Below are 56333 nucleotides of genomic sequence, written 5' to 3' on the forward strand. Positions count from 1 at the left end.
ATGCGGACCTCCCCCTTGGCCTGCGCCTGCGCCGTGGCCGGCATGCCGGCCGCCATCACGCCGGCAGCGGCGGCAAACAGCAAGCCCAGAGTGGTACGGCGCGAGAGGCGTTGTGCGTGGCGGTGTGTCATGGCGGTTCCTTGGTCGGTGAATAATCAGGCGGCTTGATACTGAGGGGCGTAAGGCTGGTCTTGCAGCGAACGCACGGGTAACGAGATATCGACTGGCGCGGGCGGACGCCGGCCCTGCAGCACGAACAGGCCGGTGGACAGCTCCTCGATACCGGCCTGCACGCGCGCGGCGATCGGCGCGTCCAGGCTCAAGCCCCCCTCTTCGTGCCACGCCAGCTGCTGCGCATTCGCATAGATGCTGGTGAAGACCTGCTTGGCGCCCAGCGCATGCAGCACGGGGCGCAGCGCATAGTCGAGCGCCAGGGTGTGGGCGTGGCCGCCGCCCGTGGCCAGCGGCAGCACCAGCTTGCCGGCCAGGCCATCTTGCGGCAGCAGGTCGAGGAAGGCTTTCAGCAATCCTGTATACGACGCCTTGTAGATGGGCGTGGCGATCACGATGGCGTCGGCGTCGGCCACGGCGCGCACGGCGCGGGAGATCGCCGCGTCGTCATAGTCGGCCAGCAGCAGGGCGCGCGACGGCAGGTCGCGCACATGCAGCTTGGCGTAGCTGTGGCCTTGCAGCGCCAGCTGTTCGCCGATATGCAGCAGCAAACGGCTGGAACTCGATGGGAGTTGCGGGCTGCCGCCCAATAACAAGATGCTCATGTGATGCCCGTCCCTGTACGTGATGGTTTGATTTGGCTACTTGGATGCTTGCAGCCTATCGCCATCAGCGGCCCGATAAAACGAATGCTTTCGCGCTTCGATATGCGTTTTTTGTCTATCCGGGCCTGACGCCCCGCAAGCGAAGACGCTCCTCCCCGCATGGCTTTTTTCGCATATCCATGCGCGGTTTTCTTCGTATACGGCGCGCGCCCGGCGGTGCAATATCGGCCTCATCGTCTTTCTGGAATGTCACCCATGTCTAGCGTTTTTCTCCATGCCGCCCGTCCTCAGCCGCCTGTGCCGGAACCCCTGCAGGACGCCATCAGCATCGCCACGTTGCTGGCCGCGCGCCTGGCCGAAACGGCCAATGCCCGCGACCAGGCCGGCGGCCATGCGGCGCAGGAACGCGAATGGCTGCGCGATTCAGGCTTGCTGACCCTGTCGATTCCCGTGGAATTCGGCGGCCAGGGCGCGTCGTGGCCCCTCGTGTACCAGGTGATCCGCATCCTGGCGCGGGCCGACAGCGCGCTGGCGCATGTCTTCGGCTTCCACCATCTGCAGCTGGCGGGCCTGCAGCTGTACGGCAGCGCACAGCAGCAGCGCCGCCTGCTCACCCTGACCGTCGACGAGCGCCTGTTCTGGGGCAATGCCCTCAACCCGCTAGACAAGCGCGTCACAGCCAGCGACAGCGGCGACGGCTACGTCCTCGACGGCATCAAGAGCTTTTCTTCCGGTTCCGTCGGCTCCGACTGGCTGACCGTCTCCGCCTGGCACGCGCCCACGCAGACGGCGCTGATCGGCGCCCTGCCCACGCGCCAGGATGGCGTGACCGTGCAGGCGGACTGGGACGCCTTCGGCCAGCGCCAGACGGACAGCGGCAATGTGCATTTCCAGGCCGTCGCCCTGCCGCGCGAGCTGGTGCTGCAGGCGCCCGCGCAGGCCGCCACGCCGCAAGCCACCGTGCGCTCGCAGATCGCGCAGCTGATCATGGCGAATTTATACCTGGGCATCGCCGAAGGCGCGTTCGAGGCGGCGCGCCGCTACACGGGCGAGCAGGCGAAAGCCTGGTTTGCCTCGGGCGTGGCGCAAGCGACGGATGACCCTTTGCTCCAGCACCGCTACGGCCAGCTGTGGCTCTTGCTGCGCCCCGCGCAGGTGCTGGCCGATGCGGCGGCGCAGGAACTGGAAGCCGTATTCCGCAAGGGCGCGCTGGTGACGGCGCGCGAACGGGGCTTGCTGGCCGTGGCCGTGGCCGAGGCGAAGTGCCTTGCGCACAAGGCGGGACTGGAGATCAGCAGCCAGATGTTCGAACTGACGGGCGCGCGCTCCACCTCGGCCCAATACGGCTTCGACCGTTACTGGCGCAACGTGCGCGTGCATACCCTGCACGACCCCATCGACTACAAGCTGCGCGACCTGGGACGCTTTGCCTTGACCGGCACGGTGCCCGAGCCGACGGCATATTCGTAAAACCACGGCCTGGGCGAATCGATACATTTGCGCCGCAGGCAATTTAACGGACTTCCGGGGTCAGACCCGGCGGGTCTGACCCCAGTTCTTCACTAAGCAGGAGTTAACATGACCATCGCCCGCCGCAGCATCGTCCTCACCGCCCTGACCCTGGCCTTGACGGCCAGCTTCGCCCACGCCAAAGACCCGAAAGAGATCACCATCGGCACCAGCGCCGGGCCGTACGCGGACCAGATCAAGCTGGGCATCAAGCCTATCCTGGAAAAACAGGGCTACAAGGTCAAGCTGGTCGAGTTCAACGATTACATCCAGCCAAACTTCGCGCTGGCCGAGGGTTCCTTGGACGCCAACGTGTTCCAACACATCGTCTACCTGAAAAAATTCGCGCTCGAGCACAAGCTGGCCCTGACGGACCTGATCACGATCCCCACGGCGCCGATCGCCATCTACAGCAAGAAGCACAAGACCCTGGACGACGTGAAGGAAGGCACGACCGTGGGTTTGCCGAACGATCCGACCAACCAGGCGCGCGCGCTGGTACTGCTGGACCAGCTGGGATGGATCAAGCTGCGCGCCAGCTTCGACCCCGTGCGCGCGTCGGAAAAGGATATCGCCGTCAACACGAAGAAAATCAGGCTGCTGCCGCTGGAAGCGGCGCAGCTGCCACGCTCGCTGGGCGACACCGATTACTCCTTCATCAATGGCAATTACGCGCTGGCGTCGGGGCTGAAACTGACGGACGCGCTGGTGGCCGAGAAGATCTCGCCCAACTACATCAACCTGGTGGCCATCCGCACGGCCGACAAGGACAAGCAGTTCGCGAAAGACCTGGCGGCCGCCTACCGCTCGCGCGAATTCCTCGACATCACGAATAAACACTTTGCCGGCTACTCGAAACCCGACTACCAGCAAGCCTTGCAGACGGCGGCCAAATAAGCCATGGCCAAGACGATACGCTTCAACGCCTTCCAGATGAATACCGTCGGCCACCAGTCGCCGGGACTGTGGACGCATGCGCGCGACCGCAGCCACCGCTATACCGATCCTGCACACTGGACGGAACTGGCGCGGCTGCTGGAAGCGGGCCTGTTCGACGCGGTTTTTCTCGCCGACGTGCTGGGCGTGTATGACGTGTACCGGGGCAGCCTCGATGCGGCCCTGGAACACGGCGTGCAGGTGCCGCTGAACGACCCGCTGGCGCTCGTGCCCATCATGGCGCAAGCCACCACGCACCTGGGTTTCGGCGTCACCTGCGCCCTCACCTATGAACATCCGTACACGTTCGCGCGGCGCATTTCCACCCTCGACCACCTGACCGGCGGGCGCATCGGCTGGAATATCGTCACTGGCTACCTCGACAGCGCGGCGCGCAACCTGGGCTTGCAACAGCAACTGGGTCACGACGAGCGCTACGACCTGGCCGACGAATACCTGGAAGTGGTCTACAAGCTGTGGGAAAAGAGCTGGGACGACGACGCCGTCGTCAACGACAAGGCGCGCGGCATCTACGCCGATCCAGCCAAGGTGCATCCGATCAACCATGCCGGGCGCCACTACCAGGTGCCCGGCATCCATTTGTGCGAGCCGTCGCCGCAGCGCACGCCGCTGCTGTACCAGGCGGGCACCTCGCCGCGCGGCACGCGCTTCGCGGCGCGCCATGCGGAAGCCACGTTTGTCAGTGGCCCCAGCAAGACGGTCGTCAAGCGCTACGCCGACGACTTGCGCGCCGCCGTGCGGCAAAGCGGCCGCGATGGCGAGGCGCTGCTGATCTACGCCCAGGCGCTGATCATCACGGGCGCCACGGAAGCAGAAGCGCGCGCCAGGCACGCCGACTATCTGCGCCACGTCAACATCGAGGCGGCGCTGGTGCTGCTGTCGGGCTGGACGGGCGTCGATTTCAGCCGCTATCCGCTCGACGCCACCATCGACTACATCGATTCCCCGGCCGGCCGCTCGGCGCTGGCCTCGTTCAGCCAGGCCGACCCGGACCGCACGTGGACAGTGCGCGAGGCGGCCGAATACATCGGCCTGGGCGGGCGCGGCCCCGTGCTCGTGGGTGACGCGCGCCAGGTGGCCGACCAGCTGGAAAGCTGGCTGGACGAGACGGGCATCGACGGCTTCAATCTCGCCTTCGCCGTGGCGCACGACAGCATGGCCGACGTGGTGGAACACATCGTGCCGGAACTGCAGCGGCGCGGCCGCTACCGCACCCAGTACGAGCAAGGCAGCTTGCGCCACAAGGTCTTCGGCCAGGGCCCGCGCCTGCCCGCCAGTCACGCGGGCCGTCAGGTCAGCATCGCGCCTTCGGTCCCGTCCTGCGCCACGCTGGCCGCCGCCTGAGGGCACGCTATCCGCAGCTACCCTGACCGGCATCGCTGCCAGCGTTTGCATCGCGCCCCGTTCCGTGTCAGCATATGTCACACTGGCAACACGGATAAGGATCGCAATGCCCCTCACACCACCACGCGCGCTGCTCCTGGCAATGCTGCTGGCCAGCCCCGCCCCCCAGGCGCAAACACCTGCGCCAGCCACGCCGCAGACGCCGGACTGCGAAGTCTGCGCCGCCTGGAATGCCGACCAGACGCCGTTCCGCATCTTCGGCAATACTTATTATGTGGGCGTGAAAGGCCTCAGTTCCGTGCTCATCACGTCGCCGCAGGGCCATGTGCTGATCGACGGCGGCTTGCCGGAATCGGCGCCGAAGATCATCGCCAATATCGGCGCGCTGGGTTTTCGCATCGAGGACGTCAAGCTGATCCTCAATTCGCACGGCCATATCGACCACGCGGGCGGCCTGGCCGAGCTGCAGCGGCGCAGCAATGCGCTGGTGGCCGCCAGCCCGTCGGCCGCGCTGGACCTGGCGTCGGGCGAAGTGGGACCGGACGACCCGCAATACCACGCGCTGCCCAAGTACCCGCCCGTCAAGGACATGCGTCTGGCGCGCGACGGCGGCCAGTTCAATGTCGGCCCGATTCAACTGACGGCGCACGCCACGCCGGGCCACACGCCCGGGGGCCTGAGCTGGACGTGGCAATCGTGCGACGGCCCCCGCTGCCTGAACATGGTCTACGCGGACAGCCTCAACGCCGTCTCGCGCCCCGGCTTCAAGTTCAGCGCCAGCAGCGAGTATCCGAACGCGGTGGCGGACCTGCGCCACAGCTTCGAGACCCTGGAAAAGCTGCCTTGCGACGTGCTGATCTCCGCCCACCCGGAAGCGTCGCAACTGTGGGAACGGCTGGAAGCGAGCGCCACGGCCGGCAGCGAGGCCTTCGTCGACCCGCAGGCCTGCCGCGCCTACGTGGCGGCGGCGCGCACCCTGCTCGAGGCGCGGCTGGAGCAGGAGCGATAGGCTTGTCAACCGTGCACGCCGGCGCGGCGCGTATCTGCTAATCTGACGTCATTCATTTGAAGAAGGAAATGCCATGTTCAAGATTGCCAGACTGATTCCCCTCGCCGCCATCGTCGCCATCACGGCCGGCTGCGCGCAAACGCCCGTGCGCAGCGACGCCGCCGCCGCAGCCCCCGGCGCCACCTCGCCCGCCAAGCCGGCGCCGAAGCTGGCGGGCACGCAGTGGAAGCTGAAGGAATTGAAGGGCAAGCAAGTGGTGCGCAAGGCGCCTGAACAGCGCGAAGTGACCCTGCAGTTGGCCGAAGGCCGCGCCAGCGGCCACAGCGGCTGCAACCAGATGATGGGCGGCTACACCAGCGATGGCGTCAGCACCCTGGCCTTCTCGCAGCTGGCCGGCACCATGATGATGTGCCAGCCGCAGGACATGGACCTCGAGCGCGAACTCCTGACCACCCTGGGCGAAGTCAATGGCTACCGCTACGCGGACCAGGAATTGCTGCTGCTGAAGGATGGCGTGCCCGTGGCCCGCTATGAAGCGCTGACGGTGAAGTAAGGTTTTTGCAAAGCCAGGCGCCACGCCCGGCTTGAAGAGTGCCCGAAAAACGTTCAGGGCAAGGCGCAGCGCCGCAGGCAGTACGCTAGTACGGCCAGGCGCTGTAACGCCGCCATGGACGTTTTCTCGGCCACTCTTCAATCGTTGCGCATCTGCGCCTGCGATACATTGCTATTCGCTGGCACGCTCTGCGTCAGCCACACATTCCCCCCGATAGTCGATCCCGCGCCGATGGTGATGCGCCCCAGCACGGTCGCGCCCGCGTAAATCACCACGTCATCCTCGACGATGGGGTGGCGCGGCGTGCCCTTGATCAGCGCGCCGGAAGCATCGGCGGGAAAGCGCTTGGCGCCCAGGGTAACGGCCTGGTACAGGCGCACGCGCTGGCCGATGATGGCCGTCTCGCCGATCACCACGCCCGTGCCGTGGTCAATGAAGAAAGATGCGCCGATGTGCGCGCCCGGGTGGATGTCGATGCCCGTCAGGGTGTGCGCGATGTCGGCGATCAGGCGCGCCAGGAAAGGCGCGCCGAGCGCGTGCAGTTGGTGGGCCAGGCGGTGGTACAGAATGGCGATGGTACCCGGATAGCACAGCATGATCTCGGCCACCGAGGTGGCGGCCGGGTCGCCCGCATAGGCGGCCTGCACGTCCGACACCAGCAGGGCGCGGATGTCGGGCAGGCTGGCGGCAAACGCGCGCGTGATGTCGCGCGCCTGCTGCGCCAGCGCCGCGTCGTCACTGGCGCCGTTCTGTTCATCACCAGCTGGTATGGAAAATAGCAAGCCGCGCCGCACCTGCTCGCTGAGCCGGTTCAGGGTCGTGTTCAGCGTGTCGCCGACAAAATAGTCGATGCTTTCATCGGTCAGATTCGGACGCCCGTAATGCGTGGGGAACAGGGCCGCCGACAGGCCGTTGACGATGGTGGTGAGCGCTTCGCGCGACGGCAGTTCACGCACCCTGCCGTTATGGCGGATCTTGTGCTTGTCTTCGCGCGAGCTGCGCAGGGCCTGGATCACGGGTCCCAGATTCCACTGGGCCGTGTCGTCGGCGGGCGCCGCCGGATAAATACTGTGCATGGCGTATCACTTCCAAAAAGCGGCTAACAAGCCGGGTCGCCCCAGCTTAACGGTGACGGCAAGCGGTGCAAACGAAGAATTCCAAGGTTTCATATGCGAAAAACGCATATGGATGGCAAACCGCCGCGGCGCCGGACTCGATTCCCGCCGCTAGCGTAAAATGACGGACTAACAAAAACACTCTTCCACATGACTAAATTATTAACCTGGATTTTGGCGGGCCTGGCGATGGTCGGACCGCTTGCAATTGACACCTATCTGCCGTCTTTCCCCGCCATCACGCAAGATTTCAATGCCAGCCCCCTGCTGGTGCAGCAGACCCTGAGCTTTTTCCTGTTCACGTTCGCCTTCATGATGCTGTTTTACGGCACCCTGTCCGATTCGTTCGGCCGCCGTCCCGTGATCCTCGTTTCGCTGGTGCTGTATGTGATCGCCTCCGTGGGCGCCGCGCTGGCGCCGTCGCTGGGCTGGCTGCTGGCCTGGCGCGTGCTGCAGGGCCTCTCGGCGGGCGCCGGTTCCGTGATCGGCCGCGCCATCGTGCAAGACCGCTATTCCGGCGCCGCCGCGCAGAAAATCCTCTCGCACATCATGATGGTGTTCGCACTGGCGCCGGCCATCGCGCCCGTGCTGGGCGGCTGGCTGCAGGTCAGCCTGGGCTGGCGCTGGATTTTCTGGTTCCTCACTGCTTTCGGCGTGCTGATGTTCGTCGTCGTCTGGCGCGCGCTGCCCGAAAGCCTGCCGAAGGAGCAGCGCCACGCCTTCCACCTGGGCGGCATCGCCGTCAATTACTGGAAAGTGCTGTGCCACCGTCAGTTCCTGCTGCTGTCGACGGCCATCGGCGCCGCCTTTGGCGGCTTCGCCCTGTACATCGGTTCGGCCGCCTACTTCATCATCAACATCCTGCATTTGCCGGAAACGGCCTTCGCCTGGCTGTTCATTCCCCTGATCAGCGGCATGGTGTTCGGTTCGGCCCTGTCGGCGAAAATCGCCCATCGCTACAGCCAGCGCCAGATGATCTGGGCCGGCTTCATCTTGATGCTGGTCGCCGCGCTGGCCAACATCGGCTACAACTATGTGTTTGCCGCCGAAGTGCCATGGGCCGTGCTGCCGCTGTTCTTCTACTCGTTCGCCCTGTCGATCGCCATGCCGCCGATGACCCTGATGGCCCTGAACCACTTCCCCAACAACAGCGGCCTGGCGTCGTCGATGCAGTCGTTCATCCAGATGCTGCTGTTCGCGCTGGTGTCTGGCCTGGTGGCGCCGCTGCTGTTCGACAGCGCGCTGAACCTGGCGTATGGCGTGATGGTGGGGCTGCTGGTGAGTTTGGTTTGCTGGGTGTTTGCGCAAGGGAAAGCAGAAGCGTAGGTCGGATTAGCGCAAAGCGCGTAATCCGACAACATTGTTGGCGGGTGACGTCGGATTACGCGCAAGCGCTAATCCGACCTACGACCTAAGCCGACCTACGGCCTGTTCGCGCTGGTGTCGGGACTGGTGGCGCCGCTGCTGTTCGACAGCGCCCTGAACCTGGCGTATGGCGTGATGGCGGGGCTGCTGGTGAGTTTATTGTGCTGGGTGTTTGCGCAAGGGAAGGCAGAAGCGTAGGTCGGATTAGCGCGCAAGCGCGTAATCCGACTGCATCTGCCAACCATGTTGTCGGATTACGGCCCTTCGGTCCTAATCCGACCTATAACCAAGATAGAGGCACGATGACGGCCAAGGTTACGGCCACGGTGCCGGCGTCACATCCTGATATTGCGCCCCGCCCTGCTCCGGTTCCGCTTCATTGTTCTGCGATGGCTGGCCCAAGGAACCGGCCGGCGAACGCAAGCTCAGGATTTCCTTGCGCGTCTCGACGAAGTCGGCGGAACTGAGAGGGTGCTGCTGGTCGGGCCAATGGCTGACGGCCCATTCCTGCAAAGCTTCAAAGCGCCGCCACAGTTCGGCGATGAATTCGCGGCGCGCCTCTTCCTCCTGCTGCGGCGTCTTTGCGGCGCCTTCTCCGATAGGTACTTCTTGCATGGCTGCTCCCTGGCTGATCAATCGTCTTGCCAGACTACGCAGAGACCAGCCTATCGTCTGTTCGCGAACGAACACAGAGTTATTCGGGCATCTTGCGGAAACCCACGGCCAGGCGGTTCCAGGTATTGATGGAGCCGATGGCCAGGGTGACGTTGACCATCTCCGCCGGCGTCAATTGTGCCGCCAGCGCCGCATACACGTCATCGGGCGCCTGGCTTTGCGGCAGCAGGGTCAGCGCTTCCGTCCAGGCCAGCACGGCCCGCTCGCGCGGCGTGAAAAACGGCGTTTCGCGCCAGACGGACACGGCATACAGGCGGCGTTCCGTTTCACCCGCCTTGCGCGCGTCGCTCGTGTGCATGTCCACGCAAAAGGCGCAGCCATTGATTTGCGAGGCGCGCAGGCGGACCAGCTCAAGCAGCGAGTGTTCCACGCCCAGTTTGGCAATCGCCGCTTCCAGAGCGTACATGGCCTTGACGGCATCGGGCGAAGCTTGTGTAAAATCGAGTCGTTGCTGTGTCATGATGCATTCCTAGATGGAGTAAAGATGCATCATTGTAAAAGCGCAAGAAGTACGCGCGACAGGCCAATCCCCCCGAAAAGCAGCAGACCACCAGCAGAAACCCCATGGAATTACACATCCTGATCGACGGCACGCGCGACCTGGGCGGCCAGCTGTACCGCCAGCTCAGCGCAGCCATCCGCTCGGGCCGGCTGACGGATGGGCAGCAATTGCCACCCACGCGCCTGCTGGCCAGCCAGCTGGGCCTGTCGCGCAAGACGGTGTCCGACGTATATGAGAGGCTCGCTTATGAGAAGTTGCTGGTAGGAAAAGTCGGCGTGGGCAGCTTCGTGCAGACGCCGCACGCCTCGCCGCAGCGCCGCCATGCCAGCACGCCGCTGGCCAGCGCGCAGCGCATCGCCCGCTGGGAAGCGACGCCCACGCCGTTGCGCCGGGCCAGCCAGGAAACGCCGGCGCGCTATGCCTTCATCGGCGGGCGCGCCACGCCTGCGCACTTCCCGCAGGATGAATGGCGCGCCTGCATGCTGCACGCGCTGCGCCAGGGTGGCCAGGCGCGCGGCCGCTATGGCCCCGTGGAAGGCTTGCCCGCCTTGCGCGCGGCGATCGCCGGCCATGCCGCCTTCAGCCGCGGCATCCATTGCACCGAGGAACAGGTACTCGTCACCAGCGGCGCGCAGCAGGCCCTGCACCTGCTGGCGCTGACCCTGCTGGAAGCGGGCGACACGGTTGCCGTGGAAGAACCCGGCTACCCGGTGGCGCGCGCCGTGTTCGCCAGCCAGGGCGCGCGCGTGGTGGGTATCGAAGTGGACGAGGATGGTCTTGTCGTCACGCAAATTCCCGACGGCACGCGCTTGATCTATGTCACGCCCGCACATCAATTTCCGCTCGGCATGCCGATGAGCATGGCGCGCCGCCATGCCTTGCTGGAGCGTGCCCGGCAGTTGGGCGCCATCATTATCGAGGACGATTATGACAGCGCCTTCCGCTATGAAGGCCGGCCCGAGGATGCGCTGCAAAGCATGGACCGCTATGGCGTCGTCGCGCACGTGGGCAGCTTTTCCAAGATCATGCTGCCGGAACTGCGCCTGGGCTATGTGGTGCTGCCGCAAGCCCTCGTGCCCGCCATGCAGACGGTGAAATACCTGAGCGATTGCCATACGGCCAGCCTGGGCCAGCATGCGCTGGCCAAGTTCATCGGCGACGGCCATTTGCTGCGCCATATCCGCCGCTGCCACGACATCTATGCGGGACGGCGCGAACGGCTGCAGCACTGGTTCAACGGCCCGTTGTCGCCGTGGTTCCGCCTGGTTCCGGCCAGCGCCGGCTTCCACGTGGCGGCGCTGGCGCAGGCGCCGCTCGATATAGCCGAATTGCTGCGCCGCGCACGGCTGGCCGACGTCAGCCTGTATGCGCTGGCCGGTTTTTACCATGGCCCCGCGCGCCATGAAGGCCTGTTCCTCGGCTATGGCGCCATCGACAAGCTCGATATCGACACGGCGCTGGCCATCGTGCTGGCGATCCTGCAAGACATGGCGCCCCTGCCCCTCAGCGGGGTTGCCAGCGATAGTGCCCCGTGATCGGATAACTGAATAAGATATTTTCCTCGCGCGCGCCTTCGCCGATGTTGTGGATGATCAGCGGCACGCCGCTCGACGACTGCTTGTCGCTGACGATGCCGATGTGCGTGAGGTTGCGCGGCAGGCGCCAGGTGACGATGTCGCCCGCGCGGTAAGCGTTCGCTTGCGTCGCTGGAGGCAGGCTGGTGCCGTGGCGGGCAAAGTAGGTGCCCAGGTTCGGCACGCGCCGGTGGTCGATATTGCGGTCCGGTCCCTTCATCTGCCAGCGTCCCTGCTGCTGGTACACCTGCCATGCCTTGCGCATGTCTTCGTGCACCAGCACCTGCAAATCCTGCCCCAGCTGGCGGTAGGCCCGAACGACCACGTCCGTGCACACGCCCCGCTCCAGCGGCACGTCGCCGCCCGGATAGGCCAGGCGTTCGTAGCGCGGATCGTACTGCACCGTCACGCCCACCTGGCTGCGGGCGGCGGCAACCAGGGCTTGCGGGCTGGCAGGGGCTGCCGACGCCAGCATGGGCGCCAGGGCAAGCATCACGGTGAAAAGCGGTTTGATTGGCATCAACGTCAGTGGTCGGATGGAAAAAATGCCAACTTTACCGTAGTAGCAAGGAAAATGGCGGACGCTAGGCGGCCAGCTGCGCCAGATGGGCAGGGAAATCCACGGCCGGGCCGGCCGCATTGATGGTGTCGAAATAATCGTGCCAGCCCGTGGCGGCGATACCGGCCAGCAAGGCGTCCAGTGCCGCCTCGTCCGGGAAGCGCCAGACGGCATAGAATTGCTGGGCAGCCGCGTGCAGCTTGCCGCCGTCGACGGCGCCCATGGCCAGCGCTTCGGCGCCGCTGCCGGACAAGGCCGCCATGCCGGCGCCCACCGTGGCGAAATACGCCTGGCGCGCGGCGCCATCGAGGGCCAGCCAGGCCGGTTTCGGGCTGTACAGCTCTAACAGATAATGCATGGTTTCTCCTTCGGTGATGAATGATCAGGCCAGCGAGCGCTGGGCGCGCTTGCAAATGCGTGCCGTGGCGGCAGCGGGGCTTTCCAGCAGCCATTGCGCGCACAGGCTGCGCACCCAGTCCGGCTGGCTCTTCGCTGCATCGTTGAGCCAGTTGGCCACGGAATCCTGCACGTAGACGGCCGGGTCGGCGCGCAAGGGCTGCAACAGGGGCAAGGCCAGCTGCGGCTGCTCTTTTAATTGGGCGATATGCGCGCACCACACGCCGCGCGGGCGCAGCGCTTCGCAGGCAAAGCGGCGCACTCTTTCCGACGGGTCCGCCGTCCACGGCGCCAGCAGCGCGATGGCGTCAGGCAGATGCTCGGCCAGACGGGGCCGCAGCGCCAGCCAGGCCCATTCGCGCACGCCAAAATGGCCATCGTCGGCCAGCGGCCGCATGGCGGCCAGCTGTTGCGGCAAGGACCAGCCAGCCTGGGCGGCGATGGCAAAGCAGGCCCAGCCGCGCACCGTGTCGGATGGATGCGCTTGCAGCATAGCCAGGTCGGCGTCGGCTTCCAGCAGCAATTGCGCCGCCAAGGCCATGCGTTTGGTGATGCCGGCGGCGGCCTGCGCGTGCATCCGCTCCAGGCGGGCGGCGCCGAGATCGGGCACGGCGGCGGCCAGCAGTTGGGCGAAATCGACGGCCAGCCCCTCCGTCAGGGTGGCGCTGGCCACGCTGCCCCCATTCAGCAGGGCCAGGCGCGCGGGGGCGATGTCGGCGACGCCACGGCTCATGGCGCCCCTCGGTCCGTCTTGCGCCAGGCTTTTTCCAGCAGCGCGCTCAACAACCGCATCTCGTCCGGCGTGAAATCGGCAAACAGGCTGGCGATCCATTGCGCGTGCTCATCGACCAGGGTGGCGGCGGCCGCTGCTCCCTTGGCGCTCAGGCGCACCAGCAGCTTGCGCCGGTCGAGCTGGTCCGCGTGGCGCGCCAGGAAGCCATCGCGTTCGAGGCCGTCGAGCAAGCCCGTGATGGTGCCGCGCGTCACGCCGGCCCGCTCGGCCAGTGCATGCGGCGAGAGTCCGTCGGGCACGTCGCGCAGCAGCGCCAGCAGCACGAACTTGCCTTCCGACAAGCCATGCCGGCCCAGGCGCGTGGCGCAATCGCCATCGATGGCGGATGCCAGGCCCAGCACTTCAAAGCACAGGCGCAGGCGTTCGACGGCTGCCGGCATGTCCGCGCCGAGCGCGCGGCGCTGCACGTCACCGAGCAAGGCCGTGTATTTCTGTTCGAGTTTTATCATATGGCGCAATATAATATGGCGCCATACCACATGTCAAATGAAAAACCGTGAAGGCTTTCCCCTAGCCTTAAAGACGGGCTTTATCCCTGGCCCACGCGACGATGGCATGCGCATCGATGGCACCCGGCTGGCGCGCCACTTCCACGCCGCGCAAAAACAGGGCCAGGGTGGGAATGCTGCGGATATTGAAACGGCTGCCCAGGTCCGGCGACGCTTCCGTATTTACCTTGACGACGCGGAACGCCGGCTCCAGGGTCTTGGCGGCTTGCACATAGAATGGCGCCATGCTGCGGCACGGGCCGCACCACGGCGCCCAGAAGTCGACCAGCACGGGAATGTCGCTGCGTTCGATATGCTTGAGGAAACGGGCGCTGGCCAGGTCCACGGGCTGGCCCGTAAATAGCTCCTTCTGGCACTTGCCGCAAGTGGGCTGTTCAATCAGGCGCGCGGCCGGCAGGCGGTTGACGGCGTCGCAATGGGGGCACACGATGTGCAGGGAGTCTGGCGTGGTCGGGGTCATGGCATTCCTGGAAAGGGTAGCGTACAGTTGCCGGACATTTTACGGCGTATCGTGCGGCGGCGCTTATCTGCATAGTCCACTATAGTGTGCTGGAACGGCGCGCATATTCCCCCGCCGGCCAAGGAGAAACATGCCTGATGTCGCAAACAACAAGAACGCCGGGCTGGCTACTGTCCTGGCCGTGCAGCGTGCCGCCTGCCTGGGCCACCCGGTACCCACGCTTGCCGAACGCAAAAGCGACCTGCAAACCCTGCAGCGCTTCATCCGCGACCATACAGACGCGCTGTGCGAGGCGATCAGCGCCGATTATGGCAACCGTTCCCACCACGAAACCTTGCTGGCGGAGATCTTTCCCGCCATCGACGGCATCGATCATGTACTGAAAAAGTTGAAAAAGTGGATGCGGCCGCAGCGCCGCAGCGTGGACTGGCGCAGTTTTCCAGGCGCCCGCAACCGCGTGCTGCCTCAGCCGCTGGGCGTGGTGGGCGTCATCGTGCCGTGGAATTTCCCCGTCAACCTGAGCCTCGTGCCCTTGACCTACATCTTTGCCGCCGGCAACCGCGCCATGGTCAAGATGAGCGAAAACTCGCGCCACCTGGCCCGGCTGCTGATCGAGACCATGCCCGCCTATTTCCCGCCGGAAAAGCTGCAGTTTGTTGACGAGACGGGCGGCGTGGGCATTGCTTTTTCGCAACTGCCGTTCGACCACCTGCTGTTTACGGGTTCCGGCCAGACGGGCCGCGCCGTCATGGCGGCCGCCGCACAGAATCTGTGCCCCGTCACCCTGGAGCTGGGCGGCAAGGCGCCGGCCATCGTCTGCGCCGATTTCGACGTGCGCACGGCAGCCGAGCGCATCCTGTTCGTCAAATACCTGAACGCGGGGCAGATCTGCACCAGCGTCGACCATGCCTGGCTGCCCGAAGCCAGCATCGCCGCCTTCGTCGAGCACGCGCGCCAGATCATGCCCGCACGTTACCCGCGGCTGGACACGCCCGACTATACGTCCATCATCGACGAGGCTGCCTTTGACCGGCTGCTGCAGGCGCTGGACGAAGCACGCGCGCGGGGCGCGCAAGTGATTTCCCTGTTGCCAGGTCCGGCCTGGGACCGCGCCACGCGCAAGATCGCGCCGCACATCGTGCTCGACGCTCCCGCAGACAGCCTGCTGCTGACGCGGGAAATCTTCGGCCCCATCCTGCCGCTGCGCGGCTATACAAAGCTGGAGACCGTGATCGCCAGCATCAACGCAGGGCCACGTCCGCTTGCCATCTATCCGTTCAGCAATGACGCCAACACGGTGCAAACGCTCATCGACCGGGTGATGTCGGGCGGCGTCTCCGTCAACGATGCGCTGTTCCACGTGGGCCAGCACGACCTGCCCTTCGGCGGCGTGGGCGAGTCCGGCATGGGCCACTACCACGGCGTCGAAGGTTTTCACACTTTCAGCAAGCTGCGGCCCGTGTTCTACCAGGCGCGCTACAGCGCGTTGGCACTGCTGCGGCCGCCGTACGGCAAGCTGGCCAGCCGCGTATTGAACTTCCTGACCCGCTGATTACAGGAACAGCGAGGCGGCGATGGCCCACATGACGAGGGCGATAATGCCGTCGAGCACGCGCCAGGCCATGGGCTTGGCAAACACGGGCGCCAGGTAGCGGGCGCCAAAGCCCAGCAGGAAGAACCACAGGGCCGACGCCATGATGGCGCCGCCGGCAAAGTAGAAGCGTCCCGCGCCTTCATGCTGGCCGCCGATCGAGCCGAGCAAAATCACCGTGTCGAGGAAGGCATGCGGGTTCAGCAGGCTGAACGCCAGCGCCGCGCCGATCACGGCCCAATAGCCTTCGGGCGACTTGGCGGCCGACACCGTCATGGCCGTTGGACGCCAGGCCGACTTGGCAGCGCGCAAGCCGTAGGCGATCAGAAAGGTGGCGCCAGCGGCCTTGGCCCGCAGCAGGAAATCAGGATTGTCGGCAATAAAAGTGCCCATGCCGGCGACGCCGGCCGTGATCAGGATGGCATCGCACAGCAAACAGACGAGTATGCAGGTGAGCACGTAATGGCGCTTCAGCCCCTGCTTGAGCAAGAATGCGTTTTGCGTGCCGATGGCCACGATCAGGCTCGCTCCGAGCCCCATGCCTTTCAAGAAAATTGCGCTGTCCATATCGATTCCTTTCCATTGCTTTCCATCACGCGCACGGCCGCCCACGCTCTGCCGGCAACGGCAAAGTCATCAGAGGTAGGTGGAGGGTGGTGCGGAACCAGGGGGACCGCGCGGGAGAGTGGAGTTGTTACCCTATTTCAACAGTGTAAAGAAAAAGTAAATATAAGTATAATGAATGATTCTAACCATATATAAGAGAATCTTATGCGCGTCGTCGATTACCGTGGATTGGCCGCCCTCGACGCCGTGATTGGCCTGGGCAGCTTTGAAAAGGCCGCGCAGGCGCTGGCGATCAGCCAGCCGGCCGTGTCGCAGCGCATCCGCACCCTGGAAAACCTGGAAGGTACCCTGTTGATCATCCGCAGCCACCCGCCACTGCCCACGGAAGCGGGCCAGCGCCTGATCGCCCATTACCGGCAAGTCAAGCTGCTTGAGGCGGCGCTGGACGCCCAGCCCGGTCCCACCACGCAATTGCCGGCGCTGGCCATCGCCGTCAACGCCGACAGCGCCGCCACCTGGATCCCGGAAGCGCTGGGGCCGCTGCTCTCGCCGCCGTCCTGCCTGCTCGATATCCGCCTCGACGACCAGGACCATACCTTGAGCCAGCTGCGCGAAGGACGCGTGTTTGCCTGCGTCACCAGCGCCAACGACCTGGTGGCCGGCACCACGGCCACGCCGCTGGGCGGCATGCGCTATCTGTGCGTGGCGTCCCCCGCATTCGCGCAGCAGTGGTTTCCCCATGGCTTTACGGTGGAAGCCGTCAGCCAGGCGCCCGCCATCACGTTCGGCAGCAAGGATGCGCTGCACGAACGCTACCTGCAGCACCGCCTCGGCTACACGGGCCGCTATCCGCACCATGTGCTCGGTTCGGCGCGCGACTTCGTACGCTTCATCGAAGCGGGCTATGCTTATGGCATGGTGCCCCTGCTGCAGGCGGAAACGGCGCTGGCCGCCGGCAGGCTCGTCGACGTGGCGGCCGGGCAGGCGCTCGACGTGCCCCTGACCTGGCATGCCTGGGATATCCAGACCCCCCTCACGCGCACCCTGTCGGACGCCGTCATCGCCACGGCGCGCAAATGGCTGTTACAGGATTGATTGACGCATGCAACATTTATCTATACCAAACAGCAACTTCCCCGTGTGCACCCTGCCCAGCCTGGCCTACACTGCAAGCATCCACCATCACCATCGGGAGCCCGCATGACGATCCTGCGCACCACCCTGCTCGGTTTGCTGGCGGCCATCCCGCTCGCTGCCGGCCTGGCTGCCTGCTCGCCCTTGACCGCCATCAATGCCTTGTCATCCGGCAGCACCTCGCACGTGACGCGCGGCCTGGCCTACGGCCCCCTGCCACGGCAGAAACTCGATGTGTACGCGCCCAAGACCCGCACGGGCCCCGTGCCCGTGGTGGTGTTCTTTTACGGCGGCAACTGGACGACGGGCGAGCGCGCCGACTATGCCTTCGTCGGCCACGCGCTCGCGGCGCGCGGCTACCTGGCCGTGATCGCCGACTACCGGCTGTATCCGGACGTGCATTACCCCGAGATATTGCAGGATGCGGCCCGCGCCGTGGCCTGGGCCGCGATGGAATCGAGCCGCCATGGCGGCGACCCGACGCGTTTGTTTGTCATGGGCCATAGCGCCGGCGCCTACAATGCGGCCATGCTGGCGCTCGACGCCAGCCTGCTGGCGCGCCATGGCATGCGTCCGCACGACTTGCGGGGCTGGATAGGCCTGGCCGGCCCTTATGATTTCCTGCCGATCGAAAACACCATCACCCGGCCCGTGTTCTTTTACCCGGACACGCCCGCCGCTTCGCAGCCCATTCATCACGTGACGGCCGACGCCCCACCCGCCCTGTTGATCGCTCCAAAGCCCGGCAAGGACAAGCTGGTCGATCCACAACGCAACACGGGCGGCCTGGCCAGCGCCTTGCGCGCGCTGCACCGGTCCGTGACGGAAACCTATTTCGACCATGTGGGCCACGCCACCCTGGTCGCCACGCTGGCCGCCCCGTTGCGCAGGCTGGCGCCCACGCTGGACACCGTCAGCGCCTTCATCGATGCGAACAGTGGCGCCGGCAACGCGGTCTCGTCAGCGGTCTTGCCCGCAGTCTTGTCAGATACCGGCTCGCCGGCAGGGCCAGCCTTGCCGCCCCGCTCACCTGGCTCAGGCACGCCAGCCCCGGAGCTGCACGCATACGACAAAACGCCCGCCCCGTGAAGGGCGGGCGCTCTGCCCAAACCAATACGCACAATGCCGCGTGCCGGCTGGCCGCATAGCAAGGCTCGGCCCTCGCGATGCGGCTCAGCTGCAAGCAGCTTCGTACTTACTCTTTACGGCTGGCGCTGCTGCTCTTGCTTTGAGCGGAGCCCGCTTGCGATGCGCTGCCGCTGGCCGAGCTTTCGCTGCCGGACGACTGCTGGCTGCCCTGGTGGCTGGCGCTTTGCAGGCTTTGACCGTCACGGCTTTGCGCACCGCGCTGCTGGTCGCGGTTAGCGCCGTTTTGCTGATAGGCCTGGAACGGTTCGGCCATGCGCTGCATCGCTTCCTGCTGCTTGCGCACGTTTTTCTCCGTTTCTTCCGAAGCGGTGCGGGCCACTTCTTCAGCCAGGGCCTTGGCGGTACGGCTCGTTTCATTCACATGACGCTCTGCCACATTGGCCAGTTCGACCTGCGTATCGGCAGCCAGGCGCGACACCTGTTGCTGATACTTGCGCAGTTGCTCGGCGGCTGGCTGGCCCGAGGCGGCGGCCACCTGGAATACATCTTCGGCGCGCTCGACCGTCAACAGGTTCTGGCTGGTGACCGTGCTTTCTTCCAGCAAGCCTTGCGCCAGTTGCATGTTCAGGTCACTGAAATGCTGCATCGATTGAAACAGCGACTTCGACAGGCCATTGAAGAAAGCCAGCTGCGCTTCCAGGTGATTTTTGGCGGCGGGGGTAACACTACGGGAATATGGATACATGGAGTTCCTCATTAATAGCGGTTGGGTGGACATAAACAGATGGCGACACCACCGGCTGTCGAACGGTGAGACAGACAGCCGGGCTACGCCACGAAACGCGAAAAAACATATCCGATTGGTGGGAAGATGCTTTGCAACGCGAGTCCCAAGGCTACGTGAGCACCGCAGGTGAGGCATGATCTGGATCAAAGGTGCGCTAGGCTGCGCAAAAAGTTTGGGCTGGACGGCTTGCTCTTGGCAAACGTCAGTAACGGAAAGGGAAATCTGTGTCAGGCAAGCTCAGCCAGCGGCGCCCGTGCCCGGCACGACGGGCTTGTAGCCATGGCTGCGCAGCGACGCTTCCAGCCAGCGGTTGCCGTACCAGCCGCGCGCCAGCAGGTAACTGAGTTCCGCGCCGGCCATCAGCAGCATCATCGGGCCGATGCGCATTTCGGTGGCGAGATGGCTGCCAAACCACAGGCACACATCCATTGCCAACATGAGCAGCACCAGCCACCAGCGGCGCTTGGCGACCGCCCAGAACGAACCCAGGAACAGGGCCGGCCAGGAGAAACCCGCTTTGACGTAGGCATAGCGGCCGGCATCATCGGCAAACAGGGTGGCGCTGTGCTTCATGCTGCTCTCTTCAGGTAATGCCCGGCATCAAGGCTCGGGACGGTGGCAGACGGCTTCGACATTATGGCCATCGGGCCCCAGCACGAAAGCGCCATAGTAATTCGGGTGATAGATGGCGCGGATGCCGGGCGCGCCATTGTCCTTGCCGCCCGCTTCCAGCGCGGCCTTGTAGAACGCGTCCACCTGGGCGCGGTTGTCGGCCGCGAAGGCGAGATGCATGCCGGCATGCGCCGCGCCGCCCACGCCGAACCAGAAATCGGGCTTGCCATCCTTGCCCATGCCAACCCAGCCCTGCTCTTCCATCACCACCGAGACGCCCAGAGGCGCCAGGGCGGCGGAAAAGAAAGCCTTGCTGGCCTGTGCATCGCTGACAGTCAAACCGATGTGATCAAGAATCATGATGGCGCTCCTTGCAGGTAGTGGGAAAGGAAGCGCAGTATGCGCCAGCATTGCCTTTTAAGCAAGCAAAGCTACAGATCCTGCGCGTAGCGGGCAAGCATCTGCTCCTGTGTTTCCAGCGGGCCAATACTTCCCGTCTGGTCCCCGATCATCCGGCCCATCGTCGGCAAGACGGAGCGTTCGACCTGGGCCGTGCTATCCCACAGGCGCGCACGCATCAAGGCCTTGGCGCAGTGCAAATAAGCTTCGGCCACGCGCAGGCGCATGAGCAGGCGCGGCGGGTTGCGCTCGCCGGCAAAATACGCCAGCAGCGCCGCATCATCGCTGAGGCTGGCCTCGCCATTCACGCGCAAGGTTTCATCGACGCCGGGAATCATGAACAGCAGTCCCGCCCTGCCCATCTCGGCAATATTGCTGAAACTGTCCAGGCGGTTATTGCCCTTGGCACCGGGCAGCAGCAGGGTATGGGCATCGAGCACATGCACGAAACCGGGCGCGCCGCCGCGTGGCGAGGCGTCGAGCTGGCCGCCAGCCCCGCCCGTGGCCAGCACGACGAACGGCGACAGCCCGATGAAGGCGATGCAATGCGGATCGAGGTGGTCGAGCTGCTTGCTCAGCGCCCGCCCCTGCGCGGGCGGATAATGCGCGCGCAGTTGCTCCAACGAATCGATGTCCATGCGCCCCCCGCTTAGCGCAGATTGCCCGTATGGCCCAGCGAATAGCGGCCCGGCTGCGGCCAGACGGTCAGACCGTGCGGTTCCTGGCCGACTTTCACTTTGGACACGTTGCCGCTGTTCGTATCGATGCGGTACACCACGTCGTCGAAACGGCCGGACAGCCACAGATACTTGCCGTCGGCGCTCACATTGCCCATGTCGGGGCTGCCGCCGCCGGGAATCGGCCAGTTCGACACGACTTTTTCCGTGGCGAAATCGATCACGCTGACGCTACCCTTGCCCTTCGGCTTGCCGTGGATGCGGTGCGTGCCGCGGTTGGCCACGTACAGCTTTTTACCGTCACGGCTCGGGTACAGGCCGTGCGCGCCCACGCCCGTCTGGATGAAGCCGATTTCCTTCAGGGTGGCGCCATCGACGATGTGCACGCCGTCGGCGTCCATGTCGGCGATAAAGAATTTCTTGCCGTCCGGCGAAATGCGTATGTCTTGCGGCATGCCCTTCTTGACGCTGCAGATTTCATTCGCCGGGCCGCCCACGGGGCCGGACTCGGCAAAGCGCTTGGCCGGCATCTGCAATTTCAGGTAACCGTCGACCTTGCGGCCCACCAGGTCGATCTTGGCGATGGTGCCGTCGAATTCGCAGGTGAACATGGCGTAGCGGCCATCGTTCGAGAAATCCGCATGGTTGATGCCGCCGCACTGGGGCGTATCGATCGAATACTGCACCGCCATGGTTTTCGGATCGCGGAAATCGAGACGGTGGCGCGCTTCGGCCACGACGATGGCCGACTTGCCGTCCGGCGTGAAATACATATTGTAGGGATCATCGACGGGCACTTCCTTGCCCGGCTTGCCCGTCAAGGGGTCGACCGGCGTCAGGCTGCCCTTGTCCGTGCGCTCGGCATTGTTCGCCACCCACAGGGTGCGCAAGTCCCACGACGGCACCACGTGCTGCGGGCCGCTGCCGACCTTGAACTTGTCGACCACTTTCAGGCTGTCCTGGTCGATCACATAGACATCGTTCGAGCGCAGGTTCGGCACATAGACGCGGCGCAAGTGATCCTTGACGACGGGGCTCATATTGCTGCTGGCGATGCTGCCGTACACGTTTTTCGGGTCCACCAGCGGCGGCATGCCCGGCAGCGGCGAATAGGCGGCCGCCGGCGCCGCGGCGACAGCGGCCGGGGCCGGCGTGCTGGCGCCGATGACCTGGCTGGCCACGCCCAGGCCGGCCAGTGCGGCAGCCAGGGCGGACAAGGTGACGATGGTGCGTCGTTGAGATTTTTTCATGTGTTTTCGCGTCATTTCATTGCAAAAGCCGGAAGTTCAGCACTTCCAGCGGAAGATTTATTTATTTCGTTGCAGCAATTGCTTGATGGCGGCCACCGAGGTGTCTACCTGCAGCTTGATACCGATCTGGCCCAGCTCCTTTGTTGCCCGCGTCGCGTCGCCGCGCACGCCGTCCGCCACGCCGGGCTTCGGTCCGTGCGCCATGGCCTCGCTGCGCACGAGCGACGGGTCCGTCGCCAGCATCAAGGCCGCGTCCGCCAAGCCCGCATGCAGGCCGATCTCGGCGCTGCTGTGGCCGCGCTTCTGCAATTCGGCAATATAGGCCGATTGCGTGATGTCATAGTAATCGAGCAAGGCGTAGGCGCGCGCTTCCTTGCCCGCAGGTGTCTTGCCCCAGGCGCGGTTGAGTTTATTCGCCACGTTCTGCTCGTTCTTCTGGTAGCCACCGTGATCGCCAAGGAAAATGATGTCGCGGAAGCCATGCTGACGCAGGCTGGCGGCGGCCCCTTCCAGCACGGCTTCGAAGGCGGCCGGCGGTATCGAAATCGTGCCGGCAAAGCGCATGTGCCCGGCCGGTGGCGAAATCGCGCCTTCCGGCACGTAGGAGACGACGGGGGCGACGATGGCGTTACCCAGCTGCTGTGCGATCTGGCGCGCCAGCAAGCCGGCGCGCACATTGTGCTTGCCCAGTGCGATATACGGCCCGCTCTGCTCAACGCCGCCGATCGGCACGAGCACGGTGGTGGCGCCGTGCTCGATACGGCTGCGCAACTCCGTGCTGGTCAGTTCTTCCAGCATGACGCTGCCGCTGGCAGGCGCGGCCGCCATGACGGGCGCCGTGCCCAGCAGAGACGACAACGTCAGGACGAACAGGGAAACGAGGGGCTTGCGTGAAATACGGAGCGTGGATGGCGCACACGGCGCCGTTCGCTGGGGGAACTGCAGAGTCATAAGCCAACATCTTTCCGAGGTCAAAGGCGCCGTGCCCGGCCTTGCCAGGCAAGCTGGCTGCCACGCAGGAATTGTATTCCATCATGACGGGAAGGGCACGTTAATTTGACGCGGCAGTTTGCGAGGAATTGACCTGGGGCAGCGAATGGCGCAGCGTCGTCCGCATGAACAGCGAACGCCGTGTCTGATCAGGAGGACCATGCCGACGCGCTAAGTAACCCCCAATAAATTATTGTGATTTCTGACTGCCATAACCGGCGCTCTGCGGCGTTGCTCACTGCTAGCAGTGCCCGCACTGCGTCGCAGCGAGCGCCTTGCACAGCATCCGGTTCTGTTCGTCATAAATTCACACTAATTTCCCGAGGATTACTTAGAAATTGCCGACAAGCCGTTTGCTTCTTACGTTTGCTTATTACGTTTCACGACATCGCCGCTACCCGTCAAGAACAGCCGCGGGTAGTTCGCTCGAATTTACTCAAGCCTATTGCGCCTGCGCCATGCAATAAAACGGCCCAGTGCGGCGCCCGTCATGACCGAGATCAAAAGCCAGCCTTTGACCTCTGCCTCATCCTGAGAAATAACCATCCAACTGCCCATGCCAACGACGAAACCTGCCAAGCCGCCGTAGCCGATGTACATGCGCCGATCCAGATTGTCCACGGTTTGTTGCAACGCTTCAGGACGGGCAATTGCTTCCTGTATAAGGATGGTTCCACATTCGAGGCAACGTGCACTCATGGCTGAATTTTGGGCATTACACACTGGGCAGGTCATCGGCGGCCGAAAAGAAAAGTGGTTAATTGATATAACGTGGCCGAGGATAAAATTTCCAAGAGGCAACTTATATAATATAACATGCCTGTTAGCTGTTTTTCAAAAAATGGTCCGCCAACCGTAATGCGATACCGATATCTGAAACTTTGGCATGGCACCATATTTATTTCCACATCAGCTTGAATAACCCAAGCTTGCACCCTGGCGCTTACGCGAATGTGACAATGTGTGATGTTTCCATGTGGAAAATTTGCTATCGTTGATGGCATTCCTTCCTTATCTTCAGATTGAATCTGATTAAAACCATCCTCTCAATGAAAAGAATATCAACTGCTTTCCTTATTTATCTGACCTTCTGCTCCGCTCTGGCCTTTGTTGACTTCGATTGGGATGCGGAAAACGAACAAGCCGCAAAGTCATCAATCTATAAGCAGACGCTCTACATGAACAACGTCCAACGACAGGCATATATAGACGACCTCGAAACCATCCATTCTGCGGGCATGATGGGGGGAGTAAACGGCAGACGCCTGCATGGAAATGAGGCCAGCGATATTCACGATTTGGCGAACCAGATTCGTCAAAAAACAGGGAGGAACATCGTTGAATTTCCCTCCAAACCGTTTGGCGAGGCCATTTCCAGCTTTTTCAAAATCCCATTTATATTATTGATTAATAAATAGAAAAAACGTTTACTTGGGAATATGGCGTCGATGCGTCAAAGCAGGTGTGGAAGCCTTCCAGCACCTGACAATGACATACGGCATGCCCGAGTTCATCCCAGCATGCGGCGCGCCGGTTGCGCTGCGCGGCGCGGGGCCGTTTCGGGAGCCGGCAAGCCGCCCGCCACCTTCAATGATTTTTCCTTGGCATCGCCGCGCAGGCGGAATACGGCCACCACATCGACCAGTTCGACGGCGCGGTCCTGCAGCGAGGATGCGGCGGCCGCCGCCTCTTCCACCAGGGCCGCGTTTTGCTGGGTGACCTGGTCCATTTGCGAAATGGCCTGGTTCACTTGCTCGATGCCGGCGCTTTGCTCGTGGCTGGCGTTGGCGATGTCGCCCATGATGTCCGTCACGCGGCGGATGCTGGCGACGATTTCTTCCATCGTCGCGCCCGCCTGGTCGACCAGCGCGCTGCCCGTGTTGACCTTATCGACGGAATCCTCGATCAAGCCCTTGATTTCCTTGGCAGCCGCGGCCGAACGCTGCGCCAGGTTGCGCACTTCCGTTGCCACCACGGCGAAGCCGCGGCCCTGCTCGCCCGCGCGGGCCGCTTCGACGGCCGCATTCAGCGCCAAAATGTTGGTTTGGAAGGCAATGCCGTCGATCACGCCGATAATGTCGGCGATCTTCTTCGCCGATTCATTGATCGAGCCCATCGTACCTACTACTTGCGCCACCACGGCGCCGCCCTTGCGCGCCACGTCCGAGGCGGACACGGCCAACGAGTTCGCCTGACGCGCATTGTCCGTATTCTGGCGCACGGCCGAGGTCAGCTCTTCCAGGCTGGAGGCCGTTTCTTCCAGCGACGACGCCTGCTGCTCCGTGCGCACGGACAAGTCCGCATTGCCGGCGGAAATCTGCGCGGCCGCCACGCTGACCGTATCGGCCGAGGCGCGCACGGTGGCGATCACGCCGACGATACGCTCCAGAAACTTGTTGAAGGCGGTGGCCGTGCGGCCCACTTCATCCATGCGCTCGACGGGCATGGCCGCGGACAGGTCCAGCGAGGCGCTGACCCGCTCCAGCGTATGTTCGATATTGCCCAGGCCGCCACTGATGGTGCGGTAGATATGCCAGGCCAGCGCGCCCGTCAGCAGCACGGCTACGCCCAGCACGGCCAGCATGGTGTTGAACGCCGTGTCGTAGGCGGCCAGGCTTTCCGCTTTGACATCGTCGACCAGCTTGTTGTTGTAGGCGATATGGTCATCCATGCTCTTTTTCGCGGCGGCGGCCGTGATGGCCAGCGGCGTGCCGGCCAGCAAGGTGGCGCGCACGCCATCCATGTCGCCCGCGTAGGCGGCGGCAAAGAATGGCACGAGCGCGCGGCGGTACGCTTCCATGGCGGCCTGGTCGGCGTCGAGCATCTTGCTGTCCGTCGCATCGTACAGGCGCTCGGCGCGGTAGGTGGCGATGACCTTGTCGAAATTCGTGTTGGCGTCGGCCACGGCCTTGTCCAGCGCCGTCTTGTCGGCCAGATTCGAGAACACGGACAGGCGATAGCCGGCCAGGCGCGAATCGGCCAGGAAACCCTTGGCCGCATTCAAGCCCTGGATGCTGGGAATGATGCGGTTTTGCACGGTGTCGAAACGTTCCTGGGCGCGCTGCAGCTGGATGGCGCCGCCGGCGCCCAGCAATAGCAGGGCCAGCAAGGCGATGGTGAGGGTCAGAATGAGTTGCTTGGTGATATTCATGGTGTTTCACAGTAAAAAGGTGGCCTGGCAAGGCCAGGCGGGATGAGTAGCTGCCGATCAGGTGGCCAGGACCGGCTGCAGGCGGCGCGGGCTTAGGCCGCCAGCGGGGCTGCGTCAGGCGTGCGGCGCAGCAAGTCGCCGTGCTGGCGGCAAAACGCCAGGCCCGCCTTGTGGCCCACGTCGAACAGCAGCTGCATGTTCGAGCTGGACCAGTCCAGGGTGTCGGGCCAGTGCTGTTCCGGGATGCCGCCCATCAAGTCGAGCTTCAGCAGACGCCGCTTGGGCTGGCCCGTGCGCGCATCCGTGTTGTGCTCGAGCTCAAACAGGCGCAGCTCGCTCTTGGAAATTTTCACCAGCGGCGTGATGATGGAGCGCACCCAGGCGTCGTACAGGTTGCGCGGCTTGCGCAACAGGCGCTCGTCGCCGAGGATGTCGAGGATGACCAGGGTGTCGGCGTCATGGTGCTCGCCCTTGCCTTCGATAAACGGGTCGAAATTGAGCGTGTCGAGGGCCGCGCCTTCGATGTAGTCGTCGCCGTCGATGGTCGTCGGCGCATACAGGAAGGGAAACGACAGCGCGGCGCGCACGTGGATGGGTTCGATCTCGTGCTTGCCCCAGATTTGCATGCGGTGCTCGCTGAGGTTGTAGGCATTGATGTAGAAATCGGGGCGCATGCGCGCCACGCCCGCGAAGTCGACGGCTTTTTCCAGGAAGGGCAAATGCGCGCACAGGCCCAGGCTTTTCGCGGACAGGTCCGATGGCGACAGCGACGACACCATCAGCTTGCCCCAGTCCGACCAGGCCGTGGGCACGCCCGCAAACGTTTGCTGGAACGCCTGAAAAAAAGGATTGTTGGCCGGCGGCTGGAAAGCGTCGCGGAAGGTGCTCGCGTGCATGCCCGGCTTCTGGAATACCTTGTAGTTGATCGGGATCATCTTGTAGATGCTGTCGGCCACGCCCGTGTCGGCCCAGCTTTGCAAGGCCTGGCGCGGCGTGGCCTCGTGCGGCGTCGTGTAAAGCAAACCCATCAGCACTCCCGCGCCGGACGCGGAAATGACGTCGAACTCGATGCCCTCATCGAGGAAAGCGGCCAGCGCGCCGGCGATCAGGGTGGAATTTGGTGCACCGCCACCCAGCAGCAAACCCGTTTTGCGGGCCGGTTTCGCGGTCGCGGCTGGCGCCGGATCCGGCGGCGTCGTCATCACTGTCTTCATGCACACTCCCTGAACGGAACGGGGCAGTCACCCCTTAATTGTTGGTTACTACACGCTTATGGCGCCTAATCCTGCACATGTCCCGGCAACCGCCGAAGCGATGCAATGTTGCAGAAACAGATATGAAATTAACATAAATAAATTCCTTATGGCAATTTCAATAACGTATGACTGATATTCAGGAAGGGCATAAGCTGATGCTGTGCGGCATTGCTTGATGCGGCGCAGCAAATATAAATTTAGCGGATTAGGATTAATCGCTTTGGGGTAGGAATATTCCCCAACCCGCCGCCAGCGCGGGGGCCAGGGGTATCAGGCGATAGATGCAGGGTCGGGAGGGGACGCGGAAAAATGCAGGTGGGTACACAGATGGTCAACAAAGACACGGATTTTGGGCGACAGGTGGCGGCTCGACGGCCACAGCACCCAGAACTTGCTCGAGTACAGCAAGCTGTCGGCCAGCACGGCTTGCAGTTCACCGCGTGCGATGGCGTCGCGCACGATAAAGTCGGGTAAATAGGCGAGGCCCACGCCCTGCGTGGCGGCACCGATCAAGGCTTCGATATTGTTGCAGGTCAATGCGGTCGGCAAGCGCAGCTCGCCGCCGCTGTCGCCCTCGGCGCGCTGCAGCGCCCATTCCTGCAACTTGCCCGTGGTGGGGAATTTATAGCGCACGCAGGCGTGCCCTTCCAGCGCACGCGGCGTGGCCGGCACGCCATGGCGGGCGAAGTACGCGGGAGAACCGACGATGGCAAAGGCAAACGGCCCCAGTTCGCGCGCCATCAGCCGCGAATCGGTGAGCGTTCCGCTGCGCACGGCCACGTCGACGCCTTCGGCCACCACGTCGACCAGGCGGTCGTTGAAATCGAGGTCCAGTTCGATCTCCGGGTACTTGCGCGTAAAGTCCGCCAGCAGGGGCAGGATGATGCGGTAGCCGATCACGGGCAGGCTGACGCGCAGCTTGCCGCGCGGCGCCTCGGCCAGGTGCGACAGTTCCGCCTCGGCATCGCCCAGGTCGGCCAGGATGCGCTGGCAGCGCTCGTAAAACAGCGCGCCCTCGTTGCTCAGGCTGATGCGCCGCGTGCTGCGGTTGAGCAGGCGCACGCCCAGCTTTTCTTCCAGCCGCGCCACGCTCTTGCCCACGGCCGAAGCCGACACGCCGAGCAGCCGCCCGGCCGCCACATAACTGGAAGTTTCCGCCGCGCGCACGAAGGCGGCTATGCCGTTCAAATTATCCATGCGACCTCAATTAGGGAATATTTGTCCGTTATGAGTGGATTTTCAGCCACTTTTTCATGGATTGCATCCATATTATCATCGGATTCCCTCTTTCTGGAATCATTCCCATGGATACGAATCACCGCATGCAGCCTGCCTCCGCGTCCCGGCGCGCCTTCGTGCTGGCCGCCGTCTGCCTCGCTGCGCTGTGCATGCCGCTCAGTTTTACGGGACCGGCCATCGCCATTCCCGCCATCGCCGCCGAGCTGCGCGGCACGCCGCTGGCGCTGGCCTGGATCACGAATGCCTTCATGCTCAGCTTTGGCGGCTGCCTGATGGTGGCCGGCGCGCTGGCCGACCGTTATGGCCGCAAGCGCGTGTTCTTGCTGGGCATGGCTGTGTTTTCCGCCGCCGCGCTGGCCTTGGCGGCCGCGCCCGCCATCCTGTGGCTCGACGTGCTGCGCGCCGTCCAGGGCCTGGGCTGCGCCATGGCCCTGTCGAGTGGACTGGCGGCCCTGGCTCAGGAATTCGACGGCCCGGCCCGCGCGCGCGCCTTCAGCCTGATCGGCACGGCCTTCGGCGCGGGCCTGGCCTTCGGCCCCTTCCTGGCCGGCACCTTGATCACGCATACGGGCTGGCGCGCCATCTTCATCGTCACGGCCGTGACCGGCCTGGCCGCCCTGCTGGCCGCCGCGCGCGCCATGCGCAACACGCGCGACCCGCAGGCGCAAGGCGTCGATTGGCCCGGCGCCCTGACGTTTACGGGCGCGCTCTCCCTGTTTACCTATGGCTTGCTGCAGGCGCCGCACAAAGGCTGGGGCAGCCCCGCCAGCCTGGGGCTGTTCGGTGGCGCGGCCTTGCTGCTGGCTGCGTTCATCCGCGTGGAGCGGCGCGCCGCGCGGCCCATGCTGGACTTGACCCTGTTCCGCCTGCCCGCCTTTGCCGGCGTGCAATTGCTGGCGGCCGCGCCCGCGTTTTCCTTCGTCGTGCTGCTCGTATTGCTGCCGGCCCGCTTCATCGGCATCGAAGGCTACAGCGCGCTGGAGGCGGGACGCATGATGATCGCCCTGTCCGCGCCCATGCTGGTGCTGCCGGTCCTGGCCGGCCTGGCGGCGCAGCGCCTTGCCGCCGCGCACATTTGCGCCAGCGGCCTGCTGCTGGCGGCGGGCGGCTTGCTGTGGCTGTCGACGTGTGCGCCGGGCCAGTCGCCCACTACCTTGATCGGGCCGCTGCTGCTGATCGGTTGCGGCATCAGCCTGCCCTGGGGCTTGATGGATGGTCTGGCCATCAGCGTCGTGCCCGTCGAACGGGCCGGCATGGCGGCCGGCATCTTTAACACGACGAGGGTGGCGGGCGAAGGCCTGGCGCTGGCCATCGTCAGCGCGCTGCTGGGCACGTTTACTGTCGCGGCGCTGGGCCACGCCGACCTTGCCGGCATCGGCGCGGAACAGGCGGCGCACGCGGGCTCCTTCCTGGCGCTGGGCGAGCTGCGCCATGCGGCCACCCTGCTGCCGCAGGCTGGCGCCGCCGAACTGGCGCAAGCGTACGGCACGGCCTTTTGCCACTTGCTGTATGTGCTGGCCAGCATTACGACGACCTCGGCCCTGCTGATTCTGGTCTTCCTGCGGCATCCTGCCCTTGCCGCAACGGACTCGACCACCCTACCCGCCTGCGACACTCCCTCCTGATCTCCTCCTGCCATACACGGCGGCGCCCACGCGCCGTCGCCCGCCTTTGATGTTTCTCCGCAACACCCACAAAGTTTCCGAACAACGCCAAGAACAAAACGAGTTTACTTATCAAAGCGCTTTGAACTATACTCAAAGCGCTTTGAGACATAGTTAAAGCGCTTTGGTTGTGCAAAGTGATGCGCGCCGATCCCACATCTATAAAAACACTGGAGACACAATGAACAAATTTTTCTTGAAAGCGTTGCCAGCGGCAGTGCTCATGGCCTTGAGCGCGTCGGCCCAGGCAGCCCTGCCGATCGACTTCGGCGGTTACATCCGCTCGGGCATCGGTACCAGCAGCGAAGGCGGCAAGGAAGCGTGTTTCGGCCTGGCCGGCGCCTCGTCCAAATATCGTCTGGGCAATGAGTGCGAAACCTACGGCGAGCTGAAATTCGGCGGCGAGGCCTTCAAGGCAGCGAACGGCACCACTTTCCGCATCAATACCCTGGTGGCGTTTTCCGTGAACCAGAACCAGGACTGGGAACAATCGGACCCGTCGTGGCGCGAAATGAACGTGGTGGCGGACAAGATCGGCACGGGCGCCTTCGCCGAAGCGCGCGCCTGGGTCGGCAAGCGCTACTACGACCGCCAGGACGTGCACATCACCGATTACTACTTCTGGAATAACAGCGGCCCTGGCGCCGGCCTGGAAAACATCGACCTGGGCGCGGCCAAGCTGGCCTACGCCATCGTGCGCACGGCCGACGACGGCGACAGCAAGCGCATGGGCCTGTCCCACGACTTGCGCTTCTCCGGCATCAAGGTCAACCCGGACGGCGAACTGACCTTGGGCCTGCAATTCAACCAGAAACGCAACGCGCAAGGCGCGGCGCCCATCGCCAGCGGCCACTTGCTGACCATCATGCATACGCAAGGCAATCTGCTGGGCGGCTTCAACAAGGTGGCACTGCAGTACGGCAAAGGCAGCGCGGCCAACACGGGCGGCTTCAGCCTGGGCGCCAGCAAGGATGACAAGGTCGTGCGCCTGACGGAACAGATCATGATCCAGCCCAAAGGTTCCTGGTCGGGCATGGGTACCTTCGTCTACGAAGACAAGGAAACGGCAGGCGTGAGCAGCAAGTGGACGTCGATCGGCGCGCGCCCCGTCTACCACTTCACGGACAACTACAGCCTGGCCGTGGAACTGGGCCACGACATCGTCAAGCCGGAAGGCGGCGAAAGCCGCAACCTGACCAAGCTGACCTTCGCGCCGCAACTGTCGGCCGGCAACAGCTTCTGGTCGCGCCCCGTGCTGCGCGCCTTCTACACCTACGCCAAATGGAACAAGGCAGCCCAGTCGGCCGCCGCGGCGGAATCGGCGCTGTCGTCGACGGGCGTGTTCGGTGGCAAGACCAATGGCAGCTCGATGGGCTTCCAGGTGGAAAGCTGGTGGTAATCGCCGGCATCTAGAACGTCGGCAAGCGTCCCCGGACGCTTGCCGGTGGCAGCAACACCGCCCGCATTTCGGGGCAGGCAGTAACCGGACCCACCATTTCGCCGCTGCACGCGATGGCCGGCAGCTTCAATGTAGTGATTCAGCAGTATCCTCTTTTAGCGCGGGCGCCCCTGGGTTTGCCCGCGTATTTTTTTGGGCGCCGCCGCCGCAGGTCATACCCCTGATCATTCCGGCATTTATCAGATAAACTACCCTTCATCGCACCGCATCGCTCCCGACCCACCCCATACGCAGCATTCATGAACCTCAAAAATCTCGCCAGAACGCTAGGAATATCCGAAACCACCGTCAGCCGCGCCTTGAATGGCTATCCAGAAGTGAGCGAACGCACGCGCGAGCGGGTGCTGGCCGCCGCGCAGGCGGCCGGCTACCGCCCCAATCCCATGGCGCGCAGCCTGGCCGTGGGGCGTACGAACATCGTCGGCATCATCTACCCGCTGATGCCGAACGACCTGGCCGACCCCATGTTCATCGACATCGTGGGCGGCATGTCCGAAGCGCTGGAAGCGCAGCAGATGGACATGATGATCGCGCCCGCCTCGGCCACCAACGAATTCCACACGTATGAACGCATGGTCAAGGGCCGCCGCATCGATGGCTTGATCGTCGGGCGCACGAAACCGTTCGACGAGCGCATCGCCTACCTGGCGCAGCAGGGCATGCCGTTCGTCGCGCATGGCCGCACGCAGCTGAACCAGCCACATGCGTGGTTCGACTACGACAACGAAGCGGGCATGCGCCTGGCCGTCGAGCGCCTGGCGCAGCTGGGCCACCAGCGCATCGGCCTGATCAGCGCCACGCCAGACCTGAACTTCGTGCGCCAGCGCGTCGAGAGTTTCCAGCACGCCATGCAGGCGGGCGGCCTGGCCGTCGATCCCGACAATCTGGTCGACAATGCGCACGACCGCCGCGCCGGCTACCAGGCCATGCAGCGCCTGCTGGCCCGCTCGCCCCGCCCCACCGCCGTCATCGTCGATAACCACATGTCGGGCGTGGGCGCCGTGCGCGCCCTGCTCGACGCGGGCATCGCCATCGGCCGCGAAATGTCGCTGATCGTCTGGGGCGTGATGGAAGATTCCCTGGCCGGCCATAACGTCACCACCGTCGTCCAGCCCGACCCGCGCGGCGCCGGCGCGAAGATGATCCACATGCTGCTGGCCCTGATGGACGGCACGCCCGTCACCGACCTGCAGGAACTGTGGCCATGCGAACTGCTGCCAGGGGAATCGGCGGGACCAGTAGTCCGCGCCTGATTTCCCCTCGCACCGCGCAATCCGCGAAATACCGGGGTCAGTCACTGCGTGATCGGAATGCGCCCCACCGGGACGCATTCCCCCGGCGGGTCTGACCCCGGCTCTCCCGTCTTGTTGTCCTGAATCACCCTCATAAAAAAATCGTATGTCTGGCGCGTGTATCGCTTTACTTTTCAAAGCGCTTTGAACTATACTCATTTCATACCCAAAGCGCTTTGAATTTTAAAATAAGACGTTCGCCTACCAACCAGCAGCGCCGCCCTGATAGCCACGGCTACAGGCACTTTTAAGAAATCATTCATGCCGACCATTCAGAACAATCTCGCCCACCTGCCCGCCGACTGGTGGCGCAGCGCCGTCATCTACCAGGTCTATCCACGCAGCTTCCTCGACAGCAATGGCGACGGCATCGGCGACTTGCCCGGCATTACCTCCAAGCTCGATTACATCGCCGCCCTGGGCGCCGACATCGTCTGGATCTCGCCCTTCTTCACATCGCCGATGAAGGACTTCGGCTACGACGTGGCCGACTTCTGCGACGTCGATCCCATGTTCGGCACCCTGGCCGATTTCGACCGCCTGGTGGCGCGCGCCCATGAACTGGGCCTGAAAGTGATGATCGACCAAGTGCTGTCGCATTCGTCCGACGTCCACCCGTGGTTCGTGGAAAGCCGCTCCAGCCGCGACAATCCCAAGGCCGACTGGTATGTGTGGGCCGACCAGAAACCGGACGGCACGCCGCCGAACAACTGGCTCTCCGTGTTCGGCGGTTCCGCCTGGCAATGGGAGCCGCGCCGCGGCCAGTACTACCTGCACGATTTTCTCGTCAGCCAGCCCGACCTGAACTTCCACAACCCGGCCGTGCAGCAGGCGCAGCTGGACAACCTGCGTTTCTGGCTCAAGCGCGGTGTCGACGGTTTCCGCTTCGATTCCTGCAATTTCCCCTACCACGACCAGTTGCTGCGCGACAATCCACCCGCCGCGCAGCGCGATGCGAGCAGCGTGTCGGCCATCAACCCGTACGGCATGCAGGCGCACATGTACGACAAGACGCAGCCGGAAAACATCGCCTATCTGCAGCGCGTGCGCGCCATCCTTGATGAATACCAGGCCATTTCCATCGGCGAAGTGGGCGACGACAATGCGCTGGCCACGATGGCCGCCTACACGGGTGCCGACAAGCTGCACATGGCTTACAGTTTCAACCTGCTGACGGCCGAGTTTTCCGCCGCGCACATCCGCAAGCAGGTGGAAGAATTCGAGGCGCAAGTGGCCGACGGCTGGGCATCTTGGTCAGTGGGCAACCACGACAGCGTGCGCGTCATGACGCGCTGGGGCGGCCAGAACCCGTCGCCGTCGCTGGCCAAGGTGGTGCTGGCCGTGCAGGCGGCCTTGAAAGGCACGCCCTGCCTGTACCAGGGCGACGAGCTGGCCCTGACGGAAGCGGACATTCCTTTCGAAGCGCTGCAAGACCCGTACGGCATCCCGTTCTGGCCCCAGTTCAAGGGCCGCGACGGCTGCCGCACGCCGATGCCATGGGTGGCCGATGCGCCGCATGGCGGCTTCAGTTCGGCAAAACCCTGGCTGCCCGTGCCGCCCGAACACCTGGCGCGCGCGGTGGATGTGGAAAAAAACGATTCTGCTTCACCATTGCGCTTTGCGCAAAATATCCTCGCCTGGCGCCGCACCCTGCCGCAGTTGCTGCGCGGCGATATCGTCTTCTTCGATGCGCCGGAACCCGTGCTGGCCCTGCGCCGCGACTTGCCGGGACAGCCGTCCGTGCTGGCCGCCTTCAACCTGGGCACGGAGGCGGTCACCTTCGCCTGGCCTGACGCGGCGCCAGCAGCCGGCCTGGCCGGTCACGGCTTGCCAGGCAGTAAAGATGGCCAGCAGATCAGCCTGCCCCCGCATGGCGGCTGGTTCGGCACGCACGCTTAAACAGTACCCTTTGGCGGCCATGCCGCCAATTACAATAACGAGCCCCGCGCATCAGCGGGGCCAAATTGAGAGAACGAGGACGACATGGCTGGACTGAAATTAACAGGCCTGAAGAAGGCATATGGCGACGTGCAAACCCTGCACGGCATCGACCTGGAGATCGCCGATGGCGAATTCATGGTCTTCGTGGGCCCGTCGGGTTGCGGCAAATCGACCTTGCTGCGCAGCATCTGCGGCCTGGAAGAAATCAGCGGCGGCGACTTATTCATCGGCAAGACGCGCATGAACGACGTGCCGCCCGCCAAGCGCGGCATCGCCATGGTCTTCCAGAGCTACGCCCTGTATCCGCACATGAGCGTGGCACAGAACATGGCCTTCGGCCTGAAACTGGCCGGCATGAGCAAGGTACAAATTGCCGACGCCGTGCAGCGCGCCGCGCAAATCCTGCGCATCGAACCTTTGCTCGAACGCAAGCCGAAAGACTTGTCGGGCGGCCAGCGCCAGCGCGTGGCCATCGGCCGCGCCATCGTGCGCAAGCCCGACGTCTTCCTGTTCGACGAACCGCTGTCGAACCTGGACGCCTCCTTGCGCGTGCAGATGCGCATCGAACTGGCGAATCTGCACCGCGAATTGCGCTCGACCATGATTTACGTCACGCATGACCAGGTCGAGGCGATGACCCTGGCCGACCGCATCGTCGTGCTCAACGCGGGACGCATCGAACAGGTGGGCGCACCGCTCGAGCTGTACCACCATCCCGCCAACCTGTTCGTGGCCGGCTTCCTCGGTTCGCCCCGCATGAACTTCCTCAAAGGCAAGATCCACAGCTATATCGACGGCGTGGCCACCATCGCCACCAACGCGGGCGGCATGCTGCAGGCGGCGTTGACGCAGCCGCTGGCCAGCGGTATGCCCGTCACCGTCGGCGCGCGCCCCGAGCACGTGCAGGCATGCGCGCCCGGTGCCGCTGCCGCCATCACGGCCACCGTGCAGGCGGTGGAAAAACTGGGCGACATCAGCTATCTGTATGTGCACGTCCCGGGCGGCGACGAGCCGCTGGTGGTGCGCGCCGATGCGGATACGGACTGGGCGATTGGCCAGTCCGTATCGCTGCAGGTGGCGCCCGCCCGCGTCCACGTGTTCGACGAGCACGGCCAGACCCGCACCTGATCTATCCGCTTTAGGGGCCAGGCGCTACAGGCGCCGCCTGGCCTGGTTGCATCGTTTCAGCCTTGATACTCAACATAAACTTAGCATAAAAAAAGATACTGGAGATTGACATGTCCTTCACGCACCCGAAACGCAGCTTCATCAAAACCACCCTGATCGCCGCCGCCCTGGCCGGCATCGGCAACCTGGCCGCCGTCAGCATGGCGAACGCGGCCGAAGCAGGCACCCTGTTGATCTGGATCAATGGCGACAAAGGCTACAAGGGCCTGGCCAAGGTCGGCGAAGAATTCACCAAGAAGACGGGCGTCAAGGTCGTCGTCGAGCACCCGGAAGATGCGCCGAACAAATTCCAGCAGGCGGCCGCCGCCGGCAAGGGCCCGGACATCTGGATCTGGCCGCATGACCGCATCGGCGGCTGGATCGACGCAGGCTTGCTGCAACCAGTGACGCCAAGCAAGGAAGCGCGCGCCGCCATCCTGCCGCTGGCCTGGAATGCCTTCACCGTGGGCGGCAAGACCTGGGGCTACCCGATCTCGATCGAAGCCGTCGCCCTCGTCTACAACAAGGACCTGGTGCCGACCCCGCCTAAGACCTTCGAGGAAATCGCCGCGCTGGACAAGAAACTCTCCGCACAAGGCAAGAAAGCCATCCTGTGGGATTACACGAATACCTATTTCACGTGGCCTTTGCTGGGCGCGGGCGGCGGCTTCCCGTTTGAAGTCAAGTCCGACGGCCGCTACGATGCAGCGAAAACGGGCGTGAACAATGCCGGTTCGCAAGCCGGCGTGAATGCGCTGATGACTCTGATCAACAGCGGCGCCATGCCGAAGGGCGCGGGCTACGCGGAGATGGAAGCGGGCTTCAACCAGGGCAAGATCGCCATGATGATCAACGGCCCATGGTCGTGGGACAATGCGCGCAAATCGAAGATCAATTACGGCGTGGCAACGATTCCTACCGTGGCAGGCAAGACGGCCACCCCATTCGTGGGCGTGCTGGGTGCGATGATTTCGAAAGCCAGTCCGAACAAGGACTTGGCGACGGAATTTCTGGAAAACCAGATGCTGCAGCTCAATGGCCTGAAAACCATCAACGCCGACGTCCCGCTGGGCACGCCAGCTAATAAAGTGCTGTTCGCGGAATTGAAAGCCAATCCGAACATCCAGGCGACGATGGAAAGCGCCCAAGCGGGCCGCCCGATGCCGAACAATCCGGAAATGGGCCGCTTCTGGTCGTCGATGCAATCGGCGCTGGAAAACATCACCCAGGGCCGCCAGACGACCAAGGATGGCCTGGATGCGGCGGCGAAGCGGATTACGACCGCCAATTAATTAGCTTTAGGTAGGTCGGATTAGGCCCGAAGGGCCGTAATCCGACAAACATTGTTGGCGGCTGATGTCGGATTACGCGGCGCAGCCGCTAATCCGACCTACGCCACCACGCTTGACATCCAGCATCCATCTTCACAGGTATCCCATCGTGCGCAAGTTTATCGGCCCTACGGTATTGACCATCAGCATGGCGCTGGGTCTGTATCTGCTCTTCATGTTGTACATTTCCGGCCAGACCATGCTGGCCGCCGTTTTCCTCGGCTTGCTGACCCTGACGACGTTTGTCTTCACGTCGCCGCGCGCCTATGCCTACCGTTATCTGTTTCCCGGCATCACGGCGGTAATCGTCTTCGTGCTGCTGCCGATGGTGTACACGGTGTCGATCGGCTTTACCAATTTCAGTTCGCGCAACCTGCTCACCTATGACAGGGCCACGCAATACCTGCTCGACGAGACGCAGCGCGTGGAAAGCGCCGGCTATGCCATGACCGTGCATGCCGACAACAAGGAATACCGCTTGCGCCTGGAAAGCCCGGACACGGGCGAAGTGCTGCTGACGCCGCCGCTGGCCCTGAAGCGCGCCGTCCCGCTGAAGGTGGACGTGGCGCCGGCTGACCCCGTGCAGGCGCCCGTGCTGGCCCCTGCCCTGCCCATCAAGGACATCATCGCCCTGCAAAAGGACTTGAAGCTGCTCACCCTGGTCCTGCCGAACAGGATCGAGCTGCGCATGGTGGGCTTGCGCGAATTCGGCCCCGTCGCGCATGTCTACAAACAATTGCCGGACAAGACCCTCAAAAAAGTCGCCACGGGCGAACTCGTGACGCCGAACTTCAAGACGGGCTTTTATGAAATGCCGGACGGCACGAAACTGGAACCGGGCTTCAAGGTCAATGTGGGCTTTGCCAACTTCGTGAAAATCTTCTCCGATGAAGCGTTCCGCGGCCCCTTCCTGCGTATTTTCGTCTGGACCATCGTCTTCGCCCTGATCAGCGTGGCCACCACGACGGGCCTGGGCATGGTGCTGGCCGTTCTGCTGAACTGGGATGCGCTGCGCTTCCGCGGCCTGTACCGCACCCTGCTGTTCCTGCCATACGCTGTGCCCGGTTTCATTTCCATCCTCGTCTTCAAGGGGTTGTTCAATAACAACTTCGGCGAAATCAACCTCGTGCTCGACGCCCTGTTCGGCATCAAGCCCGCCTGGTTCTCGGACACCACGCTGGCCAAGGCCATGATCCTGATCGTCAACACCTGGCTCGGCTACCCCTACATGATGGTGGTGTGCATGGGTCTCATCAAGGCGATCCCGTCGGACCTGTACGAAGCGTCGGCCCTGGCCGGCGCGGGACCGCTGACGAATTTCTTCAAGATCACCCTGCCCCTGATCATCAAGCCGCTGACGCCTTTGATGGTGGCCAGCCTGGGTTTCAACTTCAATAATTTCGTGCTGATCAGCTTGCTGACGGGCGGGCGTCCCGATTTCCTCGACACAACGTTACCGGCCGGCACGACGGACTTGCTCGTGTCCTACACCTACCGCATCGCGTTCGAGGATTCCGGCCAGAACTTTGGCCTGGCCGCCGCCATCTCGACCCTGATCTTCTTCCTCGTGGCCGCGATTTCGCTGGTCAACATGCGCCTGACGCGCATGAACAAAGCATAAAGGACAGTAATGGCTATCGTTGTCGACCGTTCCAACCGCTGGCGCATCCTGGCGGCCCACGTCGCCGTGATCGCGCTGATCGCGCTGGTGATGTTCCCCTTCCTGATGATCCTGTCGATTTCTTTGCGACCAGGCAACTTCGCCTCGGGCAGCTTGATCCCGCCCGAGATCAGCTTCGAGCACTGGCGATTGGCGCTGGGCATGTCTTACCAGGCGCCCAACGGCGCCCTGGTCGAACCGGACTTCCCCGTGCTGCTGTGGCTGTGGAATTCCATCAAGGTGGCCAGCATGAGCGCCACCGTCACCGTGCTGCTGTCGACCACGTGCGCGTATGCGTTCGCGCGCATGCAGTTCCGCTTCAAGTCGCAGACGCTGTCCGCGCTGATGCTGCTGCAGATGTTCCCCGCCGTGCTGGCCCTGGTGGCCATCTACGCCATCTTCGACGTGCTGGGCAGCTACGTGCCTTGGCTGGGCATCGACCACCACGGCAGCCTGGTGCTGGCCTACACGGGCGGCATCGCCCTGCATATCTGGACCATCAAGGGCTATTATCAAACCATCCCCGTCGAGATCGAGGAAGCGGCCAAGGTCGACGGCGCCACGCAGTGGCAGGCCTTCGTCTACGTGCTGCTGCCGATGACGGTGCCCATCCTGATGGTGGTGTTCCTGCTGTCCTTCATCGGCGCCATCATCGAATACCCGATCGCTTCCGTGCTGCTGCATGAGCAGAACAACCTGACCCTGGCCGTCGGCTCGAAACTGTTCCTGTACGAGCAAAAATACCTGTGGGGCGACTTCGCCGCGGCGGCCATTTTGTCCGGCTTGCCGATCACGGCCGTGTTCCTGCTGGCGCAAAAATGGATGATCTCCGGCCTGACGGCCGGCGGCGTGAAGGGCTGACCATGCGACGCTCCCTGACTACGCTGGCCGCCCTGTTACTCTGCGCTTCGGCGCAGGCAGGGAGTTTTGCAGACAATCCCATCGTCTACTTCGCCGTGACGGACCGTTTCGCCAACGGCAATCCCGGCAACGACCACAGTTACGGCCGCGCCGCCGACCCGCAAGGCGGCGACGTGGGCAGCTTTCACGGCGGCGACATCGCCGGCATCACGCAGCAGCTCAAAGCCGGCTATTTCAAGGAACTGGGCGTCAACGCCCTGTGGATCACGGCACCGTACGAGCAGATCCACGGCTGGGTGGTGGGCGGCAAGCAGCAATTCCAGCACTATGCCTACCACGGCTACTGGGCACTCGATTACACCACGATGGACGCCAACATGGGCACGCGCGACGAGCTGCGCGAGATGATCGCCACGGCGCACGCGCAAGGCATCCGCGTGCTGTTCGACGTGGTGCTGAACCACCCCGGCTATGCGGACTTGCGCACCCTGGCCGAATACAAGGTGCCCGTGCTGTGGCCCGGCCATGACAAGGCCGCGCTGCGCGATTATCACAGCTTCATCGACTACAACAACTTCGAATTCAAGCAATGGTGGGGGCCGGACTGGGTACGCGCGGGCCTGCCCGGCTATTCCGATGGCGGCAAGGACGACTACACGATGCAGCTGGCCTACCTGCCCGACTTCCGCACGGAGAGCGGCAAGGCCGTGGGCTTGCCGCCGATTTTGCAGCGCAAGACGGACACGCGTGCCGTCGCCCTGCCCGGCACCACGGTGCGCGGTTATCTGGTGCACTGGCTGGCCGACTGGGTGCGCGAATTCGGCGTCGACGGTTTCAGGGCCGACACCGTCAAGCACGTGGAGCCGGCCAGCTGGCTGGCCCTGCGCGCGGCGGCCACGGAGGCATTACAAGACTGGAAAACGCGCCATCCCGAACAAAAGATCGACGACGCACCGTTCTGGATGACGGGCGAAGCGTGGGGCCATGGCCCCGAGCGCAGCAGCTGGTTTGATGCCGGCTTCGACTCGATGATCAATTTCGACTTTCAACACCGCGCGGGCGGCGACTGGAAAAGCATCGACGGCGTGTATCGCCAGTACGCGGGCTTACTGGCGAAAGAGCCACGCCACGACATCCTGTCGTACATCTCCTCGCACGACACCAGCCTGTTCCCGCGCGATCAATTGAAGCACGGCTTGTCCGCCCTGCTGCTGGCGCCGGGCGGCGTGCAGCTGTTCTATGGCGATGAAAGCGCGCGCCAGCCTGGCACGGCGCCCATCGGCGACGAACAGCAGGCCACGCGGTCAAGCATGAACTGGGGCTCGCTCGATGCCGCCACCCTCGCGCATGCGCGCAAGCTGGGCCAGTTCCGCCTGCGCCACCCTGCCCTGGCGCGCGGTGAACACCGGTTCATCAACGACAAGCCGTACGCATTCGCCCGCGTGATGGATGGTGACGCCGTCATCGCCGTGCCCGAGGCGCAAGGCGCGCTCTCACTGAAGGTGCACGGCGTGTTCGCCGATGGCACCCTGCTGCGCGACGCCTACACCAATCAAACCTGTATCGTCAAAGATGGCACCGTCGCGGTACACGCGGCCGGCACCGCCCTGTTAGAAAAGGCTGCACCATGAGTACCTATGACATCCTGGTGGTCGGCGGCGCCGGCATCGACACGATCGTGCGCGTCCCCGACCTGCAATTGCCCGTGGCCGATTCGCTGCACGTGCCCCCCATCCGCGACTACGTGGCGCACACGGGCAATGGCGTGGCGCTCGGTTGCCACGCGCTGGGCCTGCGCTGCAAGTTCATCGACTTCATCGGCGACGATGCGCAAGGCGCGGCCATTCTGCAGCGCTATAAAGAGACCAAACTCGATTTTTCACACCTAGTCGAACCCTCGGGCACACGGCGCAGCGTCAACCTGGTCGACCCGCAGGGGCGCAGACTGTCGCTGTACGACGGCCGCCACCCGGAAGACCTGCGCATGCCGGCCGCTTTCTATCTTCCCTACCTGGGACCGGCGCGCCACGCGCACTTTTCCATCATGGGCTGGGTGGCCGCACTGTTTGACGACGCGCAAGCGTGCGGCACGACGGTATCGACCGATCTGCACGACTGGGATGGCGTCAACCCGCACCACAAGGTCTTTGCCCTGCGCGCCGACCTGGTGTTTCTCAGCACGGCGGCGCTGGGCGAGCGTCGGGACGACGTCATGCGCGAAATTATTTGGCAAGGCCGCGCGCAGGCCGTGATCGCCATGGCCGGCGCGCACGGCGCCTACCTGCTGGAACGGGGCAGCGCGTCCGTGCGCCACACTCCGACGGCGGGATTGAAGCTGCCCGTGGTGGACACGAATGGCGCGGGCGACTCGTTCGTCGCCGCGTTTTTGCACGCCTGGCTGGCAGGATTGCCGCTCGACGAAGCCATGCGCCGCGGCGCCATCGGCGGCGCGTTTGCCTGCGCCCAGCATGGCACGCATGAACGGTTCATCGGCCAGGCAGAGCTGCAGCAATACGACGCTGTTTCCCAAGCAAACCCGCCTTGGTAAGCCTGGGGGGGACGTGAGCCGCCTAAGGGCGAGATTGCAAGTCACTCAATCGTCTTGACGTTTTTAGTGAACTCCGCACGAATGGAGCAAGATCTGTGCGACAGTTTATCTTTTGCCATGATTGTGTGAGTCTGTTCACGTATGAATGCAAAATCATAAGCCACGATGTGCAAGTTTACTTCCGCATTAGTATAGGTCGCATCGAATCGATCTTCCACTGGCTGCCTATAACTTCTGGTCCGTGAATCATTTTCCGGGGCGATAAAAGGAATATCACGTATCGATTTTGCGGCTCCAAATTTCCGGGTCAATTCCGCTCGTAGATGCTGAAAAGATGCGCATTTTGCAGTCGCCTCGACGTATGTCATATCCTCGCCATTAGTCGTTATTTTTTCTTCCCAATCATCGTCAGTGCCATGCAGCCGATAATTTCGCATCGTTGAACCTGAAAATCCATAAAGAAAATTAACTTGAGTCACCCCGTCATTTGAAAAAAATAAAGTTGCAACGCCTGGGAATTGGTCGAGAAATTTCGTTGATATGCTGGCGAATATCCCTGGGCCCCTTTGGCCAAAAGTTGCATTGGGGATTTTTTCTAGCACGTCCTTTCTCGTATCGCCAATCAGAATCGGCTTATCAAAATAATCAGTCAACGCAACTGTGGCTAGCCGGCGAACGGTCATTGGGGGCGTCGCCGTTTCGGTCGTAGCAGATATGGCGGGAGGCGTGTCCGATACTGGAGACTGCGATGGTGTCGGTGTAATTGCTTGCGCAACCGGCTGGGCCATGGACTCACTCGTAGCCGACGCCACGTCGCCCACGCTTGTGGGTGGGAGCATTTTCTGCGTCGCTGTTGGTGGCGCAGCAGGCGGTGCGGCGGGCGACAAATCTTTTGTTTTGAAAAACTGATGCCATGCAAAAAAAATCAATCCACCTGCAAAAATAATGGCAAGTAGCGGACGGCGCCGAAGGAGTGCTAAACCAGCTTCGAATTCGCGCTCGAAGCGCTCGGACCATGTTTCGTTAGGAACAGTCACATTTTCCTCCTGCCGTTGGGTCAGTTGATCAAGTAGTCTAGCACCTGCTGACGGCGGGTATGCGGCGCCGGCGCAATCTGATTGCGTGCTCCCAAAAAGGAGGGGATGGACGGCAAGCGTACTGCCATGGTTGTCTTGAAGTACGCGCAAAGCCACTGCCATCTGAAAGCGGCGCGACATGGCCAATTAGTCAAACGAAATTAATAACGTCGCTGCGCACTGCCGGCCGGTGTTGTGTTCGCCAGTGCAGCGTGTGGATACTGCAGCGTACCCAGGACGTTGACGCGCTTGCTGCGCGCGCAAAATTTGAGGAAGCAATTAGCTTATAACTTAATATTCTATCAAGCGTAGCAAGCAGTTAACGGGGGCATGGCACAATGGCTGCGAATTTCAAACGCTTCACCATCGCAGACCATTCGAACCGGAGACCACATGAGAATCGAAACCCTGGCCGTGCACGCCGGCTACACCCCCGACCCGACCACCAAGGCCGCCGCCGTCCCCATCTACCAGACGGTGGCCTACGCCTTCGACAATGCCCAGCATGGCGCCGACCTGTTCGACCTCAAGGTCGCCGGGAATATCTACACGCGCATCATGAACCCCACGCAGGACGTGCTGGAAAAGCGCGTCGCGGCGCTGGAAGGCGGCGTGGCCGCGCTGGCCGTCGCCTCCGGCATGGCGGCGATCACCTACGCGATCCAGACCATCGCCGAAGCGGGCGACAATTTCATCTCCGCCAGCCAGCTGTATGGCGGCACCTACAACCTGTTTGCCCACACCCTGCCGCAGATCGGCATCGAAGTGCGCTTCGCCGACGCGCGCCAACCCGAGACCTTCGCCGCCCTGATCGACGCGCGCACCAAGGCCATCTTCTGCGAATCGATCGGCAACCCGCTGGGCAATGTGACGGACGTGGCCAAGCTGGCCGAAATCGCGCATGCGCACGGCATCCCGCTGATCGTCGATAACACGGTACCGAGCCCCTATCTGTTCCGCCCCATCGAGCATGGCGCCGACATCGTCGTCCATTCGCTGACCAAATACCTGGGCGGCCACGGCACCACCGTGGGCGGCGCCATCGTCGACAGCGGCAAATTTCCGTGGGCCGAGCACAAGCAGCGCTTCAAGCGCCTGAACGAGCCGGACGTGTCCTACCACGGCGTCGTCTACACGGAAGCGTTCGGCCCCGCCGCCTTCATCGGCCGCGCGCGCGTCGTCCCGCTGCGCAACATGGGCGCGGCCATTTCGCCGCTCTCCGCCTTCCATCTGATCCAGGGCATCGAGACGCTGGCCCTGCGCATGGACCGCATCTGCGACAATACGCTAGCCCTGGCCAAGCACCTGAAGCAGCATCCGAAAGTCGCGTGGGTCAATTACGCGGGCCTGGAAGACCACCCGGACCACGCGCTGGTGAAAAAATACATGCACGGCCGCGCCTCGGGCATCCTGTCCTTCGGCCTGAAACTGGCGGCAAGCGAAGACCCGCGCGCTGCCGGCGCCCGCGTGCTCGACGCCCTGCAGCTGTTCACGCGCCTGGTCAACATCGGCGACGCCAAGTCGCTGGCCACCCACCCGGCATCGACCACGCACCGCCAGCTCAATCCCGAGGAACTGGCCAAGGCGGGCGTGTCCGAAGACATGCTGCGCCTGTCCGTGGGCATCGAGCATATCGACGACTTGCGCGAAGACCTGGAACAGGCCTTGAACGCGGCGTAAGACTTTTTTTCGCGCCGTTCCCAGGGGAGTTCATGCCATAATCGGCGGCATGTCTTCCCCTCCTATTCCCCCTGAACAGCGGGCGTCCGGGCTGTTCCGCGCCGAATACGCGCGCCGCATGAATGCCGTGCTCGACCATATCGACCGCCACCTGGACACGCCGCTGGACCTGGCCCAACTGGCCGATGTCGCGCATTTTTCCCGTTTCCACTTTCACCGCGTGTTCGCCGCCTGGATGGGTGAAACCTTGGGCGATTATGCGCGCCGCCGGCGCCTGGAATCGGCCGCCTTGCGGCTGGCCTGCCGTCCCGGCGAGTCGATACTCGACATCGCGCTGGCGACGGGCTTCGGTTCCGGCGAAGCGTTTGCGCGCGCCTTCAAGCTGAAATTCGGCTGCACGCCAACAGCCTGGCGCGCCGGCATTGCCGCGAAAAACGCCGCCATGCTCGCGGCCATGCGCCTGCGCCGGCAAGATAGCAATCCGGATCAGGCCATGCGCAATACCGATCAGGAATACGGGCCGAACTTCCCGCACCATGGGCACTCCAATCCACTTGATAGAGAGAGTCCCATGCAAGTCACCATCCTCGACCTGCCGCCCGTCACCGTCGCGTGCCAGCGCCATATCGGCCCCTACGGCCCCGCCATCAGCGCCTTCTGGCGCGACACCGTATCACCGTGGATGCAGTCGCACGGCCTGGGCGACGCCACCTGCTACGGCATCGGCCTGGACGATCCCGCCATCACGCCGCCGGAAAAATGCCGCTACGACGCCTGCGTCGCCGTGCCCGACGGCTTCCAGTCAGGCGGACGCGCCAGCCTCGCCACCCTGCCAGGCGGGCGCTATGCGGTGGCGCAGTTCAAGGGACCGTCCAGCGCCATCCCCGACGCGTGGACGCGCATGGCGCGCGAATGGCTGCCGGCCAGCGGCCTGCAGTGGGACGAGCGTCCCTGCTTCGAGCGCTTTGCCGCCGCCACGGCGATGGACCCGGCCACCGGCGAATTCTCTTGCGAGATCTGCATCCCCGTGCGGCCGCTGTAGCAATGTCGTCGGATTACGCGGCAGGCACGGCTACGTGCCGCGCGGCCTTGGCGGTAACAGCGTAGGTCGGATTAGCGCAGCGTAATCCGACACCGCCGCGTACGACAAGCATCCGCCATTAAGGTCCCGCCAACACCTGCGCCACCTGCCTGACCCTGTCATCCACGGAACCTGACACATTGACATAGGCGATCCCCCGCCGCGTCAGCTCGGCCTGGTACCACGCATGCTGGCGCGCGCGGAAATCCTCGTCGCGGCGGGTGCCGTCCTGGATGAAGGGGAAATCAGGGGCGCACAGCAGCATAAGGTCATAGCGGTGTTCGGCCAGCTGCGCCAATTCCTGCTCGGCCTTGCCGAACATCTCGATGCAGTAAAAATACGTGGTCATGGGCGAGGTATCGCAAAACAGCCAGCGCCGCGCAGCCAACAGCGCCTGCGCTTCGCGGCGCAGCTGTTCCCGGCCGATCTTCAGCAGATCGTCATAGTGCAATACGCCATCCTGGCGCTCCCATAACTCTCGGCCATATTCGGCCACCCAGGCCGTCTCGAAATGCCGCGCCAGCGCTTGCGTCAAAGTCGTCTTGCCGCTCGACTCGCCGCCGAGCACGCACACGCGCGTGACGAAATCGGCGCGCACAACGGGCGACAGGAAGGCGCTGCGCGCATGCGGGTCTTGCCGCACGAGGGTGCCGGACACGGGCACCAGGGTTCTTGCCTGGTCCACGCTCACGTGCGCCACCGCACCAGCTGCATAATGCCGTTCCAGCACCTGCGCAAAGCCGGGACCATACTCTTCGCTGGTGAAGACGGCGTCGACGGGCAAGTCCAGCACCGTCCAGCACAGCCAGCCCATGAAGTGGCGATGGTCGTCGCCATCGGCGTCGTTGTGCGGCAGCGCGCACGCCGGCACGCCGCGCGCCGCGCACAGGGCGGCCAGGCGCGCATCGTCGAGCACCACGATGTGCGCCCGCGGGAATTGCGCGCGCAGCCACCGTTCCCGGCGCGCCGGTTCCAGGCCGGGAAATTCGGGCTTGGTGTAGCTGACCACCAGCAGCTCTTCGCAGGCGTCTTGCGCACGGTTGATCAACAGTTCATGGCCCTGATGCAGCGGGCAAAATTTGCCGACCACAAGGCCGCGTTTATGGAGCTTCATGCTGCCGCTTCCCGCAAATCCGAGGTGTATTGAATGATCTTGTCTTCCGCCAGCAAGGTCTCGACCGTGATGGCGCCGAAAAAAGGCGCGAGCAAGGCGCGAGCACGGTCAGCCTGCGGCATGGCGTTCGGCGCCAGGCGCAGCGCGACGGCGCCGTCGCCATGCTGATGCACGCCGAACAGGGCGATGGCCAGCGGTTTCAGGGCATGCGTGATGTCGATATTGTTGATCCAGTCGCCGTTGACCGTCCTGTAGCGCAAGGGGCTGCGGCCAGCCAGGCCCACCAGCACGGGGCCATGCGGGCCATGCAGCAGCGACGCGTAATCGCCCGTGCGGTAGCGCACGAGGGGCAGGCAAAAGTTAAAACCGCCCGTCACGGTGATTTCGCCGCGCGCGCCATCGGGCACGGGACGGCCGTCCGTGTCGAGGATTTCCACGTACAGCCGGTGCTGCAGCAGCACGTGGCCGCCTGTCCGCTCGTCGTACACGGCCACCGGCCCCACCTCATTGAGCGAATAGATATCGAGCACGGGGCAGCCGAAACGCGCTTCCAGCCGCGCGCGCATGCCGGGCAACAACATCATCGAGACGGACAGCAGCGCGGCAGGCTTGTGCGTCATGGACAAGGTCAGCAGCTCGGCAAACGAGATGGGGTCGCCCGCGATCAGCTCGGGCGCCATGGCGTCCAGGTAGCGCGCGCGGTCTTCAGGCTGGCACCAGTCGTCCACGTGCAGATTGATCTTCGCCAGGCCTGATTCGTTCATCGTGGGCGTGACGGAGACATAGGTGAAGCAGCGGCGCTGGTGCCCCAGCAGCATCACGCCCACCTGGCCCGCGCCATGGCGCAGGGTCACGCCGAAGCGGCGCAGCGCGCGCTTGTGGAAGGCCAGGTAGCGCCCCGCCACCAGCGGATGCGAGGCGATCAGCAGCGGATGGCCCGTGGTGCCCGTCGTCTGGAAATTGATCATGCGCGCCAGGTCCGCATCGTCAGGCACGAAGGCGGCGATATCGTGCGCCAGTTCGGCGCGGCTGACGGGCGCCACGTCCGCAAGGCGCGCGGGGGGCGAGCCGCAGGCACGATAATACGGCACCGTGGCGTAGGTCGTCCTGAAAAAATCCGCCAGCCAGGACGGCGGCGCATCGGCGCTCCAGCCGATCGCGGCATCCATGACGTCCTGTTCATAGGCGCGCAACGCTTCGACCTCCGCGGCCAGCAGCTTGTTGCCGCTGCGGTTACGGTACCGGGGCGCGCACGGATGGCTGCGCAGTTTGTCCAGCATGCGTGCGCCCGCCGGCGTCAGGGTGGGACAATAGTCGCGGTCCGATTCCCAGGCACCGCCCGGCAGGTTGACGTCAGGTTTGCCAGCGAGCGTCATTCGCGCGACCACTTGTCGGCCGATTCCTCGGCCGCCTTCTTCGCCAGCGCCTCGCGGATCTCGCGCGAACGCTGCTCGGCCAGGCGGCTCGCTTCGAGCAGGCGGCGGCGCTCCGTGCCGCTGATGGCGGACAATCTGTCCGTCGCCTGCGCCACGCTTTCATCGCGGGGCCGAAAACCCAGGCGCGCCAGCACGATGCGCGCCAGTTCCTCGCGCCGCTCCGGGTCTTGCGTGAACTGGTGCGCGGGCGTGGCGGCGGCCAGTTCGCACGCCGCCTCGCCCAGCACCTGCAGCAGGTCATGCTGCGGCAACTGCTGGCCGATGAACCACTCGTCGGCCAGCAGCCAGCACAGGATCATGGCCAGCGCCAGCCGGTTGCGGTCCGCCTTCACCTGCGCGCCGACAAACCCCTGCAGTGACGCGGCCGGCACGCGCGCGCCATGCAGCAGCACAATGTCGTTGACCAGCGCGGCCACCGCCACCGCCTGCGCATTGGCGACACCGGCGATACGGGGCTCGGCGAGGAATTCGACGGGCGTGTCGGCCAGGCGGTGGGTTAAGGTTTCGAGGTGGGGACCAGAGATATTCATGGGCCTTTTCTTATACAGTGATGTGCAAATTTAGCCCGAAAAGCAAAGGCTGGGGTCAGACCCGGCGGGTCTGACCCCGGATTTAAACATAGTGGCGCCGGCTGAACGCCCGCGCAAAGTCCAGCAAGTCCTCGTAGCGCTCGACGGCGTGGATATCCCAGCCCTGCTCGCGGCGCGCGCGTTTCAGGTCGTCATAGGTTTGCTGCAGCCACTTGCTGGCCGCCGCGCCATCCCAGTCGCGCGCCAGGTTCAGGGCCATGGTGCCGCCCGCGTCGCCCTGGGCCAGCGCCTTGGAGGAAATATCCCAGCCGCTGTTGCCCAGTTCATCCTTGTCGAACATGGTGGTGATGCCATCGTCGGAAATCATCAGGATGTGCGCGGGCCGTTCGCGCTTGCCCGCATAGGTCTTGCGCAGACAGTGGATGGGGAAACAGGTGCCGCCGCCAAAAAACTCCGTCAGCACGCCCAGGATCAGGTCTTCATCGCGCACGAAGCCGGGCGTCTGCATCACCTCGTTCTTGCCGCTCCATAGGGTCACCTGCACTTTCGCGCCGGCGCGCAGGGCGGACAGGGCGATGACGGCGCCGGCCAGGGTCAGGAACGAGGTGTGCGCCTGCGGGTTCGGCATGGAGCCGGAACTGTCCACGTACATGTCCAGGTCGACGGGCACGGCGTCGATGGCGCGCGCCGGTTCGCGGCCATACACGCGGCGCACGGTCGTCACGCCGGGCACGGGGCGCGGCGACTGCATCACGGATTGCAGCCAGTCGATTTCCTCGAGCGGATCGCCGATCTCCCACGCTTCCAGCCCTTCCATCTGCGGCTCCTGCGACTCGGGCGCGGGGCGGCTGGGAAACGCCACCAGGTGCGGCAAGGCCCGCTCGCGGTAGTAGCGGATGGCGATTTCATGGTCGCTCAGATCGATGCCCGAGGCCTTCAGAATGTCGCCCAGCTCGAACGGTTCGCGCAGCTGGCCGCCGCCCTGCCTTGCCGGCGCCTCGCCTTGCGGCTCCTCGCCATCGAGGCCGGAAATGCGCTTGTCGTGCACCGGGTGGATGGCGCCGCCCTCCTCGTCATCCTCGATCTGCTGCGCGCCATACGTCTGGCAGCCCCGGGCCGCGTCGCGCGTGTCCTGCAGATAGCGGCTCGGGCTCAGAGCGTCCGTATCGTCGACCAGATAGGGCAGCAGCAAGGTGGCGAAACGACCCGCCGCCAGCATCCAGTCGTTCGCATACACGCGTATCAGGCGCGCGCCCAGCCAGGCGTCCGTGTCCAGGCGTTCGTCCGCCTCGTGCTCAGCCCCTGCTCCGCCCAGCTCTCCCTTTTCCAGCTGCCACAGGTTTTCATAGATGCGCATGTACAAGGTCCATACGCCGCCGCTGCCCTTGGCGCGCGCTTCCACCGTGCGCCCCTGCTGCAGCTTGCGGTAGATGTCGGCCATGCGCAGATTCGCCTGGCGCTGCAAGCGGTCGTTGATGAACAGGTCCGTGTACAGATTGGCCACCATGGGCGCGTGCTGCTCCAGTGTGGGCAAGGCGCGGCGCATGCGCGCCAGCAAACGGAACTGGTCGCCGGCGCTGCCCGGCGCGAGGATATGGTGGCCGATTTCATGGGCGAGGATTTCCAGCGCATAGTCGTCCAGCCCCAGCTCCGTCACCAGCGGCAAGTCCACCACCACGCTCTGGTCCAGCAAACGGATCATGGCGAAGCTGCCGGACAGGCCCTGCTTGCTGGCCTCGACGCGGCTGGCGCACAGGCTGGGGTCGCGCAGGCGCGTAAATTTGCTCCATACGGCCAGGGCCTCGGGCCAGGCCGCGCGCCAGGCGTCGATCAGCGCGGTGTCGGCATCGTTCTTCATGCGAGCGGCAGCAGGCGGATCGCGTGCGTCCATGGCGACGTGACGGCGACCGTATGCGCATTGGCGGCGATGGCGATGTCGCCGGCCGGCACATCGAGTTCGATGCGGCGCGCGCCGATCTGCAGGATCGCCCCATCGAGCCGCACGGACGCCGGCATGCTTGTTTGCGCCTGCTCGAACTCCTGCGCCGTGGCGCTGTGCAGCACGGCGCCAAAGGCGTCGGCCACCAGCAGGTAATGGCGCTCGCCGCTGCGCACGATAAAACCATCCGCCGCAGCGCGCACTTGCGGCGGCGCGCCGAAGTCGCCACCGAGGCCTGTGAAGCTGCCGAACTCGCGGCCCTCCGCATTGCCGCGCCACGGATACTCCATCAGCTGCGCATGCACCTGCGGCCATGGCGCACCCGGCTCGCCAAAGGCGGCCAGCGCCAAGTCCGGCGGCAAGGTATCGGCGGCGGCCAGCGCGCCCTGGCGAAAATGCGCGACGCCCGCGCGCCACGCCAGCACCTGGCCCACGGCACGCAGCTGCGCCAGCGTGGCGACCTGCGGCGCCAGGGCGGCCAGCTCGCGCTGCCACTGCGCGGGACGCGCCCCCGCCACGGAGGCGATGTGGACGGCGGCGTTGCTGAGCATGCCCAGCACGTCGATGGGCGCCATCGCCAGCAGCGGCGCAAACTGCGGCGCCAGCTCGCGCCAGACGGTATTCAAGAACGGATTTTTCGCCGCCGGACCGGCCAGCCCATGGCCCACCAGTTCCAGGGCCATGTCGTAGGCGGCCAGGGTCACGCCGCCCGCCCGTTCAGGCGCGGCGGCGACCACGGCGACTATCAGCGGATCGACGCCGTCGAGCAAGAAGGCGCCGAAGGCGGCCATGTCGAGCGAGGGAAAGCGCCGGCGTGCTTCCGCCGCGCGCGCATTGAACTGGGCGCGGCCCCCGGCAAGTAGCGAGGCAAAGGCAGGAGAGATCATCGCGGCCCCTCAGTCGCTGTGCGAAAAGTGCAGCAGATAGCGTTCATCGCCCAGTTCGAACGCGATCTCGTCCCAGTGGATGGCGTACCAGAAACCGGCGGGCGGCGTCATCGTCACGGCATACGTGGAAAAACCGCCCAGCGCCTCGTCGAGCGATGCGAGGAAGGCGGCCACCAGCTGCGCGCGGAAGCGTCCCGGTGGCGCCGCCTGCATGTGCCGCGACGAGAAAAACCAGCGCTGGCACACCTGCTCCAGCTGCGCGCGTCCGCACGGCGCCGCCTTGATGTGCCACAAGGGGGCCGGCAAGTGGCGTGCCGGCTCGATGACGTGCAAGGCATGGTCTTCCACGCGCAGGCCCAGCGCCGTGGCAAGATCGGGCGCGTCGGGCAGGCGTGATAATTCGTAGCTCGCGCACAGGTCGCTCGCTTCGCCATTGAGCATGGCCAGCGCTTCCAGGAAGCCTTGACAGTGCGGCACGCTCATTGCGAACGCAGCCAGCTGCGGTAGTTGGTATAGCGCTGATGCAGGTATTTGAGCTTCAGCAGGTCGTCGTACAGGGGGCCGTACAGCTTGCGCCCCTTCGTGCGTTCGCCGATCAGCTTTTCGATGCGGTTCAGGCGCGCCAGGGTTTCGCGCTCGCTGACGCCATCGAGGCCCAGGTCGAATTCGGCCGACAGCACGCCCACGGGATCGTCGCGGTCCAGGTCCAGGCGGTTGAATTCATCGTTGGACAGGTCGAACAGGCGGCGCAGCCAGCCCAATCTGTCGCTGCGGTAGGCGGCGTTTTCCGGCAGCGCGAAAAATGGCGCGTCCGGGTCCGGCTGCAGCTTGTTATGCAGGACGAAGGGCAGCACCTGGCGCAAGTCTTCCAGCGCCACCTCGCCATTGCCGCGAAAATAAGCCATGGCCTTGGCGTAGATCATGAGCGCCATCAGGGTGCGCACGGAGATACCGTTCAAGGTCTGGCAACCGAGATCCTTCAGGCGGTCGCGCCCATTGTCGGCCGCCTGCGCGGCGCCCCGGTCGGCACCGGCCAAACGGGCCGTGTCCTTGGTCATGTATTCGAACTGGCCGCCGGCCGTCTCGAACAGCTCGAACTGGCTGGCAAAAAATTCCAGGCGGCGGCGCACGGCGTCGGGTATGCCCACCTGGCGGATCGCCTCGCCGATCTGGTCCACCTCCCCTTCCGTGAAGATGATATCGGGCGGCACCAGCTCTTCGGGACGCACGTTTTCTTCCACGCGCAGCAGCAGCTCGTTCAGGAAGCGCGGGTTGAAGGCCAGCGCCTGCACCGTCACGTCGACCCGGTCGCGCAGCGCCTCGATCACCTGGTAGGTGCCGCCGCCCTGGTCGTCGTTGGCCGTCAGATACCAGGCCGCTTCCGGGCACTCGTAAATATGGTTCAGCACTTCCGCGTAATTGTCGCCCATGACGGTGAGCAGCGCGCTTTGCGTGCGCGTGGGGATGCGGTTGTATTCATCGACGATTTTCACGCGCATGCCCAGCCAGGCGCGCCAGGCGATGCGGATATCGTCCATGCTTTGCGCGTTGACCAGGTCGGCCGGCAGCGGATTACCGAGCAAATCGGCCACCGTCATCTGCGGGTGGCCATGCTGCATCGCGCGCTTGACTTCTTTGACGGTAGAACCGGCCAGCACGCCCATCAGCAGCGCGCTGGCCGTCTTGCCCCGTCCCGGACCGCCCACAAACAGGCATTTGCGGCGCGTGGCGAACGTCAGCAGCGGCAGCAAAATAAAACTCGAATAGCTTTGCGCCGACGGCAAATTCAATGTACGGCGGCTGTCGCCCACGGAATACGTCTGCGACGGGCCGTCGTTGTACTCGATGTCGTAGTGGGGGCTGATGATGGCATGGTTGACGATCCAGAAATACGCCTGGCGCAGCTTTTCATCGAAAGGCCGCGCTTGCGCCTCGCCTTCCGCGCCCAGCGCGATGGGGCCCTGGTACAAATCCGCCACGTCGAACTGCCGCGCGGCGGGCGCGGCCTTGGGCTTGGTGGGGGCTTGCGACAAGCGCTGGAACAAATTGAATGCAGACATAGAAATCATCAAAAAGGCATCGAATCACCCCTAAAGCCAAGGACTGGGGTCGGACCCTCAGGGTCCGACCCCAGCATTTCGCTGGGGTTACGGAAATGAAATTATTGCATATCAAGTGCCTTCGGCCTTGTTCAAATCAACAACGGTTTCCTCCAGCTTGCGCCAGCGCCACCAGCCCAGCGCCACGCAGGCCAGTAGCAAGGCCAGCAAGCCCGCCACTTCATGGCGGATTTCATGCAGCGACGCGCCCATCTGGTTGAGCGCAACAAAGCCCTGGATGCCAGCCGTGGACGGTAGCAGCCAGCGCAGCCATTGCAGCACGACGGGCATGGACGATACGGGCCAGGTCAGGCCCGCGAGGAACAGCACCGGCATCGAGGTGGCGATCATCAGCTGCGTGCCCCGTTCGCGCGTGCGGAACAGCATGCCCAGCAGCATGCCGAACGCCGCCTCCGCCAGCGAGAACAGCACCAGCAGCAACAGCATGCCGCCGAAGTTGCCGCCACGGGGGTAATCCTGGAACCAGAAGACAAAGCCAAAGAAATAGCAGCAGTTGAGGAAAGCCACGCAGGCAAACGCCAGCAGCATGCCCGCATAGCCGCCCGCCGTGCGCCGGCCGGCCACAGGGAAGGTCTTGCGCTGGTACCAGGTGCCGAACAGCATGGTCATGCCGATCAGCAAGGTCTGCTGCACGATCAAGGTCGCCACGCCCGGCACGACATACGCCCCATAGCCTTCCTTGACGTTAAACAGGGGCACGGCGTCAAACGCGATGGGCGAGCGCTGCTGGTTGGCCTGCACAGTCGATGGCGTGCCCGCGCCCAGGCGCTTGAGCTCAATGCCGGCCGACACCGTGCCCACCACTTCGGCCAGGCCGTTCAAGGCCACCTTGTTGAGCATCAAGTACAGGCCATTGCCCGCCACCTGCGCATGGGCGGCGCGGCCAGCCAGCACGTCCGTCTGCAAACCGTCGGGAAGGATCAGCACGCCCATGACCTGGTCGCGCCACAGCAAATCCTGCGCGACGGGCAAGTCCGGCGTGACGGCCACGACTTGCAGCGAGGGGTGAGCCATGGCGAAGCGCGTGAGCTGGCGCGACATGGCGCTGCGGTCCTGGTCGACGACGGCCACGGGCACGCGCTGGACGATTTCCGTCGAGTATGGCAGCGGATAAAAGAAGGAATAGATGATGCCGCCGATAAACAGCAAGGTCAGCGCCCCCTTGTCCGTCAGCATGGCGCGCCAGGTAGCGATAAAAGCCGGCCAGATCATGCGCGCCCCCAGGCCGCAGGCATATTCGCGCGGCGCGCCAGCAGGAATACGCCCACGGCGCCGCAGCCGATGGCAAAGCCGGCCAAAATCAGCATTTCCTGCACGCCATAACGCCACGGCGCGCCGGCCAGCCAGTATTTCGTTTGCAATTGCAGATAGTGCGTGAGCGGCAAGGCTTCCGCCCAGGCGCGCGCCGGTGCCGGCATGGCCATCAGGGGAAAGGCCTGGCCCGCGAACGCGAAGGCCGGTGCCGTAATAAATGCCGCGCCCGACAGGGCCAGGCGCAATGACAGGGTGGCGCCGATCAGCAAGGTGGCCATGCCGCAATACGCGAGCACCAGCAGCAACATGCTCAGCAGCAGGGCCGACAAGCTGCCCGCCACGGCCCAGCCACGCGCCAGGCTGAAGAACAGCAAGTACAGCAGCGCCAGCGCGCAGTAGGCGATCACGGGAAACAGCAGCTTGGCGCCGATGGCGCGCAGCCAGCTGCCATGGGC

General features: G+C 64.1%; 55 protein-coding genes (2 of these 55 only partly in view). 24 read left to right on the forward strand and 31 right to left on the reverse strand.

Annotated features, from left to right (window positions below; translation table 11 throughout):
• Positions 1–131, reverse strand: the 5' end (the start) of a protein-coding gene (locus JAB8_RS12360) for a sulfonate ABC transporter substrate-binding protein (RefSeq protein WP_070289710.1). Its footprint begins 868 nt before the window's first position; only the first 131 of its 999 coding nucleotides appear in the window; it begins with the start codon at positions 129–131; the stop codon falls past the left edge of the window.
• Positions 132–155: 24 nt separating this feature from the next.
• On the reverse strand, positions 156–776 hold the full coding sequence (gene ssuE / locus JAB8_RS12365) for an NADPH-dependent FMN reductase (RefSeq protein ID WP_070289711.1): 621 nt from the start codon (positions 774–776) through the stop codon (positions 156–158).
• A 255-nt stretch (positions 777–1031) separates the two neighbouring features.
• Between ssuE and JAB8_RS12370 the strand changes: the two genes are divergently transcribed.
• The 5 genes from JAB8_RS12370 to JAB8_RS12390 all read left to right on the forward strand — a co-directional run bounded on the left by JAB8_RS12370 (position 1032) and on the right by JAB8_RS12390 (position 6148).
• The gene (locus JAB8_RS12370; RefSeq protein ID WP_070289712.1) at positions 1032–2246 is read left to right on the forward strand and encodes an acyl-CoA dehydrogenase family protein; all 1215 of its coding nucleotides are present in this window, start codon (positions 1032–1034) and stop codon (positions 2244–2246) included.
• A gap of 108 nt (positions 2247–2354) precedes the next feature.
• Positions 2355–3182 carry a MetQ/NlpA family ABC transporter substrate-binding protein gene (locus JAB8_RS12375; protein WP_070289713.1) on the forward strand — a complete coding sequence of 276 codons (828 nt, stop codon included), beginning with the start codon at positions 2355–2357 and terminating at the stop codon, positions 3180–3182.
• 3 nt (positions 3183–3185) lie between these two features.
• Complete coding sequence (locus JAB8_RS12380) at positions 3186–4586, forward strand: LLM class flavin-dependent oxidoreductase (RefSeq protein ID WP_070289714.1); 1401 nt, start codon at positions 3186–3188, stop codon at positions 4584–4586.
• Between the two features lie 106 nt (positions 4587–4692).
• Positions 4693–5595, forward strand: a complete 903-nt coding sequence (gene bla / locus JAB8_RS12385; RefSeq protein WP_070289715.1) for a subclass B3 metallo-beta-lactamase — start codon at positions 4693–4695, stop codon at positions 5593–5595.
• A 73-nt stretch (positions 5596–5668) separates the two neighbouring features.
• The gene (locus JAB8_RS12390; protein ID WP_070289716.1) at positions 5669–6148 is read left to right on the forward strand and encodes an META domain-containing protein; all 480 of its coding nucleotides are present in this window, start codon (positions 5669–5671) and stop codon (positions 6146–6148) included.
• A 137-nt stretch (positions 6149–6285) separates the two neighbouring features.
• Here the strand turns inward: JAB8_RS12390 and epsC are convergent, their stop codons facing one another.
• Positions 6286–7224, reverse strand: a complete 939-nt coding sequence (gene epsC, locus JAB8_RS12395) for a serine O-acetyltransferase EpsC (protein ID WP_070218250.1) — start codon at positions 7222–7224, stop codon at positions 6286–6288.
• Positions 7225–7413: 189 nt separating this feature from the next.
• On the opposite strand from epsC, the gene JAB8_RS12400 reads away from it, so the two are divergent.
• Both JAB8_RS12400 and JAB8_RS30155 read left to right on the forward strand, forming a co-directional pair.
• Positions 7414–8589, forward strand: coding sequence for a multidrug effflux MFS transporter (locus tag JAB8_RS12400; protein ID WP_070289717.1), 1176 nt, complete (start codon positions 7414–7416; stop codon positions 8587–8589).
• Positions 8590–8703: 114 nt separating this feature from the next.
• Positions 8704–8826, forward strand: coding sequence for a hypothetical protein (locus tag JAB8_RS30155; RefSeq protein ID WP_275528099.1), 123 nt, complete (start codon positions 8704–8706; stop codon positions 8824–8826).
• Between the two features lie 117 nt (positions 8827–8943).
• On the opposite strand, the gene JAB8_RS12405 is transcribed toward JAB8_RS30155, so the two are convergent.
• Together JAB8_RS12405 and JAB8_RS12410 are read right to left on the reverse strand one after the other, a co-directional pair.
• The gene (locus JAB8_RS12405) at positions 8944–9243 is read right to left on the reverse strand and encodes a hypothetical protein (RefSeq protein ID WP_070289864.1); all 300 of its coding nucleotides are present in this window, start codon (positions 9241–9243) and stop codon (positions 8944–8946) included.
• 79 nt (positions 9244–9322) lie between these two features.
• Positions 9323–9763: a carboxymuconolactone decarboxylase family protein gene (locus tag JAB8_RS12410; RefSeq protein ID WP_070289718.1), complete on the reverse strand. Its 441-nt coding sequence runs from the start codon at positions 9761–9763 to the stop codon at positions 9323–9325.
• A gap of 104 nt (positions 9764–9867) precedes the next feature.
• Here JAB8_RS12410 and JAB8_RS12415 point away from each other — a divergent pair, with 104 nt between their 5' ends.
• Positions 9868–11340: a PLP-dependent aminotransferase family protein gene (locus tag JAB8_RS12415; RefSeq protein ID WP_070289719.1), complete on the forward strand. Its 1473-nt coding sequence runs from the start codon at positions 9868–9870 to the stop codon at positions 11338–11340.
• Here JAB8_RS12415 and JAB8_RS12420 read toward each other — a convergent pair.
• The 5 genes from JAB8_RS12420 to trxC all read right to left on the reverse strand — a co-directional run bounded on the left by JAB8_RS12420 (position 11309) and on the right by trxC (position 14096).
• Positions 11309–11899, reverse strand: coding sequence for a DUF1287 domain-containing protein (locus JAB8_RS12420; protein WP_070289720.1), 591 nt, complete (start codon positions 11897–11899; stop codon positions 11309–11311). The two genes, JAB8_RS12415 and JAB8_RS12420, sit on opposite strands and share 32 nt — an antisense overlap.
• Before the next feature lie 64 nt (positions 11900–11963).
• On the reverse strand, positions 11964–12296 hold the full coding sequence (locus JAB8_RS12425; protein WP_070289721.1) for a DUF6616 family protein: 333 nt from the start codon (positions 12294–12296) through the stop codon (positions 11964–11966).
• 24 nt (positions 12297–12320) lie between these two features.
• Positions 12321–13067 carry a HEAT repeat domain-containing protein gene (locus tag JAB8_RS12430; RefSeq protein ID WP_070289722.1) on the reverse strand — a complete coding sequence of 249 codons (747 nt, stop codon included), beginning with the start codon at positions 13065–13067 and terminating at the stop codon, positions 12321–12323.
• Positions 13064–13573, reverse strand: a complete 510-nt coding sequence (locus JAB8_RS12435; RefSeq protein WP_217494221.1) for a MarR family transcriptional regulator — start codon at positions 13571–13573, stop codon at positions 13064–13066. The genes JAB8_RS12430 and JAB8_RS12435 overlap by 4 nt, the downstream gene beginning before the upstream one ends.
• 70 nt (positions 13574–13643) lie before the next feature.
• Positions 13644–14096, reverse strand: coding sequence for a thioredoxin TrxC (trxC, locus tag JAB8_RS12440; protein WP_070289724.1), 453 nt, complete (start codon positions 14094–14096; stop codon positions 13644–13646).
• 130 nt (positions 14097–14226) lie between these two features.
• Between trxC and JAB8_RS12445 the strand changes: the two genes are divergently transcribed.
• A complete protein-coding gene (locus JAB8_RS12445; protein WP_070289725.1) occupies positions 14227–15648 on the forward strand; it encodes a coniferyl aldehyde dehydrogenase in 1422 nt (473 codons plus the stop codon).
• Here JAB8_RS12445 and JAB8_RS12450 read toward each other — a convergent pair whose 3' ends face one another.
• Positions 15649–16254: a LysE/ArgO family amino acid transporter gene (locus JAB8_RS12450; RefSeq protein ID WP_070289727.1), complete on the reverse strand. Its 606-nt coding sequence runs from the start codon at positions 16252–16254 to the stop codon at positions 15649–15651.
• 204 nt (positions 16255–16458) lie between these two features.
• On the opposite strand from JAB8_RS12450, the gene JAB8_RS12455 reads away from it, so the two are divergent.
• Positions 16459–17349 (forward strand): LysR family transcriptional regulator ArgP, encoded by an 891-nt coding sequence (locus JAB8_RS12455; protein ID WP_035817600.1) that lies wholly within the window; start codon positions 16459–16461, stop codon positions 17347–17349.
• 105 nt (positions 17350–17454) lie between these two features.
• Positions 17455–18477, forward strand: a complete 1023-nt coding sequence (locus JAB8_RS12460; protein WP_083287697.1) for an alpha/beta hydrolase — start codon at positions 17455–17457, stop codon at positions 18475–18477.
• Between the two features lie 106 nt (positions 18478–18583).
• On the opposite strand, the gene JAB8_RS12465 is transcribed toward JAB8_RS12460, so the two are convergent.
• The 7 genes from JAB8_RS12465 to JAB8_RS29070 all read right to left on the reverse strand — a co-directional run bounded on the left by JAB8_RS12465 (position 18584) and on the right by JAB8_RS29070 (position 23891).
• Positions 18584–19222, reverse strand: a complete 639-nt coding sequence (locus tag JAB8_RS12465; RefSeq protein WP_070218260.1) for a phasin family protein — start codon at positions 19220–19222, stop codon at positions 18584–18586.
• A 279-nt stretch (positions 19223–19501) separates the two neighbouring features.
• Positions 19502–19837 (reverse strand): hypothetical protein, encoded by a 336-nt coding sequence (locus JAB8_RS12470; RefSeq protein WP_070218261.1) that lies wholly within the window; start codon positions 19835–19837, stop codon positions 19502–19504.
• A gap of 27 nt (positions 19838–19864) precedes the next feature.
• Positions 19865–20236, reverse strand: coding sequence for a VOC family protein (locus tag JAB8_RS12475; RefSeq protein WP_205602343.1), 372 nt, complete (start codon positions 20234–20236; stop codon positions 19865–19867).
• Positions 20237–20307: 71 nt separating this feature from the next.
• Positions 20308–20913, reverse strand: coding sequence for a pyridoxamine 5'-phosphate oxidase family protein (locus JAB8_RS12480; protein WP_070289729.1), 606 nt, complete (start codon positions 20911–20913; stop codon positions 20308–20310).
• A gap of 11 nt (positions 20914–20924) precedes the next feature.
• Positions 20925–22202, reverse strand: a complete 1278-nt coding sequence (locus tag JAB8_RS12485; protein WP_070289731.1) for a YncE family protein — start codon at positions 22200–22202, stop codon at positions 20925–20927.
• Between the two features lie 57 nt (positions 22203–22259).
• Positions 22260–23153: a creatininase family protein gene (locus JAB8_RS12490; RefSeq protein WP_083287699.1), complete on the reverse strand. Its 894-nt coding sequence runs from the start codon at positions 23151–23153 to the stop codon at positions 22260–22262.
• Between the two features lie 471 nt (positions 23154–23624).
• Positions 23625–23891, reverse strand: a complete 267-nt coding sequence (locus JAB8_RS29070; RefSeq protein ID WP_139143025.1) for a hypothetical protein — start codon at positions 23889–23891, stop codon at positions 23625–23627.
• Between the two features lie 350 nt (positions 23892–24241).
• On the opposite strand from JAB8_RS29070, the gene JAB8_RS12495 reads away from it, so the two are divergent.
• Positions 24242–24610, forward strand: a complete 369-nt coding sequence (locus JAB8_RS12495) for a hypothetical protein (RefSeq protein WP_070289735.1) — start codon at positions 24242–24244, stop codon at positions 24608–24610.
• 92 nt (positions 24611–24702) lie between these two features.
• On the opposite strand, the gene JAB8_RS12500 is transcribed toward JAB8_RS12495, so the two are convergent.
• The 3 genes from JAB8_RS12500 to JAB8_RS12510 form a co-directional block, all read right to left on the reverse strand.
• The gene (locus JAB8_RS12500; RefSeq protein ID WP_070289737.1) at positions 24703–26343 is read right to left on the reverse strand and encodes a methyl-accepting chemotaxis protein; all 1641 of its coding nucleotides are present in this window, start codon (positions 26341–26343) and stop codon (positions 24703–24705) included.
• A 92-nt stretch (positions 26344–26435) separates the two neighbouring features.
• Positions 26436–27545, reverse strand: coding sequence for a patatin-like phospholipase family protein (locus JAB8_RS12505; RefSeq protein ID WP_070289739.1), 1110 nt, complete (start codon positions 27543–27545; stop codon positions 26436–26438).
• Positions 27546–27869: 324 nt separating this feature from the next.
• Positions 27870–28796 carry a LysR family transcriptional regulator gene (locus JAB8_RS12510; RefSeq protein WP_070289741.1) on the reverse strand — a complete coding sequence of 309 codons (927 nt, stop codon included), beginning with the start codon at positions 28794–28796 and terminating at the stop codon, positions 27870–27872.
• Between the two features lie 107 nt (positions 28797–28903).
• On the opposite strand from JAB8_RS12510, the gene JAB8_RS12515 reads away from it, so the two are divergent.
• The 10 genes from JAB8_RS12515 to JAB8_RS12560 all read left to right on the forward strand — a co-directional run bounded on the left by JAB8_RS12515 (position 28904) and on the right by JAB8_RS12560 (position 42761).
• Positions 28904–30463: an MFS transporter gene (locus JAB8_RS12515; protein ID WP_070289743.1), complete on the forward strand. Its 1560-nt coding sequence runs from the start codon at positions 28904–28906 to the stop codon at positions 30461–30463.
• 220 nt (positions 30464–30683) lie between these two features.
• Positions 30684–31901 (forward strand): carbohydrate porin, encoded by a 1218-nt coding sequence (locus tag JAB8_RS12520; protein WP_070218271.1) that lies wholly within the window; start codon positions 30684–30686, stop codon positions 31899–31901.
• 299 nt (positions 31902–32200) lie between these two features.
• Positions 32201–33214, forward strand: a complete 1014-nt coding sequence (locus JAB8_RS12525) for a substrate-binding domain-containing protein (RefSeq protein ID WP_070289745.1) — start codon at positions 32201–32203, stop codon at positions 33212–33214.
• 300 nt (positions 33215–33514) lie between these two features.
• Positions 33515–35152, forward strand: a complete 1638-nt coding sequence (locus JAB8_RS12530; RefSeq protein ID WP_070289747.1) for an alpha-amylase family glycosyl hydrolase — start codon at positions 33515–33517, stop codon at positions 35150–35152.
• A gap of 84 nt (positions 35153–35236) precedes the next feature.
• Positions 35237–36322: a sn-glycerol-3-phosphate ABC transporter ATP-binding protein UgpC gene (gene ugpC / locus JAB8_RS12535; protein ID WP_070218274.1), complete on the forward strand. Its 1086-nt coding sequence runs from the start codon at positions 35237–35239 to the stop codon at positions 36320–36322.
• Between the two features lie 110 nt (positions 36323–36432).
• Positions 36433–37653, forward strand: a complete 1221-nt coding sequence (gene malE, locus JAB8_RS12540) for a maltose/maltodextrin ABC transporter substrate-binding protein MalE (RefSeq protein ID WP_070218275.1) — start codon at positions 36433–36435, stop codon at positions 37651–37653.
• Positions 37654–37801: 148 nt separating this feature from the next.
• Entirely contained in the window at positions 37802–39313 is a 1512-nt protein-coding gene (malF, locus tag JAB8_RS12545) for a maltose ABC transporter permease MalF (protein ID WP_071654406.1), read from the forward strand.
• Between the two features lie 9 nt (positions 39314–39322).
• Positions 39323–40213, forward strand: coding sequence for a maltose ABC transporter permease MalG (gene malG / locus JAB8_RS12550; protein ID WP_070218276.1), 891 nt, complete (start codon positions 39323–39325; stop codon positions 40211–40213).
• A 2-nt stretch (positions 40214–40215) separates the two neighbouring features.
• Positions 40216–41844 (forward strand): alpha-amylase family glycosyl hydrolase, encoded by a 1629-nt coding sequence (locus JAB8_RS12555; protein ID WP_070289749.1) that lies wholly within the window; start codon positions 40216–40218, stop codon positions 41842–41844.
• The gene (locus tag JAB8_RS12560) at positions 41841–42761 is read left to right on the forward strand and encodes a PfkB family carbohydrate kinase (RefSeq protein WP_070289751.1); all 921 of its coding nucleotides are present in this window, start codon (positions 41841–41843) and stop codon (positions 42759–42761) included. Before JAB8_RS12555 ends, JAB8_RS12560 begins: the two co-directional genes overlap by 4 nt.
• A gap of 41 nt (positions 42762–42802) precedes the next feature.
• On the opposite strand, the gene JAB8_RS29075 is transcribed toward JAB8_RS12560, so the two are convergent.
• Positions 42803–43978: a hypothetical protein gene (locus JAB8_RS29075; protein ID WP_139143027.1), complete on the reverse strand. Its 1176-nt coding sequence runs from the start codon at positions 43976–43978 to the stop codon at positions 42803–42805.
• A gap of 252 nt (positions 43979–44230) precedes the next feature.
• Between JAB8_RS29075 and JAB8_RS12565 the strand changes: the two genes are divergently transcribed.
• Both JAB8_RS12565 and JAB8_RS12570 read left to right on the forward strand, forming a co-directional pair.
• On the forward strand, positions 44231–45517 hold the full coding sequence (locus tag JAB8_RS12565) for an aminotransferase class I/II-fold pyridoxal phosphate-dependent enzyme (protein ID WP_070289753.1): 1287 nt from the start codon (positions 44231–44233) through the stop codon (positions 45515–45517).
• Positions 45518–45566: 49 nt separating this feature from the next.
• A complete protein-coding gene (locus tag JAB8_RS12570; RefSeq protein WP_070289755.1) occupies positions 45567–46559 on the forward strand; it encodes a GyrI-like domain-containing protein in 993 nt (330 codons plus the stop codon).
• 118 nt (positions 46560–46677) lie between these two features.
• Here the strand turns inward: JAB8_RS12570 and JAB8_RS12575 are convergent, their stop codons facing one another.
• The 9 genes from JAB8_RS12575 to JAB8_RS12615 all read right to left on the reverse strand — a co-directional run.
• Entirely contained in the window at positions 46678–47712 is a 1035-nt protein-coding gene (locus tag JAB8_RS12575) for an AAA family ATPase (protein ID WP_070289757.1), read from the reverse strand.
• The gene (locus tag JAB8_RS12580) at positions 47709–49088 is read right to left on the reverse strand and encodes an AMP-binding protein (RefSeq protein WP_070289759.1); all 1380 of its coding nucleotides are present in this window, start codon (positions 49086–49088) and stop codon (positions 47709–47711) included. The genes JAB8_RS12575 and JAB8_RS12580 overlap by 4 nt, the downstream gene beginning before the upstream one ends.
• The gene (locus tag JAB8_RS12585) at positions 49085–49678 is read right to left on the reverse strand and encodes a hypothetical protein (protein WP_070289761.1); all 594 of its coding nucleotides are present in this window, start codon (positions 49676–49678) and stop codon (positions 49085–49087) included. Before JAB8_RS12585 ends, JAB8_RS12580 begins: the two co-directional genes overlap by 4 nt.
• A gap of 82 nt (positions 49679–49760) precedes the next feature.
• On the reverse strand, positions 49761–51536 hold the full coding sequence (locus JAB8_RS12590) for a hypothetical protein (protein WP_070289763.1): 1776 nt from the start codon (positions 51534–51536) through the stop codon (positions 49761–49763).
• Positions 51533–52504 carry a hypothetical protein gene (locus tag JAB8_RS12595; RefSeq protein WP_070289765.1) on the reverse strand — a complete coding sequence of 324 codons (972 nt, stop codon included), beginning with the start codon at positions 52502–52504 and terminating at the stop codon, positions 51533–51535. The genes JAB8_RS12590 and JAB8_RS12595 overlap by 4 nt, the downstream gene beginning before the upstream one ends.
• Before the next feature lie 9 nt (positions 52505–52513).
• Positions 52514–52981: a hypothetical protein gene (locus JAB8_RS12600; RefSeq protein ID WP_139143028.1), complete on the reverse strand. Its 468-nt coding sequence runs from the start codon at positions 52979–52981 to the stop codon at positions 52514–52516.
• Between the two features lie 2 nt (positions 52982–52983).
• Positions 52984–54564, reverse strand: coding sequence for an AAA family ATPase (locus JAB8_RS12605; protein WP_070289768.1), 1581 nt, complete (start codon positions 54562–54564; stop codon positions 52984–52986).
• A gap of 111 nt (positions 54565–54675) precedes the next feature.
• Entirely contained in the window at positions 54676–55836 is a 1161-nt protein-coding gene (locus tag JAB8_RS12610) for an ABC transporter permease (RefSeq protein ID WP_070289770.1), read from the reverse strand.
• A protein-coding gene (locus JAB8_RS12615) for an ABC transporter permease (RefSeq protein WP_070289772.1) crosses the window boundary here: on the reverse strand, positions 55833–56333 show its end. It continues 681 nt past the right edge of the window; the window shows 501 of its 1182 coding nt (coding positions 682–1182); its start codon lies off the right edge, out of view; it ends in the stop codon at positions 55833–55835. The genes JAB8_RS12610 and JAB8_RS12615 overlap by 4 nt, the downstream gene beginning before the upstream one ends.

The organism is Janthinobacterium sp. HH106 (assembly GCF_001758725.1).
Classification (GTDB): Bacteria; Pseudomonadota; Gammaproteobacteria; order Burkholderiales; family Burkholderiaceae_D; genus Janthinobacterium.

Excerpts from the sequence above, each read along its gene's own strand:
- ssuE (WP_070289711.1), bottom strand. The coding sequence starts at position 776 with ATGAGCATCTTGTTATTGGGCGGCAGCCCGCAACTCCCATCGAGTTCC.
- JAB8_RS12370 (WP_070289712.1), top strand. The coding sequence starts at position 1,032 with ATGTCTAGCGTTTTTCTCCATGCCGCCCGTCCTCAGCCGCCTGTGCCG.
- JAB8_RS12375 (WP_070289713.1), top strand. The coding sequence starts at position 2,355 with ATGACCATCGCCCGCCGCAGCATCGTCCTCACCGCCCTGACCCTGGCC.
- JAB8_RS12380 (WP_070289714.1), top strand. The coding sequence starts at position 3,186 with ATGGCCAAGACGATACGCTTCAACGCCTTCCAGATGAATACCGTCGGC.
- bla (WP_070289715.1), top strand. The coding sequence starts at position 4,693 with ATGCCCCTCACACCACCACGCGCGCTGCTCCTGGCAATGCTGCTGGCC.
- JAB8_RS12390 (WP_070289716.1), top strand. The coding sequence starts at position 5,669 with ATGTTCAAGATTGCCAGACTGATTCCCCTCGCCGCCATCGTCGCCATC.
- epsC (WP_070218250.1), bottom strand. The coding sequence starts at position 7,224 with ATGCACAGTATTTATCCGGCGGCGCCCGCCGACGACACGGCCCAGTGG.
- JAB8_RS12400 (WP_070289717.1), top strand. The coding sequence starts at position 7,414 with ATGACTAAATTATTAACCTGGATTTTGGCGGGCCTGGCGATGGTCGGA.
- JAB8_RS12405 (WP_070289864.1), bottom strand. The coding sequence starts at position 9,243 with ATGCAAGAAGTACCTATCGGAGAAGGCGCCGCAAAGACGCCGCAGCAG.
- JAB8_RS12410 (WP_070289718.1), bottom strand. The coding sequence starts at position 9,763 with ATGACACAGCAACGACTCGATTTTACACAAGCTTCGCCCGATGCCGTC.
- JAB8_RS12415 (WP_070289719.1), top strand. The coding sequence starts at position 9,868 with ATGGAATTACACATCCTGATCGACGGCACGCGCGACCTGGGCGGCCAG.
- JAB8_RS12420 (WP_070289720.1), bottom strand. The coding sequence starts at position 11,899 with ATGCCAATCAAACCGCTTTTCACCGTGATGCTTGCCCTGGCGCCCATG.
- JAB8_RS12425 (WP_070289721.1), bottom strand. The coding sequence starts at position 12,296 with ATGCATTATCTGTTAGAGCTGTACAGCCCGAAACCGGCCTGGCTGGCC.
- JAB8_RS12430 (WP_070289722.1), bottom strand. The coding sequence starts at position 13,067 with ATGAGCCGTGGCGTCGCCGACATCGCCCCCGCGCGCCTGGCCCTGCTG.
- trxC (WP_070289724.1), bottom strand. The coding sequence starts at position 14,096 with ATGACCCCGACCACGCCAGACTCCCTGCACATCGTGTGCCCCCATTGC.
- JAB8_RS12445 (WP_070289725.1), top strand. The coding sequence starts at position 14,227 with ATGCCTGATGTCGCAAACAACAAGAACGCCGGGCTGGCTACTGTCCTG.
- JAB8_RS12450 (WP_070289727.1), bottom strand. The coding sequence starts at position 16,254 with ATGGACAGCGCAATTTTCTTGAAAGGCATGGGGCTCGGAGCGAGCCTG.
- JAB8_RS12455 (WP_035817600.1), top strand. The coding sequence starts at position 16,459 with ATGCGCGTCGTCGATTACCGTGGATTGGCCGCCCTCGACGCCGTGATT.
- JAB8_RS12460 (WP_083287697.1), top strand. The coding sequence starts at position 17,455 with ATGACGATCCTGCGCACCACCCTGCTCGGTTTGCTGGCGGCCATCCCG.
- JAB8_RS12465 (WP_070218260.1), bottom strand. The coding sequence starts at position 19,222 with ATGTATCCATATTCCCGTAGTGTTACCCCCGCCGCCAAAAATCACCTG.
- JAB8_RS12470 (WP_070218261.1), bottom strand. The coding sequence starts at position 19,837 with ATGAAGCACAGCGCCACCCTGTTTGCCGATGATGCCGGCCGCTATGCC.
- JAB8_RS12475 (WP_205602343.1), bottom strand. The coding sequence starts at position 20,236 with ATGATTCTTGATCACATCGGTTTGACTGTCAGCGATGCACAGGCCAGC.
- JAB8_RS12480 (WP_070289729.1), bottom strand. The coding sequence starts at position 20,913 with ATGGACATCGATTCGTTGGAGCAACTGCGCGCGCATTATCCGCCCGCG.
- JAB8_RS12485 (WP_070289731.1), bottom strand. The coding sequence starts at position 22,202 with ATGAAAAAATCTCAACGACGCACCATCGTCACCTTGTCCGCCCTGGCT.
- JAB8_RS12490 (WP_083287699.1), bottom strand. The coding sequence starts at position 23,153 with ATGACTCTGCAGTTCCCCCAGCGAACGGCGCCGTGTGCGCCATCCACG.
- JAB8_RS29070 (WP_139143025.1), bottom strand. The coding sequence starts at position 23,891 with ATGAGTGCACGTTGCCTCGAATGTGGAACCATCCTTATACAGGAAGCA.
- JAB8_RS12495 (WP_070289735.1), top strand. The coding sequence starts at position 24,242 with ATGAAAAGAATATCAACTGCTTTCCTTATTTATCTGACCTTCTGCTCC.
- JAB8_RS12500 (WP_070289737.1), bottom strand. The coding sequence starts at position 26,343 with ATGAATATCACCAAGCAACTCATTCTGACCCTCACCATCGCCTTGCTG.
- JAB8_RS12505 (WP_070289739.1), bottom strand. The coding sequence starts at position 27,545 with ATGACGACGCCGCCGGATCCGGCGCCAGCCGCGACCGCGAAACCGGCC.
- JAB8_RS12510 (WP_070289741.1), bottom strand. The coding sequence starts at position 28,796 with ATGGATAATTTGAACGGCATAGCCGCCTTCGTGCGCGCGGCGGAAACT.
- JAB8_RS12515 (WP_070289743.1), top strand. The coding sequence starts at position 28,904 with ATGGATACGAATCACCGCATGCAGCCTGCCTCCGCGTCCCGGCGCGCC.
- JAB8_RS12520 (WP_070218271.1), top strand. The coding sequence starts at position 30,684 with ATGAACAAATTTTTCTTGAAAGCGTTGCCAGCGGCAGTGCTCATGGCC.
- JAB8_RS12525 (WP_070289745.1), top strand. The coding sequence starts at position 32,201 with ATGAACCTCAAAAATCTCGCCAGAACGCTAGGAATATCCGAAACCACC.
- JAB8_RS12530 (WP_070289747.1), top strand. The coding sequence starts at position 33,515 with ATGCCGACCATTCAGAACAATCTCGCCCACCTGCCCGCCGACTGGTGG.
- ugpC (WP_070218274.1), top strand. The coding sequence starts at position 35,237 with ATGGCTGGACTGAAATTAACAGGCCTGAAGAAGGCATATGGCGACGTG.
- malE (WP_070218275.1), top strand. The coding sequence starts at position 36,433 with ATGTCCTTCACGCACCCGAAACGCAGCTTCATCAAAACCACCCTGATC.
- malG (WP_070218276.1), top strand. The coding sequence starts at position 39,323 with ATGGCTATCGTTGTCGACCGTTCCAACCGCTGGCGCATCCTGGCGGCC.
- JAB8_RS12555 (WP_070289749.1), top strand. The coding sequence starts at position 40,216 with ATGCGACGCTCCCTGACTACGCTGGCCGCCCTGTTACTCTGCGCTTCG.
- JAB8_RS12560 (WP_070289751.1), top strand. The coding sequence starts at position 41,841 with ATGAGTACCTATGACATCCTGGTGGTCGGCGGCGCCGGCATCGACACG.
- JAB8_RS29075 (WP_139143027.1), bottom strand. The coding sequence starts at position 43,978 with ATGTCGCGCCGCTTTCAGATGGCAGTGGCTTTGCGCGTACTTCAAGAC.
- JAB8_RS12565 (WP_070289753.1), top strand. The coding sequence starts at position 44,231 with ATGAGAATCGAAACCCTGGCCGTGCACGCCGGCTACACCCCCGACCCG.
- JAB8_RS12570 (WP_070289755.1), top strand. The coding sequence starts at position 45,567 with ATGTCTTCCCCTCCTATTCCCCCTGAACAGCGGGCGTCCGGGCTGTTC.
- JAB8_RS12575 (WP_070289757.1), bottom strand. The coding sequence starts at position 47,712 with ATGAAGCTCCATAAACGCGGCCTTGTGGTCGGCAAATTTTGCCCGCTG.
- JAB8_RS12580 (WP_070289759.1), bottom strand. The coding sequence starts at position 49,088 with ATGACGCTCGCTGGCAAACCTGACGTCAACCTGCCGGGCGGTGCCTGG.
- JAB8_RS12585 (WP_070289761.1), bottom strand. The coding sequence starts at position 49,678 with ATGAATATCTCTGGTCCCCACCTCGAAACCTTAACCCACCGCCTGGCC.
- JAB8_RS12590 (WP_070289763.1), bottom strand. The coding sequence starts at position 51,536 with ATGAAGAACGATGCCGACACCGCGCTGATCGACGCCTGGCGCGCGGCC.
- JAB8_RS12595 (WP_070289765.1), bottom strand. The coding sequence starts at position 52,504 with ATGATCTCTCCTGCCTTTGCCTCGCTACTTGCCGGGGGCCGCGCCCAG.
- JAB8_RS12605 (WP_070289768.1), bottom strand. The coding sequence starts at position 54,564 with ATGTCTGCATTCAATTTGTTCCAGCGCTTGTCGCAAGCCCCCACCAAG.
- JAB8_RS12610 (WP_070289770.1), bottom strand. The coding sequence starts at position 55,836 with ATGATCTGGCCGGCTTTTATCGCTACCTGGCGCGCCATGCTGACGGAC.